The organism is Streptomyces sp. NPDC007945 (assembly GCF_042958885.1).
Taxonomy (GTDB): domain Bacteria; phylum Actinomycetota; class Actinomycetes; order Streptomycetales; family Streptomycetaceae; genus Streptomyces.
Window position 1 is genome coordinate 457,123 of record NZ_JBIBJV010000001.1, and the last position, 54,422, is coordinate 511,544.

General features: G+C 74.4%; 52 protein-coding genes, 1 other RNA gene and 1 pseudogene (2 of these 54 only partly in view). 27 read left to right on the forward strand and 27 right to left on the reverse strand.

Annotation, left to right across the window (positions count from 1 at the left end; translation table 11 throughout):
• Positions 1-11, forward strand: partial view of a PIG-L family deacetylase gene (locus ACFZCF_RS02040; RefSeq protein WP_391283982.1) — the final stretch only. Its footprint begins 1,966 nt before the window's first position; 11 of the gene's 1,977 nt are visible here — the last part of the coding sequence; its start codon lies beyond the left edge, outside the window; its stop codon occupies positions 9-11.
• A gap of 101 nt (positions 12-112) precedes the next feature.
• Here the strand turns inward: ACFZCF_RS02040 and ACFZCF_RS02045 are convergent, their stop codons facing one another.
• Both ACFZCF_RS02045 and ACFZCF_RS02050 read right to left on the reverse strand, forming a co-directional pair.
• Complete coding sequence (locus ACFZCF_RS02045) at positions 113-1,357, reverse strand: cytochrome P450 (protein ID WP_388440063.1); 1,245 nt, start codon at positions 1,355-1,357, stop codon at positions 113-115.
• Complete coding sequence (locus tag ACFZCF_RS02050) at positions 1,354-2,637, reverse strand: cytochrome P450 (protein ID WP_388440066.1); 1,284 nt, start codon at positions 2,635-2,637, stop codon at positions 1,354-1,356. The genes ACFZCF_RS02045 and ACFZCF_RS02050 overlap by 4 nt, the downstream gene beginning before the upstream one ends.
• A 197-nt stretch (positions 2,638-2,834) precedes the next feature.
• On the opposite strand from ACFZCF_RS02050, the gene ACFZCF_RS02055 reads away from it, so the two are divergent.
• Positions 2,835-3,266, forward strand: coding sequence for a VOC family protein (locus ACFZCF_RS02055; RefSeq protein WP_388440069.1), 432 nt, complete (start codon positions 2,835-2,837; stop codon positions 3,264-3,266).
• An 11-nt stretch (positions 3,267-3,277) separates the two neighbouring features.
• On the opposite strand, the gene ACFZCF_RS02060 is transcribed toward ACFZCF_RS02055, so the two are convergent.
• Together ACFZCF_RS02060 and ACFZCF_RS02065 are read right to left on the reverse strand one after the other, a co-directional pair.
• Positions 3,278-3,778 carry a GNAT family N-acetyltransferase gene (locus ACFZCF_RS02060; protein WP_391283984.1) on the reverse strand — a complete coding sequence of 167 codons (501 nt, stop codon included), beginning with the start codon at positions 3,776-3,778 and terminating at the stop codon, positions 3,278-3,280.
• 107 nt (positions 3,779-3,885) lie between these two features.
• On the reverse strand, positions 3,886-5,247 hold the full coding sequence (locus ACFZCF_RS02065; RefSeq protein WP_030755173.1) for a glutamine synthetase family protein: 1,362 nt from the start codon (positions 5,245-5,247) through the stop codon (positions 3,886-3,888).
• Positions 5,248-5,450: 203 nt separating this feature from the next.
• Between ACFZCF_RS02065 and ACFZCF_RS02070 the strand changes: the two genes are divergently transcribed.
• From ACFZCF_RS02070 to ACFZCF_RS02085, 4 genes are all read left to right on the forward strand, one after another.
• Positions 5,451-5,900, forward strand: coding sequence for a hypothetical protein (locus ACFZCF_RS02070; protein ID WP_391283987.1), 450 nt, complete (start codon positions 5,451-5,453; stop codon positions 5,898-5,900).
• A 72-nt stretch (positions 5,901-5,972) separates the two neighbouring features.
• Positions 5,973-6,650 (forward strand): DUF3105 domain-containing protein, encoded by a 678-nt coding sequence (locus tag ACFZCF_RS02075; protein WP_388440079.1) that lies wholly within the window; start codon positions 5,973-5,975, stop codon positions 6,648-6,650.
• Positions 6,647-7,282 (forward strand): DUF305 domain-containing protein, encoded by a 636-nt coding sequence (locus tag ACFZCF_RS02080; protein WP_388440082.1) that lies wholly within the window; start codon positions 6,647-6,649, stop codon positions 7,280-7,282. The genes ACFZCF_RS02075 and ACFZCF_RS02080 overlap by 4 nt, the downstream gene beginning before the upstream one ends.
• A gap of 121 nt (positions 7,283-7,403) precedes the next feature.
• Positions 7,404-7,820, forward strand: coding sequence for a CBS domain-containing protein (locus ACFZCF_RS02085; protein WP_388440085.1), 417 nt, complete (start codon positions 7,404-7,406; stop codon positions 7,818-7,820).
• Here ACFZCF_RS02085 and ACFZCF_RS02090 read toward each other — a convergent pair.
• The 3 genes and pseudogenes from ACFZCF_RS02090 to ACFZCF_RS02100 form a co-directional block, all read right to left on the reverse strand.
• Positions 7,808-8,608: an alpha/beta fold hydrolase gene (locus ACFZCF_RS02090; protein WP_391283990.1), complete on the reverse strand. Its 801-nt coding sequence runs from the start codon at positions 8,606-8,608 to the stop codon at positions 7,808-7,810. The genes ACFZCF_RS02085 and ACFZCF_RS02090 overlap by 13 nt on opposite strands.
• A gap of 176 nt (positions 8,609-8,784) precedes the next feature.
• A pseudogene (locus ACFZCF_RS02095) lies at positions 8,785-9,513 on the reverse strand (DUF998 domain-containing protein); the annotation flags it as partial.
• Positions 9,514-9,526: 13 nt separating this feature from the next.
• Positions 9,527-11,008: an amino acid permease gene (locus ACFZCF_RS02100; RefSeq protein ID WP_391283992.1), complete on the reverse strand. Its 1,482-nt coding sequence runs from the start codon at positions 11,006-11,008 to the stop codon at positions 9,527-9,529.
• Between the two features lie 439 nt (positions 11,009-11,447).
• Between ACFZCF_RS02100 and ACFZCF_RS02105 the strand changes: the two genes are divergently transcribed.
• Positions 11,448-13,223 carry an NAD+ synthase gene (locus ACFZCF_RS02105; RefSeq protein WP_388440095.1) on the forward strand — a complete coding sequence of 592 codons (1,776 nt, stop codon included), beginning with the start codon at positions 11,448-11,450 and terminating at the stop codon, positions 13,221-13,223.
• Here the strand turns inward: ACFZCF_RS02105 and ACFZCF_RS02110 are convergent.
• Both ACFZCF_RS02110 and ACFZCF_RS02115 read right to left on the reverse strand, forming a co-directional pair.
• Positions 13,189-14,439, reverse strand: a complete 1,251-nt coding sequence (locus ACFZCF_RS02110) for an MFS transporter (RefSeq protein ID WP_388440098.1) — start codon at positions 14,437-14,439, stop codon at positions 13,189-13,191. The two genes, ACFZCF_RS02105 and ACFZCF_RS02110, sit on opposite strands and share 35 nt — an antisense overlap.
• Positions 14,440-14,662: 223 nt before the next feature.
• A complete protein-coding gene (locus ACFZCF_RS02115; RefSeq protein ID WP_388440101.1) occupies positions 14,663-15,676 on the reverse strand; it encodes an endonuclease/exonuclease/phosphatase family protein in 1,014 nt (337 codons plus the stop codon).
• Positions 15,677-16,317: 641 nt separating this feature from the next.
• Here ACFZCF_RS02115 and panB point away from each other — a divergent pair.
• The 3 genes from panB (at position 16,318) to ACFZCF_RS02130 (ending at position 19,301) form a co-directional block, all read left to right on the forward strand.
• Positions 16,318-17,181 (forward strand): 3-methyl-2-oxobutanoate hydroxymethyltransferase, encoded by an 864-nt coding sequence (gene panB, locus ACFZCF_RS02120; protein WP_391283996.1) that lies wholly within the window; start codon positions 16,318-16,320, stop codon positions 17,179-17,181.
• Between the two features lie 273 nt (positions 17,182-17,454).
• Entirely contained in the window at positions 17,455-18,447 is a 993-nt protein-coding gene (locus ACFZCF_RS02125) for an ATP-binding cassette domain-containing protein (protein WP_391283998.1), read from the forward strand.
• Positions 18,444-19,301 carry an ABC transporter permease gene (locus ACFZCF_RS02130; RefSeq protein WP_388440111.1) on the forward strand — a complete coding sequence of 286 codons (858 nt, stop codon included), beginning with the start codon at positions 18,444-18,446 and terminating at the stop codon, positions 19,299-19,301. Before ACFZCF_RS02125 ends, ACFZCF_RS02130 begins: the two co-directional genes overlap by 4 nt.
• Before the next feature lie 23 nt (positions 19,302-19,324).
• Here the strand turns inward: ACFZCF_RS02130 and ACFZCF_RS02135 are convergent, their stop codons facing one another.
• Positions 19,325-22,624, reverse strand: coding sequence for a BTAD domain-containing putative transcriptional regulator (locus ACFZCF_RS02135; protein WP_391284000.1), 3,300 nt, complete (start codon positions 22,622-22,624; stop codon positions 19,325-19,327).
• Between the two features lie 278 nt (positions 22,625-22,902).
• Between ACFZCF_RS02135 and ACFZCF_RS02140 the strand changes: the two genes are divergently transcribed.
• Positions 22,903-23,697 (forward strand): site-2 protease family protein, encoded by a 795-nt coding sequence (locus tag ACFZCF_RS02140; protein WP_391284002.1) that lies wholly within the window; start codon positions 22,903-22,905, stop codon positions 23,695-23,697.
• Here ACFZCF_RS02140 and ACFZCF_RS02145 read toward each other — a convergent pair.
• Positions 23,694-23,885 carry a hypothetical protein gene (locus ACFZCF_RS02145; protein ID WP_388440120.1) on the reverse strand — a complete coding sequence of 64 codons (192 nt, stop codon included), beginning with the start codon at positions 23,883-23,885 and terminating at the stop codon, positions 23,694-23,696. The two genes, ACFZCF_RS02140 and ACFZCF_RS02145, sit on opposite strands and share 4 nt — an antisense overlap.
• Before the next feature lie 87 nt (positions 23,886-23,972).
• Positions 23,973-24,692 carry an NADPH-dependent F420 reductase gene (gene npdG, locus ACFZCF_RS02150; RefSeq protein ID WP_388440123.1) on the reverse strand — a complete coding sequence of 240 codons (720 nt, stop codon included), beginning with the start codon at positions 24,690-24,692 and terminating at the stop codon, positions 23,973-23,975.
• Between the two features lie 93 nt (positions 24,693-24,785).
• On the opposite strand from npdG, the gene ACFZCF_RS02155 reads away from it, so the two are divergent.
• A complete protein-coding gene (locus ACFZCF_RS02155) occupies positions 24,786-25,385 on the forward strand; it encodes a hypothetical protein (RefSeq protein ID WP_388440126.1) in 600 nt (199 codons plus the stop codon).
• A gap of 249 nt (positions 25,386-25,634) precedes the next feature.
• Positions 25,635-26,942 (forward strand): MFS transporter, encoded by a 1,308-nt coding sequence (locus ACFZCF_RS02160; RefSeq protein WP_391284005.1) that lies wholly within the window; start codon positions 25,635-25,637, stop codon positions 26,940-26,942.
• A 665-nt stretch (positions 26,943-27,607) separates the two neighbouring features.
• Here the strand turns inward: ACFZCF_RS02160 and ACFZCF_RS02165 are convergent.
• Positions 27,608-27,838, reverse strand: coding sequence for a hypothetical protein (locus ACFZCF_RS02165; RefSeq protein ID WP_388440131.1), 231 nt, complete (start codon positions 27,836-27,838; stop codon positions 27,608-27,610).
• 61 nt (positions 27,839-27,899) lie between these two features.
• Here ACFZCF_RS02165 and map point away from each other — a divergent pair, with 61 nt between their 5' ends.
• Positions 27,900-28,757, forward strand: a complete 858-nt coding sequence (gene map, locus ACFZCF_RS02170; RefSeq protein ID WP_388440134.1) for a type I methionyl aminopeptidase — start codon at positions 27,900-27,902, stop codon at positions 28,755-28,757.
• 119 nt (positions 28,758-28,876) lie between these two features.
• A complete protein-coding gene (locus ACFZCF_RS02175; RefSeq protein ID WP_391284008.1) occupies positions 28,877-29,527 on the forward strand; it encodes a biliverdin-producing heme oxygenase in 651 nt (216 codons plus the stop codon).
• A 63-nt stretch (positions 29,528-29,590) separates the two neighbouring features.
• Here the strand turns inward: ACFZCF_RS02175 and ACFZCF_RS02180 are convergent, their stop codons facing one another.
• Positions 29,591-30,280, reverse strand: a complete 690-nt coding sequence (locus ACFZCF_RS02180) for a PhzF family phenazine biosynthesis protein (RefSeq protein ID WP_391284010.1) — start codon at positions 30,278-30,280, stop codon at positions 29,591-29,593.
• 319 nt (positions 30,281-30,599) lie between these two features.
• On the opposite strand from ACFZCF_RS02180, the gene efeO reads away from it, so the two are divergent.
• Genes efeO through ACFZCF_RS02200 form a run of 4 tightly spaced genes read left to right on the forward strand, consistent with a single transcriptional unit; the run spans position 30,600 to position 34,941 of the window.
• Positions 30,600-31,757: an iron uptake system protein EfeO gene (gene efeO, locus ACFZCF_RS02185; protein WP_391284013.1), complete on the forward strand. Its 1,158-nt coding sequence runs from the start codon at positions 30,600-30,602 to the stop codon at positions 31,755-31,757.
• Entirely contained in the window at positions 31,754-33,013 is a 1,260-nt protein-coding gene (gene efeB, locus ACFZCF_RS02190) for an iron uptake transporter deferrochelatase/peroxidase subunit (protein ID WP_391284015.1), read from the forward strand. The genes efeO and efeB overlap by 4 nt, the downstream gene beginning before the upstream one ends.
• A 52-nt stretch (positions 33,014-33,065) precedes the next feature.
• Positions 33,066-33,944 carry an iron uptake transporter permease EfeU gene (gene efeU, locus ACFZCF_RS02195; RefSeq protein WP_388440151.1) on the forward strand — a complete coding sequence of 293 codons (879 nt, stop codon included), beginning with the start codon at positions 33,066-33,068 and terminating at the stop codon, positions 33,942-33,944.
• On the forward strand, positions 33,904-34,941 hold the full coding sequence (locus ACFZCF_RS02200) for a hypothetical protein (protein WP_391284017.1): 1,038 nt from the start codon (positions 33,904-33,906) through the stop codon (positions 34,939-34,941). Before efeU ends, ACFZCF_RS02200 begins: the two co-directional genes overlap by 41 nt.
• 38 nt (positions 34,942-34,979) lie before the next feature.
• Here the strand turns inward: ACFZCF_RS02200 and ACFZCF_RS02205 are convergent, their stop codons facing one another.
• On the reverse strand, positions 34,980-35,756 hold the full coding sequence (locus ACFZCF_RS02205; protein ID WP_388440157.1) for a bifunctional DNA primase/polymerase: 777 nt from the start codon (positions 35,754-35,756) through the stop codon (positions 34,980-34,982).
• Between the two features lie 112 nt (positions 35,757-35,868).
• Positions 35,869-36,492: a TetR/AcrR family transcriptional regulator gene (locus ACFZCF_RS02210; RefSeq protein ID WP_388440160.1), complete on the reverse strand. Its 624-nt coding sequence runs from the start codon at positions 36,490-36,492 to the stop codon at positions 35,869-35,871.
• 471 nt (positions 36,493-36,963) lie between these two features.
• Here ACFZCF_RS02210 and ddaH point away from each other — a divergent pair, with 471 nt between their 5' ends.
• Entirely contained in the window at positions 36,964-37,794 is an 831-nt protein-coding gene (gene ddaH, locus ACFZCF_RS02215; protein ID WP_391284020.1) for a dimethylargininase, read from the forward strand.
• Here ddaH and ACFZCF_RS02220 read toward each other — a convergent pair.
• Both ACFZCF_RS02220 and ACFZCF_RS02225 read right to left on the reverse strand, forming a co-directional pair.
• Positions 37,791-38,777, reverse strand: a complete 987-nt coding sequence (locus ACFZCF_RS02220; RefSeq protein WP_391284022.1) for a small ribosomal subunit Rsm22 family protein — start codon at positions 38,775-38,777, stop codon at positions 37,791-37,793. The two genes, ddaH and ACFZCF_RS02220, sit on opposite strands and share 4 nt — an antisense overlap.
• Positions 38,778-38,871: 94 nt before the next feature.
• The gene (locus ACFZCF_RS02225; protein ID WP_388440169.1) at positions 38,872-40,137 is read right to left on the reverse strand and encodes a Bcr/CflA family multidrug efflux MFS transporter; all 1,266 of its coding nucleotides are present in this window, start codon (positions 40,135-40,137) and stop codon (positions 38,872-38,874) included.
• A 63-nt stretch (positions 40,138-40,200) separates the two neighbouring features.
• Between ACFZCF_RS02225 and ACFZCF_RS02230 the strand changes: the two genes are divergently transcribed.
• A complete protein-coding gene (locus ACFZCF_RS02230; protein WP_388440172.1) occupies positions 40,201-41,247 on the forward strand; it encodes a Gfo/Idh/MocA family protein in 1,047 nt (348 codons plus the stop codon).
• Here the strand turns inward: ACFZCF_RS02230 and ACFZCF_RS02235 are convergent.
• Positions 41,234-42,877, reverse strand: a complete 1,644-nt coding sequence (locus tag ACFZCF_RS02235) for an alkaline phosphatase D family protein (protein ID WP_391284025.1) — start codon at positions 42,875-42,877, stop codon at positions 41,234-41,236. The genes ACFZCF_RS02230 and ACFZCF_RS02235 overlap by 14 nt on opposite strands.
• A 166-nt stretch (positions 42,878-43,043) precedes the next feature.
• Here ACFZCF_RS02235 and ACFZCF_RS02240 point away from each other — a divergent pair, with 166 nt between their 5' ends.
• Positions 43,044-43,787, forward strand: a complete 744-nt coding sequence (locus ACFZCF_RS02240; RefSeq protein ID WP_388440178.1) for an SDR family oxidoreductase — start codon at positions 43,044-43,046, stop codon at positions 43,785-43,787.
• Positions 43,788-43,791: 4 nt separating this feature from the next.
• Here ACFZCF_RS02240 and ACFZCF_RS02245 read toward each other — a convergent pair whose 3' ends face one another.
• Positions 43,792-44,124 (reverse strand): nuclear transport factor 2 family protein, encoded by a 333-nt coding sequence (locus ACFZCF_RS02245; protein ID WP_388440181.1) that lies wholly within the window; start codon positions 44,122-44,124, stop codon positions 43,792-43,794.
• A gap of 151 nt (positions 44,125-44,275) precedes the next feature.
• Between ACFZCF_RS02245 and ACFZCF_RS02250 the strand changes: the two genes are divergently transcribed.
• Entirely contained in the window at positions 44,276-44,710 is a 435-nt protein-coding gene (locus ACFZCF_RS02250; protein WP_391284028.1) for a hypothetical protein, read from the forward strand.
• Between the two features lie 51 nt (positions 44,711-44,761).
• On the opposite strand, the gene rnpB is transcribed toward ACFZCF_RS02250, so the two are convergent.
• An RNA gene (rnpB, locus tag ACFZCF_RS02255) (RNase P RNA component class A) lies at positions 44,762-45,160 on the reverse strand.
• Positions 45,161-45,239: 79 nt separating this feature from the next.
• Between rnpB and ACFZCF_RS02260 the strand changes: the two genes are divergently transcribed.
• A complete protein-coding gene (locus ACFZCF_RS02260) occupies positions 45,240-46,007 on the forward strand; it encodes a MerR family DNA-binding transcriptional regulator (protein ID WP_391284030.1) in 768 nt (255 codons plus the stop codon).
• A complete protein-coding gene (locus ACFZCF_RS02265) occupies positions 45,994-46,851 on the forward strand; it encodes a hypothetical protein (protein ID WP_391284032.1) in 858 nt (285 codons plus the stop codon). Before ACFZCF_RS02260 ends, ACFZCF_RS02265 begins: the two co-directional genes overlap by 14 nt.
• Here ACFZCF_RS02265 and ACFZCF_RS02270 read toward each other — a convergent pair.
• The gene (locus ACFZCF_RS02270) at positions 46,796-48,244 is read right to left on the reverse strand and encodes an RNB domain-containing ribonuclease (RefSeq protein WP_391284034.1); all 1,449 of its coding nucleotides are present in this window, start codon (positions 48,242-48,244) and stop codon (positions 46,796-46,798) included. The genes ACFZCF_RS02265 and ACFZCF_RS02270 overlap by 56 nt on opposite strands.
• Positions 48,245-48,341: 97 nt before the next feature.
• Between ACFZCF_RS02270 and yaaA the strand changes: the two genes are divergently transcribed.
• Positions 48,342-49,109 carry a peroxide stress protein YaaA gene (gene yaaA, locus ACFZCF_RS02275; RefSeq protein ID WP_391284035.1) on the forward strand — a complete coding sequence of 256 codons (768 nt, stop codon included), beginning with the start codon at positions 48,342-48,344 and terminating at the stop codon, positions 49,107-49,109.
• 153 nt (positions 49,110-49,262) lie between these two features.
• Positions 49,263-49,907, forward strand: coding sequence for a bifunctional 4-hydroxy-2-oxoglutarate aldolase/2-dehydro-3-deoxy-phosphogluconate aldolase (gene eda, locus ACFZCF_RS02280; protein WP_388440200.1), 645 nt, complete (start codon positions 49,263-49,265; stop codon positions 49,905-49,907).
• Here eda and ACFZCF_RS02285 read toward each other — a convergent pair.
• The 5 genes from ACFZCF_RS02285 to ACFZCF_RS02305 all read right to left on the reverse strand — a co-directional run.
• Entirely contained in the window at positions 49,894-50,571 is a 678-nt protein-coding gene (locus ACFZCF_RS02285) for a GNAT family N-acetyltransferase (protein ID WP_391284038.1), read from the reverse strand. The genes eda and ACFZCF_RS02285 overlap by 14 nt on opposite strands.
• Before the next feature lie 361 nt (positions 50,572-50,932).
• A complete protein-coding gene (locus ACFZCF_RS02290) occupies positions 50,933-52,516 on the reverse strand; it encodes a bifunctional RNase H/acid phosphatase (protein ID WP_391284040.1) in 1,584 nt (527 codons plus the stop codon).
• The gene (locus ACFZCF_RS02295; RefSeq protein WP_388441742.1) at positions 52,516-53,259 is read right to left on the reverse strand and encodes a zinc ribbon domain-containing protein; all 744 of its coding nucleotides are present in this window, start codon (positions 53,257-53,259) and stop codon (positions 52,516-52,518) included. Before ACFZCF_RS02295 ends, ACFZCF_RS02290 begins: the two co-directional genes overlap by 1 nt.
• Positions 53,256-54,074 carry a Nif3-like dinuclear metal center hexameric protein gene (locus ACFZCF_RS02300; RefSeq protein WP_391284042.1) on the reverse strand — a complete coding sequence of 273 codons (819 nt, stop codon included), beginning with the start codon at positions 54,072-54,074 and terminating at the stop codon, positions 53,256-53,258. Before ACFZCF_RS02300 ends, ACFZCF_RS02295 begins: the two co-directional genes overlap by 4 nt.
• A 76-nt stretch (positions 54,075-54,150) precedes the next feature.
• Positions 54,151-54,422, reverse strand: partial view of an ABC transporter substrate-binding protein gene (locus ACFZCF_RS02305; RefSeq protein WP_391284044.1) — the end only. Its footprint extends 760 nt past the window's final position; only the last 272 of its 1,032 coding nucleotides appear in the window; the start codon falls outside the window, past its right edge; its stop codon occupies positions 54,151-54,153.

Sequence of the window (54,422 nt, forward strand, 5' to 3'; positions counted from 1 at the left end):
CTGACCGCTGAGCACCGACCGCGGTCCGCAGCCCCGGGACCCGGGGCCCGGGACGGCAGACCGCCCGGGCGCGGCCAGGCAGACCGGCGGCGAACCGCCCGGCGCGGGCGGGTCAGGCGTCGAGGAGGACCGGGAAGGACTCCAGGTCGTTCTGGGTCATCACCGGGAGGTTGCGCAGTTCCCCGTCCGGGACCGCGAGGCGCAGCCTCGGGAAGCGGGCGAAGAGCGCCGGGAGGGCGATGCCCGCCTCGACGCGGGAGAGCGCCGCGCCGGGGCAGATGTGCGGGCCGTGGCCGAAGGTCATGTGGCGGTGGGGCGCGGGCCGCGTGATGTCGAAGGCGTCGGCGTCCGGGCCGTGCTGCTCGGGGTCGCGGCCGATCGCCCGGTAGGAGATGACCACCCCCTCGCCCTTCGGGATCACGGCGTCGCCGACCGCGATGTCCTCGGTGGCGAAGCGCATCAGGAGGTGGGTGGTGGGGGTGTCCCAGCGCAGGGTCTCCTCGATGACCGCCTCCCAGGGGACGTCTCCGGCGAGCACCGCCCGCAGCTGCTCGGGGTGGGCGAGCAGGGCGCGGACGGCGTTGAGGACGAGGCCGATGGTGGTCTCGTGGCCCGCGGCGACCATCGCCTTGAGGTTGCCGACGACCTCCTCCTCGGTCAGCGGCTCGCCGCCGTCCTCGGCGAGGATGAGCGCCGAGGTCAGGTCGTCGGTGGGCCGGGCGGTCTTGGCGCGGACCAACTCCGTGTAGAAGACGTCGAGTTCGGCGAGGAGGGCGAGCCGCTCCTCCTGCGGGGTGAGCATCGAGAAGAACTTCTTGTACTGCCGGGTGAGCATCGCGTTCGCCTGCGGGTCGACGCCCATCAGCATGCCGACGACCCGCATGGGCAGCGGCTGCGCGAAGACGGACTTGAGGTCGACGACGGCGCCGTCCCGGCCGCCTTCCTCCAGGTCGTCGAGGAGTTCGGCGGTGAACTTCTCGATGTCGGGGCGGATGGCCTCCAGGCGGCGCGGGGTCAGCGCCTGCGAGGTCTTGGCGCGGAGCCGCCGGTGCTCCTCGCCGTCGACGGTGAACATGGAGCGGCCGGCGTCGATCATGCCGATGAGCGGCCAGGCGTGGGTGACGGTCCCGCTGGTCCACAGGTCCCAGGCGGCCATGTCCTTCACGAGCCGGGGGTCGACGAGCAGCCGGCGTGCGTCGGCGTGCCGGGTGACGGCCCAGGCGGGCACGCCGAGCAGGTCGATGCGGGCGAGCGGCCCGGCGGCGCGGATGCGTGCGGTCTCGCCGTCGAGGTCCTGGACCATCGGGTCGACGACGACGGGAGCGGCGTCCCGGCCGGCTGCGTACGGGCAGGTCACGAGGGGCCTCCAGTGGTGGGTACGGGGGTGAACCGGACGGGCAGGGCGGTGGTGCCGCGCAGGAAGGCGGAGGGGCGGCGGACCAGCTCCCCCGGGGGGACGGCGAGTTCGAGGTCGGGCAGCCGGTCGAGGAGGACCTCGATGCCGGTCCTGGCGATGATCTCGGCGATCTCCTGGGCGGGGAAGGGGCAGCGGTACTCGCCGTGACTGAAGGCCAGGTGGGCACCGCCGCCGCCGCGTTCGGCGGGCGTGGCGCCGGGGGCGCCCTGCCGGATCACCGGGTCGGTGTTGGCGGCGCCGAGGCCGAGCAGCAGCAGGTCGCCGGCCTTGATCCGCCGGTCGCCGAGGCGGGTGTCGCGGGACGGCCAGCGGCCGGCGAGGATCTGCGTGGGGCCCTCCTCCCACAGCACCTCGGTCATGGCGTCGGCGACGCTGCGGCGGCCGCCCGCCATGGAGTCGGCGAACTCGTCCTCGGTGAGCATCAGCCGGAGGGAGCTGCCGATCCAGTCGGCGGTGGTGAGGTGTCCGGCGGCGGTGATCGCCATCAGGTCGAGCATGTACTCCTCGTCCGTGAACTCCTCGGGGTGGGCGAGCATCCGGGAGGTCACGTCGTCGCCGGGCTCGGCGCGCTTGGCGGCGACGAGGCGGGCCATGTGCTCGCCGAACCGCCGGTGGGCGCTCTGCGCCTCGGGGCCGCCGTCGGCGAGGTCCTTCAACACCCGGGCGATGTCGGCGCCTTCGTCGTCGGGGAAGCCGACGAGCCGGGCGAGGACGAGGACGGGGAGGGGTTCGCAGAAGTCGGCGACGAGGTCCGCGGTGCCGCGGGAGCAGAAGGCGTCGACGAGCCGGTCGGCCAGCTGCTCGCAGTGGCCGCGGATCTCGAAGGGGTCGACGGCCTCCAGGGCGGGGACGACCATCCGGACGTGCCGCCGGTGCTCCTCGCCCGCGGTGAAGTAGATGGAGGGGAGGGGCTGCCCGACCATCGGGAGCAGCGGCCAGTCGGCGGGGACGTGCGGCCACTGGTTCCACAGGCCGACGTCCCGGGGGAAGAGTTCGGGGTCGCTGGTGACCTGGTGGACCTCGCGGTAGCCGATGACCAGCCAGGCGGGGAAGCCGCCGGGGAGTTCCACGGGGACGACGGGCCCGTGCTCGCGGCGCATGGACCGGTAGAGGGCCTGGGGGTCGGTGTGGAAGCCGGGCCCGGAGAGCGGGACGGCCGCGGGGCATCCGGACGGGGGTGCGGCGTCGGAAGCGGGCCCGGCGGTGGGGGAGGGCGTCATCTGTCCTGTCTCCTGCGGTGTGCGGCCAACGCGTCGTCACTATAGGGAGATTGGATGGCACCGAAGCGGTCGTTCCCGATCCTTCTCACCCCTTGAGCGAAAGGATCAGGTCACTCACATCAAGGCAAGGTGCTTTTCCGTCAAGTCGCCCGCGTGGATGGCGTGCGCGAGGGGGCCGGGTGCGGGACGGTGGTCGCATGAACTGGACACTGGAAGTGGTCCCGGTCCCCGTCACCGACATGGACCGGGCCAAGGAGTTCTACGCCGACGCGTGCGGCTTCACCATCGACCTGGACGACGAGGTCGCCCCCGGGACGCGGATCATCCAGGCGACCCCGCCGGGCTCGCGCTGTTCCATCGCCCTGATGTCGGGCATGCCGACGATGCCCGGCGCGAAGACCATGGCCCCGGGCAGCCTGCACGGCCTCCAGCTGTGCGTCACCGACATCGAGGCGGCCCGGGACGCGCTCGTCGAGACGGGCGTCGACGTCTCCCCGGTGATGCACGTCGGGGCGACGGGCTGGGAGGAGGGCAAGGGCGGGACCTGGAACTCCTTCCTCACCTTCGAGGACCCCGACGGCAACGGCTGGGTGGTCCAAGAGGCCCCGTCGGACCTCGCCGACCGCTGAGCCGCGGGCCTCTACGGCTCCAGCTCCACGAGGAACCGCACCAGCCCGCCCTCCTCCGCCACGCGCCGCATCCCGGCCCGCTCCATGACGCGGTGGGAGGCGGCGTTGGCGGGATCGGCGTCGCCCCGCAGCGCCGCGGCCCCGGCCGACCGGGCGACGCCGACCACCGCGGCCAGCGCCTCGGAGGCGTACCCCTTCCCGCGCTCCCCCGGCACGATCCCGTACCCGACGGCCACGGCCCCGTCCGGCCCGGGCGGCCCGTGGAACCCGATCCCGCCCACGACGAGCCCGCTCTCCGCGACCCGTATCTGATACGTGCGGAAGGCCCCCGGCTCCCCGTCCTCGGCGCACCTCCGCAGGAACGCCCCGACCGAGGCGAGGTCCCCCACCCCCGGGTACCCCTCCCCCCACCGCTCCCCCGGCAGCCGCTCCCGCGCGGCGACCCGCTCGCCCTCGGCGACGGTCAGGGGGTGCAGGAGCAGCCGCGCGGTGGCGACGGATTCGATCTTCACCCGCGCAGTCTGGACACCCCCGCCCCCCACGGCAACACCTTTCCGCGGACCACCGGCCGAGGCGGCCCGGGACCGGGGCCGGGGCAGCGTCCGGGCGGGGCGCCTGCCTACAGCACCGGCAGGTTCTTCCGCAGTTCGAAGGCGGTGACCTCGGAGCGGTACTCCTCCCACTCCTGCTTCTTGTTGCGGAGGAAGAAGTCGAAGACGTGCTCGCCGAGGGTCTCGGCGACCAGTTCGGACTTCTCCATGAGGGCGATGGCCTCGCCGAGGTTCTGCGGGAGGGGCTCGATGCCCATGGCGCGGCGCTCGGAGTCGGAGAGGGCCCAGACGTCGTCGTCGGCGCCGGCGGGGAGTTCGTAGCCCTCCTCGATGCCCTTCAGGCCGGCGGCGAGGAGGACCGCGTACGTCAGGTAGGGGTTGGCGCCGGAGTCGATGGAGCGGACCTCGACGCGGGAGGAGCCGGTCTTGCCGGGCTTGTACATGGGGACGCGGATGAGGGCGGAGCGGTTGTTGTGGCCCCAGCAGATGTACGAGGGGGCCTCGCCGCCGGAGCCGGCGGTGCGGGAGGAGCCGCCCCAGATGCGCTTGTACGAGTTGACCCACTGGTTCGTGACGGCGGAGATCTCGCCCGCGTGCTTGAGGAGGCCCGCGATGAAGGACCGGCCCACCTTGGAGAGCTGGTACTCGGCGCCCGACTCGTAGAAGGCGTTCCGGTCGCCCTCGAAGAGCGACAGGTGGGTGTGCATGCCCGAGCCGGGGTAGTCCGAGAACGGCTTCGGCATGAACGTCGCCTGCACGCCCTGCTCCAGCGCCACCTGCTTCATGACCAGGCGGAAGGTCATGATGTTGTCGGCGGTGGAGAGCGCGTCCGCGTAGCGGAGGTCGATCTCCTGCTGGCCGGGCGCGCCCTCGTGGTGGGAGAACTCGACCGAGATGCCCATCGATTCGAGCATGGTGATGGCCTGGCGGCGGAAGTCCATGCCGACGTTCTGCGGGGTGTGGTCGAAGTAGCCGGAGTTGTCGGCGGGGGTGGGCCGCGAGCCGTCGAGCGGCTTGTCCTTCAGCAGGAAGAACTCGATCTCGGGGTGGGTGTAGAAGGTGAAGCCGAGGTCGGACGCCTTGGCGAGGGCCCGCTTGAGGACGAAGCGCGGGTCCGCGAAGGACGGCGAGCCGTCCGGCATGAGGATGTCGCAGAACATCCGGGCCGTGCCGGGGGCCTCGGCGCGCCAGGGCAGGATCTGGAAGGTGCCCGGGTCCGGCTTGGCGATCATGTCGGACTCGTAGACGCGGGCGAAGCCCTCGATCGCGGAGCCGTCGAAGCCGATGCCCTCGTCGAAGGCCTGCTCCAGCTCGGCGGGGGCGACGGCGACCGACTTGAGGAAGCCGAGCACGTCGGTGAACCACAGGCGCACGAAGCGGATGTCGCGCTCTTCGAGCGTACGGAGCACAAATTCCTGCTGCTTGTCCATTTCCACACCCATCCTCGCTGGTCAGGCCGCCTGCTCCCACCGCCTCGGGCACATCGGGGGGCACCTGAGCATCCCACCACATGGTTTCGCGCACGTTGCACACCCATACTGCCTGTTCGGGTGTGACACAGGTAACCGAGGACCTGGGGAAGTCCTACCCCGTTCGGCCCACGGAGCCCCCTCTCCCACTACGATCTGCGCCCATGGGAGCCCTACGGCTCGAACGCCCGTACCGGCACGCGCGTCCCATGGCACTGGTGAGTGCCGTGGCGACGCTCCTCGCCGCGCTCTTCGTCTGTCTGGGGAGCGGTCCTTCGGGGCCGGGCGGCCATCCGGGGCACGAGCGGGCCGCGGCCCCGACGGCCGTCGGGCCCGGCGGTGCCGCGCCCCCGGGGGTGTCCTCCGGGCCCGCCGCCACCCCCGTCCCCGGCACCGGCCTGGCCGCGTACGTGTGCCCGTACGACCGGGGCGACTGCTCCCTCTTCCCGGCCCTCTCCCCCGCGGTGCTCAGCGCCCCGCCCCTCGATCCGCCGCTGCACACCGAGGACCGGCTGCCGCGCGTCGACGCGCTCGCCGGCGAGGGCGCGCGTCGGGACCCCGGGGTCCGGCCGCGCGCGCCGGACCTGCACGTCCTTCAAGTTCTCCGGACCTAGGGCGGCGTCCCCGCCCTCCGCCACGAACGACGACTTCCCCCTTTTTATCTTTCCCAGAAGGACGACATCACCATGGCCGCCAACCGCTCCACCACCGCCGACCGCCGCGCCCGAATAGAGGAGATGCGCCGCGCCGAGCAGGCCCGGGAGCGCCGCAACCGCTTCCTCACCCTCGGCATCTCCGCCGTCGTCGTGCTGAGCCTCGTCGGCTTCGGCACCTTCGTGCTGATGAAGAAGGCCGACGAGGAGGAGGCCAAGGAGGCCGCCGCCAAGGCCCCCATCGCCGGCGAGAAGTCCTGGGACGCGGCGAAGCTGGGCCGCAACCACGTGGAGACCGCCGTCAAGTACGACAGCAAGCCCCCCGTCGGCGGCGACCACCACCCGGTGTGGCTGAACTGCAACGGCGACGTCTACGACAAGGCCGTCCCCGAGGTGCACGCCGTGCACTCCCTGGAGCACGGCGCCGTGTGGGTGACGTACAACAAGAAGGCCGCCGAGGCCGACGTGAAGAAGCTGAAGGACAAGGTCTCGGACACCCCGTACACGCTGATGAGCCCGGTCGACGACCAGGCCGGCGCGATCACGCTGTCCGCCTGGGGCAAGCAGGTCACCGTGGACAGCGCGAGCGACCCGCGCGTCGACGCCTTCTTCACCAAGTACGTGCAGGGCAAGCAGACGCCCGAGCCGGGTGCCGCCTGCACCGGCGGCGTCGGCGCCGACGGCATGGGCGGCGCCGGGATGGGCCAGTGACCCCCCGCCGCACCCGCTACGCGGCGATCACCGCGGTCGCCCTGTCGGTGCTGTTCGCCGCGGGCGCCGTCACGGTCGCGTCGGCCGAGCGCGAGGAGGCGCCCCGGACCCCGGACACCGCCTCGGCGGACGCCGGTTTCGCCCGGGACATGTCGGTCCATCACCAGCAGGCCGTCGAGATGTCGTTCCTCGTCCGGGACCGGACGACCGACGAGTCGGTGCGCCGGCTCGCGTACGACATCGCCAACACGCAGGCCAACCAGCGCGGCATGATGCTCGGCTGGCTCGACGTGTGGGGCCTGCCGAAGGTCGAGTCGGGCACCGCGCCGATGAGCTGGATGGGCATGCCCGTCACCGGTGACGCGGCCTCCAAGGACGGCGCGCTGATGCCCGGCATGGCCACGGACACGCAGCTCGACGCGTTGCGGAAGGCGTCCGGCAAGGACGCCGAGATCCTGTACCTGCGGCTGATGACCGCCCACCACCGGGGCGGGGTGCACATGGCCGAGGGCTGTGTGCGGAGGTGCTCGGTGGACATCCAGCGGGACCTCGCCCAGGGCATGGTGGACGCCCAGGAGTCGGAGATCGCGCTGATGGCGGACATGCTCCGCAAGCGCGGCGCCACCCCCTGACCGAACCCGGTGCTCCCCCGGCCCCCGTGACCCGCTGCGGTCGCGGGGGCCGACGCGTGCCACGAGAATGAGAGGCGCTCGGGGACAGGTGCAACGACGTTCGACGAAAGGTACGCACCCCATGACCACGGCGAAGGACATCATGCACCCGGGAGCACGCTGGATCCCGGAACACGAGACGCTCGACCGCGCCGCGCAGCTGATGCGCGACCTGAACGTGGGGGCGCTGCCCGTCGCCGACGAGAACGAACGGCTGTGCGGCATCGTCACCGACCGCGACATCGTGGTCCGCTGCGTGGCGATGGGCCACGACCCGTCGAAGGTGACCTGTGGCTCGCTCGCGCAGGGCACTCCGCGCTGGATCGACGCGGGCGCCGACGTGGGCGCGGTCCTGGAGGAGATGCAGAGCCACCAGATCCGGCGGCTCCCGGTGATCGAGAACAAGCGGCTCGTCGGCATGATCAGCGAGGCCGACCTGGCGCAGCAGCTCTCGGACGAGCAGCTCAAGGCCTTCTGCGCGAGCGTCTACGCCGGCTGAAGCGCCTGGAGGACGACCCGGGCGAGCGTGTCCGGGGCGTCCCGCATGACCAGATGGCCCGAGGGTTCGGCCGCCTCGTAGCGGGCGCCGAGCCCTCGGGCCAGCGCGCGCTGGCGCCGTTCCCAGCGGGCGGAGCCGTCGGGGGCGGCGAGGACGGTGACGGGGGCGCCGGTCGGCAGGGGGCGGGCGCGGCGCAGGGCGAGGAGTTCGGCGGCGACGGAGCCGTAGGCGGCGTTCTCGCGGAGGGCGCCGCGCCAGACGCGTGAGGCGCGGTAGACGCGGCGGACGTCGGCGGGCGGTGCCGGGTCGGGGCGGACGGCGAGGCGGCGCAGCGCGGGGCCGAGGGCGGCGGGCAGGCCGAGGGCGGTGAGCACGGCTCCCGCGGCGGCAGCCGGCGCCGGGTGGCCGGGGCGGGGGCGGTCCTCGACGGAGGAGTCGACGAGGACGAGGGCCGCGGTGCGTTCCGGGTGGAGGCGGGCGAAGCCCTCGGCGTGCAGTCCGGCGAGGGAGTGGCCGACAACGGTGACGGGGCCGGGCAGGGCGAGGGCGTCGAGGAGGGCCGCGATCCGGTCGGCCTCGCCCGCGAGGGTGGGAGGCTCGGTGCCCTCCTGGGTGAGTCCGTGGCCGGGGCGGTCGAAGCGGACGAGGGTGCGGTGCGGGGCGAGCAGCGGGACGACCGGGTCCCAGTCGAACCAGCCGAGGCCGAGGCCGGCGGAGAGCACGCAGACGGGCCCGTCGCCGTCGACGGCGACGTGGTGGGCGAGGCCCCCGAGACGTACGAAGGTCATGGCCGGGAGCCGTCCGCGGGGCGGGGGGCGTCCGCGTTACCGGAGCCGCCTCCGGTGACGGAGCCGCCCCCGGTGCGGGCGTCGTCCCCGAGGCGGGCGCTGTCCCCGCCACCGGAGCCGCCTTCGGCGCCGGAGCCGCCCCCCGCGCGGCCGCCGTCCCCCGTGCGGGTCGCTTCGTCCGCCGCTCGGGGCGTCGACGCGGCGAGGAGGGTGATCCAGGCGGCGACGAGGAGGACCTGGAGGCGTTGGGCGGCGCCGAGGGCGGCGTGGCCTCCGCCGGACTCGAAGGAGGCGACGGCGGCGAGGGTCCAGGCGGTGGCGGCGAGGGCGAGGGCGACGAGGACCGGACCGGTGCGGGCCAGGAGCGGCCAGAGACCGTATCGGCGGGCGGCGAGGGTGAGCGCGGCCATCGCGAGGAGGGCGCCGGTCATGGCGATTCCGGAGCTGACGGCGTGGGCCGTGTGGGTGACGGGCACGAGTCCGGCGGCCTCGCGGGCGGCGCACGCGGGGTCCGCGGTGGCGGCGCAGCTCAGCGGGAGGCGGGAGTCGACGGCGGTGGCGGCGCCGAAGAGGGCGAGGGCGGCCCAGCCGGCGCGGAGCCAGGGCCGGCGGGCGGCGGGCCCGGGGTCCGTGCGGGCCCAGCCGGGGACTCCGGGCGCGGGTGCCTCGGGGGCGCGGGCGGCGCGGAGGCCGAGGAGGGCGCCGGCGAGGACGAGGAGGCCGGCGGCGAGGTCGGCGGCGCGGAAGAGGCCGCCGAGCGGCTGGTCGGCGGCGGCGAGCTCGGAGACGTACGTGCGGACCGGGTCGAGGCCGGTCCGCACGACGGCTTCGAGGACCCAGGCGGTGTACGCGAGCGCCCCCAGGAACAGCAGGACGGCGGACGCGCGCGTGACCTTTCCGGGCATACGGGGTCAGACGTCAGGGAGTGCCGGAAGGTTCCCGGTGTTCCGGGTGGATCCATTCGGGCTTGCGGAACTTCAGGAGGGCGGCGGGGATGAGGATGCCGAGGACGAGGAGGCCGCCGCCGACGACGAGGAGGTACCGCCAGAGGGGTTCGCCGTCGAACTGGTCGGGCGGGACGAAGCCGATGGCGAGGGCGAGGACGGAGGCCACGAAGCCGACGGCGGCGACCCAGGTGACGGCGGGGACGCGGAAGCCGCGCTCGACGTCGGGCTGGGTGCGGCGGAGCTTGACGACGGCGACGAACATCAGCAGGTAGGCGATCAGGTAGATCTGCACGGTGATGACGGAGAACATCCAGTACGAGCTGGAGACGGAGTCGCTGAAGGCGTACAGGATGCCGATCAGGGTGGTGATCACGCCCTGGGCGACCATGATGCCGGTCGGCGAGCCGGCCTTGTTGAACTTCTGGAAGGCGGGCGGGAGGTAGCCCTCCTGGCGGGAGAGCAGGACGAGGCCCTTGGCGGGCCCGGCGAGCCAGGTGAGCATGCCGCCCAGGGCGGCGCAGACCAGCATGACGCCGACGACCCGGGTCATCCAGCCGATGGAGAAGTGGTCGAAGAAGGCCTGGAAGGCCTGCATCAGGCCGGCGGTGAGGCTGAGCTGGTCGGACGGCATGACCCAGGCGATGGCGAGGGCCGGGAGGATGAAGATCAGCAGGACGAGCCCGGTGGCCAGGAACATCGCCTTGGGGTACTCGCGCTTGGGTGCGCGCAGCGAGGAGACGTGGACGCCGTTCATCTCCATGCCCGCGTAGGACAGGAAGTTGTTGACGATGAGGACGAGGCTGGCGAGGCCCGTCCACGGCGGCAGCCAGTGGTCGGCGCTCATCGGCTGGGCGGAGGGGTTGCCCTGGCCGAGGAAGACCATGCCGAGGAGGACGAGGAGCACGCCGGGGACGAGGGTGCCGACGATCAGGCCGAAGGAGGAGAGCCCGGCGATGGCCTTGGTGCCGCGCGAGGAGATCCAGACGCCGGCCCAGTAGACGGTGACGATGACGATCGCGACGTAGAGGCCGTTCTCGGCGAGCGAGGGGTCGATGACGTACGCGAAGGTCGAGGCCACGTAGGCGAGCAGGCTCGGGTAGTAGGCGATCGTCATGGCGAACTGGCACCAGACGGCGACGAAGCCGAGCGGTTTGCCGAGGGCCTCGCTGACCCAGCGGTAGATGCCGCCGGACCAGCCGGAGGCGAGTTCGGCGCCGACGAGGGCGGTGGGGAGGAGGAAGACGACGGCGGGCAGGAGGTAGAGGAAGATCGCGGCCAGGCCGTAGATGGCCATGGTCGGCGCGGGCCGGAGGGAGGCGACGGACGCCGTGGTCATGAAGGCGAGCGTCAGCCAGGAGATGAACTGGCGCTTGGTGCCGTCGTCCTGGAGGACCGCCGTGTCCTTGGACGCGGTGGGCCGGGCCGGTTCCGCCGGATCGTCAGTGGTCGTCATGGGGCCATGATCACGGCGGGGGACGTACTTCGCATGTCGACGCGAAAGGGTCGGGGAGGCGGGGCGGAGACCGCCTGCGGGGCGGAGTGAAGAGGCCCACGGGCGGAGGCTAAGGCGGCCCCAGGAGACCCGTAGGGGGCGAAGACGGCCCGAGGGGCCGAGCGAGGGGACCGTCAGCGGGGGCGGGGGTAGAGCCCGGAAGGGCGGAGCGAAGAGGGCCGCAGGCAGGGGCGGAGACGGCCCGAGGCGTGGAGCAGGGGGCGCGCAGGCGTGGCAAAGGCGGCCCATGGGGCGAGCGAGCGGGCCCGCAGGCGGGGTGGCGGGGGTCCGTGGGATGCGCGGTGAAGAGGACGGGGCGGTGGGCCGAAGCGGTCTCTCCGCGCATGGCCGGACGCGGTTCCCAGGACATAGCGTCGGTTTGACGATTACACTGGGGGGCGTGCATCGACTACGCCTCGCGCTGAATCAGATCGACTCCACCGTCGGGGACATCGCCGGGAACTCCGAGGCGATCCTCCACTGGACCCGGCACGCCGTCGGGCAGGGCGCGCATCTCGTCGCCTTCCCCGAGATGGCGCTGACCGGCTACCCCGTCGAGGACCTGGCCCTGCGGCCGTCCTTCGTCGAGGCCTCCCGCGCGGCGCTCCTCGCGCTCGCGGAGCGGCTCGCCGACGAGGGCTTCGGCGAGGTGCCGGTGGTCGTCGGCTACCTGGACCGCACCGAGCGGGCGGTACCCCGGCTGGGCCGCCCGGCGGGGTCGCCGGAGAACGCGGCGGCGGTGCTGCACCGCGGCCGGGCCGTGCTGCGCCTCGCCAAGCACCATCTGCCGAACTACGGCGTCTTCGACGAGTTCCGCTACTTCGTGCAGGGCGACACCCTGCCGGTGCTGCGGGTCCGCGGGGTCGACGTGGCGCTCGCGATCTGCGAGGACCTGTGGCAGGAGGGCGGCCGGGTGCCGGCGGCGCGCAGCGCCCGCGCCGGGCTGCTGCTCTCGGTGAACGCCTCGCCGTACGAGCGGAACAAGGACGACACCCGGCTCGAACTGGTCCGCAAGCGGGCCCAGGAGGCCGGCTGCACCACCGCCTACCTGGCCTCGACCGGCGGGCAGGACGAGCTGGTCTTCGACGGCGACTCGATCGTGGTGGACGCGGCGGGCGAGGTGATCGCGCGGGCCCCGCAGTTCACCGAGGGCAGCGTGATCCTCGACCTGGACCTGCCGGCCGCCGACCCGGACGCCCCGGCGCCGGGCACGGTCGTGGACGACGGGCTGCGGATCGACCGGGCGGTCCTGGAGGGCCCGGCCGGGGAGCCGCTCCCGCCGACCGAGGCGGAGCTGACGGGCGGTTACGCGCAGCGGCTCGACGACGACGAGGAGGTCTACTCGGCTCTCGTCATCGGACTGCGCGCGTACGTCGCGAAGAACGGTTTCGGCTCGGTGGTGATCGGTCTCTCCGGCGGCATCGACTCGGCGCTGGTCGCCGCGATCGCCTGCGACGCGCTGGGCGCGGACCGGGTGCACGGGGTGTCGATGCCCTCGAAGTACTCCTCCGAGCACTCCAGGGGCGACGCGGCCGAACTGGCCCGCCGGACCGGTCTGCACTTCCGCACCGTCCCGATCGGGCCGATGTTCGACGCGTACATGGCGTCGCTGCAGCTCACCGGGCTCGCGGAGGAGAACCTCCAGTCCCGGCTGCGCGGCACCACCCTGATGGCGATCTCCAACCAGGAGGGTCACCTCGTCCTCGCGCCGGGCAACAAGTCCGAGCTGGCGGTGGGCTACTCCACCCTCTACGGCGACTCCGTCGGCGCCTACGGGCCCATCAAGGACGTGTACAAGTCGGACGTCTTCCGGCTGGCCCGCTGGCGCAACCGGGCGGCCGAGGAGCGCGGCCAGACCCCTCCGATCCCGGAGAACTCCCTCGTGAAGCCGCCCAGCGCCGAGCTGCGCCCGGGCCAGGTGGACACGGACTCGCTGCCGGACTACGCGGTGCTGGACCGGATCCTCGCCCTGTACGTGGACCAGGATCAGGGTAGGGACGCGATCGTGGCGGCCGGCTTCGACGCGGAGCTGGTGGCGCGGACGCTGCGGATGGTGGACGCGGCGGAGTACAAGCGGCGCCAGTACCCGCCGGGCACCAAGATCTCCGCGAAGGGCTTCGGCAAGGACCGGCGGCTGCCGATCACGAACCGCTGGCGGGAGACACCGGCGTCCTGACCGGCGCCTCGGGCCCGTCGGGGGCGGCGAGGGGGCTTCGCGCGACGACGTGCGAGGCCCCCTCCGCGTTCCTCCCCGTACGGTCGAGGAGGCCGGCGAGCACGGCGACGGCGAGGCCGGCGACGGCGAGGCCCGCGCCGACCAGGGCCGGGGAGGTCCAGCCCCAGCCCGCGGCGACGGCGGCGCCGCCGGCCCAGGCGCCGCCCGCGTTGGCGAGGTTGAAGGCCGAGTGGTTGGAGGCGGAGGCGAGGGTGGGGGCGTCCTTCGCCTTCTCCATGACCAGCATCTGGAGCGGGGTGGTGGTCATGAAGCCGACGGCGCCGAGCACCACGACGGTGACCAGGGCGAGCCAGGGCACGTGGACGGTGAAGCGGAAGGCGACCAGGGTCACGGCGAGGGCCGCCAGGGAGCCGTACAGGGTGGGCCGCGGGGCCCGGTCGGTGAGCGGCCCCGCGGCGAGGGCGCCGGCCGTCATGCCGATCCCGAAGAGGGCGAGGACGATCGTGACGGTGGACTCGCCGAAGCCCATCACCTCGGTAGTCATGGAGGCCAGGTAGGAGTAGACGGCGAAGACTCCGGCGAAGCCGAGGACGGCGGTGAGCAGGCCGAGCAGCACCTGCGGGCGGCCGAGGGCGCGCAGTTCGCGGCCGAGGCCCTGGCGCTCGTCGACCGGCAGGTCGGGAACGAGCCGGGCGAGGGCGGCGAGCGCGGCCAGGCCGATGGCGGTGACCACGACGAAGGTGGCGCGCCAGCCGAGGTGCTGGCCGAGCAGGGTGGCGGCGGGGACGCCGAGGATGTTGGCGACGGTGAGGCCGAGGAACATGGTGGCGACCGCGCGGGCCTGCCGGTCGGGCCGGACCAGCCGGGCGGCGACGACGGCGCCGACGCCGAAGAAGGCGCCGTGCGGGAGACCGGCGAGGACCCGGCCGGCGAGCAGCCAGCCGTAGTCGGGGGCGAGGGCCGAGGCGAGGTTGCCGACGGTGAAGAGGGCCATCAGCAGGAGCAGCATCCGCTTGCGCGGGAGGCGGGAGCCGAGGGCGGTGAGCAGCGGGGCGCCGACGACGACGCCGAGGGCGTAGGCGGAGACGAGGTGGCCCGCGGTGGGGACGGTGGTGCCGAGGTCGCCGGCGACGTTGGGCAGCAGGCCCATCATCACGAACTCGGTGGTGCCGATGCCGAAAGCGGAGATGGCCAGGGCGATCAGGGCCACGGGCATGGGTGGGAGACCCTTTCCGGATCCAGGGGTTTGTTTTCTTACGAAACAAATTGTCGCAGATCCTGGAGGGGCCGGTGCACGCCCGCTTCCGGGCGGCCTGGGAAGAGGCCGCCGGGGGCCCGGGAAGAGGCCGCCGGGGGGGCGGGCCCGGCGGCCCGAAGGACCGCCGGGCCCGGGGGGGGCGCGCTTCCCGCGGTCGCCAGGTCGTCGGGTCGTCGGGTCGTCAGAAGGTGACGCGGGCGGCGAGGGGGAGGTGGTCGCTGTCGGTCTCCGGGAGGGCCCAGGAGGAGACCGGCTCGACACCGCGGACCAGGATCTGGTCGATGCGGGCCATGGGGAAGGAGGCCGGCCAGGAGAAGCCGAAGCCGTCGCCGGCCGCGCCCTGGGTGGAGCGGAGCTGGGAGGTGACGGCGTTGAGGGAGCGGTCGTTCATGGTGCCGTTGAGGTCGCCGAGGAGGACGATCCGGGACGCGCGGTCGTTCGCGATGGCCTCGCCGAGGGCGTCGGCGCTGGTGTCGCGCTGGTTGGCGGTGAAGCCGGCGTTCAGCTTGACCCGCACGGACGGCAGGTGGGCGACGTACACCCGCAGCTCGCCCTGGGGGGCGACGACGGTGGCCTGCATGGCGCGGGTCCAGCCCATGTGGATGTCGACCGGGCGGGGGTCGCGCAGCGGCAGCCGGCTCCACAGGCCGACGGTCCCCTGGACGGAGTGGTACGGGTACTTCTCCGCCAGCTCACGCTCGTAGACCGGCACCGCGTCGGCCTTCAGCTCCTCCAGGGCGAGCACGTCGGCGCCGGAGCCGGCGAGCAGGCGGGCGGTGCCGGCGGGGTCCGGGTTGTCGGCGTTGACGTTGTGGGTGGCGACGGTGAGGTCGCCGCCCGAGGCGGACTTGTCGGCGACGAGACCGCCGAAGAGGTTGAGCCAGACGACCGCGGGGAGCAGCAGCGCGAGCAGCGCGGTGGCGGAGCGGCGGAGCAGGGCGAGGAGGAGCAGGACCGGCACGAAGAGGCCGAGCCAGGGCAGGAAGGTCTCGGTGAGGCTGCCGAGGTTGCCGACGCGGTTGGGGATCTGGGCGTGGAAGGCCATCAGGAGCGTGAGGACGAGGGCGCAGAGCGCCAGCACGATGCCGCGGCGCCAGATGCCCGGGTCGCGGCGGAGACGGCCGAGGGCGGAGCGGAACCGGTCGCGGGACCCGGAAGGGGTACCTCCCGTTCCGCCGTGCTCCGTCCCCGTCATGTCCACCCGCGCCATCGCTGCCCTCGCTCGTCTTGCCGTGCCGTTCGTGCCGTCCGTGCTCCGGGACCCGGCTCGACCCTAGGCGATACGGGACCCCGCGCACTTCCCCAAGGACGGCCGTGGCGTGTGACGGGGTTCCGGGGGTGCGGCGGTTCGGGCGGGCTGTGACAGAACGCGCACATTCGTGCGGGTCGCGGCGGCGTCGGTCCCTCGGCCGGACCCCGTCGAGGAGGCCGTCCGCGACGCGCGCTCGCCCCGGGGTCCCGTCCGAGCGCCCGTCGCCCCCGGCGTCCCGTCCGAGCGAGCCGAACACACCGGGATGCCGTCACCACGGGTCTCCTCGGGTACGGACGCGGGGGGGGCGGGGGCGGGGGGCGGGGAGTGGGGCGGGAACAGGGACGGCTCCGGCATGGCCCCGCTCCACGCCTCGCGGCGGGGCCGCCCCCGCCGCGCCGCCGCTCCCCGGCGCGCCGCCACTCCCCGGCGCGGCTCCGATACGACCCCGTCCCGTATCGGAGAGGGCTCGGGTGTGAAGAGCGCCACTCCGGCCCACTTCCCCGCCCACCCGGCGAAGTGCCACCATGGATGTGGTCCGGGGACGCCGTCAGGGCGCCTCGAGATGACACAAGGAGCCGTTGACCATGACGCTTCAGGTTGCCCAGAAACCGCCCGCCGACAGCACCAAGACGCTGTACGGGGGCAAGGGCTCGCGCCGTCTCACCGTCCACGACATCGCCGCCGCCAAGACCCGCGGCGAGAAGTGGCCCATGCTCACCGCCTACGACGCCATGACCGCCTCCGTCTTCGACGAGGCCGGCATCCCGGTGATCCTCGTCGGCGACTCGATGGGCAACTGCCACCTCGGCTACGACACCACCGTGCCCGTCACGATGGACGAGATGGCCCTCCTCTCCGCCGCAGTCGTCCGGGGCACCAAGCGCGCCCTCGTCGTCGGCGACCTGCCCTTCGGCTCGTACCAGGAAGGGCCCGTCCAGGCCCTGCGCAGCGCCACCCGGCTGGTCAAGGACGCGGGCGTCCAGGCCGTGAAGCTGGAGGGCGGCCAGCGGTCGCTGCCCCAGACCGAGATGCTGGTCCAGGCCGGCATCCCCGTCATGTCGCACCTCGGCCTCACCCCGCAGTCCGTGAACACCATGGGCTACCGGGTGCAGGGCCGCTCCGACGAGGCCGCCCACGGCCTGCTGCGCGACGCCAAGGCCGCCCAGGACGCGGGCGCCTTCGCGCTCGTCCTGGAGCTGGTCCCGGCCGAGCTGGCCGCCGAGGTCACCCGCTCGCTGGAGATCCCCGTCATCGGCATCGGCGCGGGCCCCGACACCGACGCCCAGGTCCTCGTCTGGACCGACATGGCCGGACTCACCGGCGGCAAGGTGCCGCGCTTCAGCAAGCAGTACGCCAACCTCCGCGAGACGCTCGGCGACGCCGCCCGCGCCTTCGCCGAGGACGTGGCCGGCGGGGCCTTCCCCGCCGAGGAGCACACGTTCCACTAGGGGGTGTCTTTCGGGTCAGGCCGGATCAGGGAGCGGCGTCTGGTGCGTGCGCTCGCAAGGCGGAGGAGGGAGTCCATGCGGAGCATCGGCGACCGACGACAACGCCGCGAGCGTGCGTGCCAGGCGTCGCGAGCCCGGCATGACCCGAAAGACACGCCCTAAGCCACCCCTGGCACCACCGACAGCCCGCCGACTTCCCCCGTCGGCGGGCTGTCGTCCGTCTGTAGGCCGTTTGTCGGGAGGCTGTCAGCGGTGCCCTGTTCCATGAGGGGCATGACGCGATCACAGACCAACGCCGTCGAGGTCCGGGGCCTCGTGAAGCACTTCGGCGAGACCAAGGCCCTGGACGGGGTCGACCTGGACGTCCGCGAGGGCACCGTCCTCGGGGTTCTCGGGCCGAACGGCGCCGGGAAGACCACCCTCGTCCGCTGCCTCTCCACCCTCCTCGTCCCGGACGCCGGGACCGCCACCGTCGCCGGCTACGACGTGGTGCGCCAGCCCCGGCAGCTGCGCCGCACCATCGGCCTCACCGGCCAGTACGCCTCCGTCGACGAGAAGCTCTCCGGCTTCGAGAACCTGTACATGATCGGGCGGCTGCTCGACCTCTCCCGCGCGGACGCCCGCCGCCGCGCCGACGAGATGCTGGAGCGCTTCTCCCTCACCGAGGCCGCCAAGCGCCCGGCGATGAACTACTCCGGCGGCATGCGGCGCCGCCTCGACCTCGCCGCCTCCATGATCGGGCAGCCGGCCGTGCTCTACCTGGACGAGCCGACCACCGGCCTCGACCCGCGCACCCGCAACGAGGTCTGGGACGAGGTGAAGCGGATGGTCGCCGAGGGCGTCACCGTCCTCCTCACCACCCAGTACATGGAGGAGGCGGAGCAGCTCGCGAGCGAGCTGACCGTCGTCGACCGGGGCAAGGTCATCGCCCGGGGCGGGGTCGACGAACTGAAGGCGAAGGTCGGCGGCCGCACCCTGAAGGTCCGCCCGGTCGACCCGGCACAGCTGCCCGCGATGGCGGCCGCGCTCCGCGAGACCGGTCTCGACGGCGTCGCCGGCGCGACCGTGGTGCCCGACGAGGGCGCGCTGTACGTGCCGATCCTCACCGACCAGCAGCTGACGGCCGTGGTCGCGCTGCTCGGCGCGCGCGGCTTCGGCATCGCCCACATCGGCACCCATCTGCCCAGCCTGGACGAGGTGTTCCTGGCCATCACCGGTCAGAAGACCACCCTCTCCGACGACATCACCGAGGAGGTCGCCGCGTGAGCACGACCACGGTCACCCAGTCCCCCGCCGGCGCCCCGGACCGGGCGCCGGCACGTCCGGACCGCGTCGACGCGGAGGGCCGCATCGGCCTGCGGGCCAACCTCCGCCACATCGGCGCGCTCGCCCGGCGCAACGCCCTCCAGATCAAGCAGGACCCGGAGTCGATGTTCGACGCCGTGTTCATGCCGATCATCTTCATCCTGCTCTTCGTGTACGTCTTCGGCGGCGCGATCTCCGGCAAGGGCAACAACGACGCCTACGTGAACTACGTGGCACCCGGCCTGATGGCGATGATGGGCATGAACATCGCCATGGCCGTGGGCGTGGGCATCAACGACGACTTCAAGAAGGGGGTGATGGACCGGTTCCGGACGATGCCGATCGCCCGCTCCTCGGTCCTCGTCGCCAAGATCGTCGTCGAGATCGGCAGGATGCTGATCGCCACCGCCATCCTGCTCGGCATGAGCTTCCTGCTGGGCCTGACGATCCACACCTCGGTGCTCCACCTGTTCGCCGCCATCGGCCTGTCGATGGTCTTCGGCGCCTCGCTGATGTGGATCTTCATCCTGATCGGTCTGACCGTGAAGACGGCGCAGGCCGTCCAGGGCGTGGCGATGATGGTCCTGATGCCGCTCCAGTTCGGCTCCTCGATCTTCGCGCCGACGACCACGATGCCCGGCTGGCTGGAGACCTTCACGGACTACAACCCGCTGTCGAACCTCGCGGACGCGGCCCGCGGCCTCATCAACGGCGGCCCGGTCGCCCACTCCGTGTGGATGACGCTCGGCTGGGCGCTGGCCATCACCGTCGTCACGGCCCCGCTCGCGGTCTCCAAGTTCCGCAAGAAGACCTGAGCGGCCGCCCCGGTGACGGGGGTTCAGGACTCGGCGCGCTCACTGATCGCGTCGGCGGCGCTGCCGAGCAGGGCGGCGGCCTCCTCCGCGGAGAGGCCGCCGCCTTCGGCGTGCGCGGCCGCGAAGGCCTCCGCACCGAGCACGGCGCGGGTCAGCTCCGTCGCCCGCGCCAGGTTCTCCCGCTCCAGGCCCGGCTCCCGGTGCCCCTCGGGCACGAGGGCGTCCCGCGCCCCGAGGAGCAGGGCCGCCGTCCGGGCCGCCTCGCCGCCCACCCCGGCGAGCGCCCAGGCCCCCACGACCAGGTGGACGCCGGGCATCTGCGGCACCACCATCATCGACAGCGGGCCGAGGGACCGCCGGTACGCGGCGGCGATCCGCGCGAGCGCGTCGGCGTACCGCTCCTCCAGGACGTCCAGCCAGGCCAGGCTGCCGAGCGTGAACCCCTCGAAGACGGCGAGGGTCTCGCTGCCGAACTCCTCCAGCAGGGACGTCAGGTGCTCCCGGGCCTCGCCGGTCCTGCCGGTCCTGCCGAGGGCGAGGGCGAGGAAGAGGCGGGCGCCGAGCTGCGGTTCGTGCCCCGTCGCCTGGTCGGCCAGGATCGCCCGCAGGATCGCCTCGCCCTCCTCGATGCGGCCCGCCTCGATGAGGGTGTCGGCGTACCGGGCCCGCAGCAGTTCCTGCTGCGAGGGCGCCCCGATCCGCTGCGCGTAGCCGATGGCGGCCGAGAAGTCCCGGGCGGCCGCGTCGTAGGCGAGCAGCCGCTCGTGGGCCTCGCCGCGGGCGGAGAGCGCCTCGGCCGCGCCCCAGGCGTCCCCGAGCCCCTCGAAGAGGGCCAGGCTCTCGTCGGCGTCCGCGATCGCGACCTCGGCCCACGCGCCCCGGTTGGCCCGCATGTTGGCCCGCAGCTGCAGGACGTGGGCGAGCTCCCACGTGTACCCGTACCGTCGGCACGCCTCCACCGTCACGTCGAGGAGCTCGTGCAGCCGCTCGGGCTCGCCCATGATGAGCACCGCGAAGACGGCGAAGGAGCCGGGGAGCCGGCAGGTCTGCGGCAGTCCCGGCCGGTAGACGGCGGTGATCTCGCCCAGCCGGGCCTGCCCCTCGGGGCTCGTCCAGCGGGCGGTCTCGTGGTCCATGTTGATCAGTTCGGCGAGCCGCACCCCGCGCCGGGCCTCCCAGCGCTGCTCCTCGGAGAGCGGCGGCGGCGCGGCCGTGCACGGCTCGTGCAGCGGGACGAGCGGCGCGGCCGGCGGGGCGAACGGGTCGGGCCCCAGCGCGGCGACGGCCCGGAACCCCTGGAGGGCGTCGGAGCGCAGGTCGCGCAGCTGCCAGTACCAGAGCAGGGCGTGGACGAGGACGAGCGCCTCGTCCTCGTCGCGGGCGGCGACGGCGCGGGCGAGCGCGGTGCGGAGGTTGCCGTACTCGGCGTCGAGCCGGACCATGGCCGCGAGCTGCCCCGATCCGCGCAGCCCGGGGTCGGTGGTGCGGGCGAGTTCGCGGTAGTACGTGAGGTGGGCCCGTTCGACGGCCGTCCGCTCCCCCGCCTCGTCCAGCCGCTCCCCCGCGTACTCCGCCACCGTCTCCAGGAGCCGGAACCGCGTCCCGGACTCCTCCGGCGCCGCCACCACCAGCGACTTGTCGACCAGCGCGCCGAGCACGGACAGCACGTCGGCCCCCTCGGGACCGGCGCAGACGGCCTCCGCCGCCTCCAGGTCGCAGCCGCCGGTGAAGACGGCGAGCCGCCGCAGCACCGCCCGCTCCGGCGCCTCGAGCAGCTCCCACGACCAGTCGACCACCGCGCGCAGGGTCTGCTGGCGGGGCAGCACCGTCCGCGCGCCCGAGGTCAGCAGCCGGAAGCGGTCGTCGAGCCGGTCCGCGATCTGCCGGGGCGACAGCATCCGCAGCCGCGCCGCCGCCAGCTCGATCGCCAGCGGCAGCCCGTCGAGCCGCCGCACGATCTCCTCCGCCGCCCCGGGGTCCCCGGCCACGTCGAAACCGGGCCGCGCCGCCGCGCCCCGCTCGCCGAGCAGCCGCAGCGCCGTCTCCTCCGGCAGCGGGCCGAGCGGCCGCAGCCGCTCCCCCGGCACGCCCAGCGGCTCCCGGCTGGTCGCCAGGATCCGTACGCCGGGACAGCGGGCGAGGACCGTCTCCGCGAGCCGGGCCGCCGCGTCCACCAGGTGCTCGCAGTTGTCCAGGAGCAGCAGCATCCGCCGCCCCGCGCAGTGCTCCACGAGGCGGTGCAGCGGGTCGCCGCCGGCGCGGAGCTCCTCGGCGCCGGCGCCGCGCAGCACGGTCTCGCGGGCGCCGAGGGCGGCGAGGACGGCCTCGGGGACGGCCTGCGGGTCGCGGACGGAGGCGAGTTCGGCGACCCAGACGCCGTCGGGCCAGGCGTCGGCGGCCCGCTCGGCCGCCTCCTGGGAGAGCCGGGTCTTGCCGGCGCCGCCGGGCCCGAGCAGGGTCACCAGGCGGGCGGCGTCCAGGTCCTGGCGCAGGGCGGCGATCTCGTCGTCGCGCCCGACGAAGGAGGTGAGCCGGGCCCGCAGGTTGCCGGCGGCGGGGGCCGCCCGGTGCACGGGGGCGGGGGCGGGGGCCGGTACCTCGGCGGTGAGCAGCCGCTCGTGGAGGGCCCGCAGGCCGGGGCCCGGGTCGGCGCCGAGCCGGTCGGCGAGGGTCCGGCGGACCTCCTCGTACGCGGCGAGGGCCTCGGCGGCCCGGCCGGTGTCGCGCAGGGCGCGGATCCGCAGGGCCTGGAGGGGCTCGTCGAGCGGACGGTCGGCGCAGAGGGCGGTGAGCTCGGGGAGGGCGTCGGCGGCCCGGCCGAGGGCCAGCGCCGCGTCGAGCCGGGCGCGCCGGGCGTCCAGGCGGCGGGCCTCCCAGCGGGCGGCCTCGGCGTGCCGGTCGGGCAGGTCGGCGAGCGCGGGGCCGGACCAGAGGCCCAGTGCCTCGTCGAGGAGGGCGGCGGCCCGGCCCGGGTCCCCGGCGGCGAGCGCGGCGGAGCCGTCGGCGGCGAGCCGTTCGAAGCGGTAGAGGTCGACGTCCTCGCGGGCCGCGCCGAGCCGGTAGCCGCCGCCGTCCGCGGACGGGACCCGGTCCTTCCCGAGCGCCTTCCTGAGCCGGCCGGCCAGCGCCTGGAGCGCGGCGACGGCGTCGGCGGGCGGCTCGTCGCCGTGCCAGACCTCGTCGACGAGCACGGCCACCGGCACGGCGCGGCCGGGCCGGAGGGCGAGGGCGGTGAGCAGGGCACGGACGCGCGGCCCGCCGACGGGCAGCTCGCCGCCGTCGGCGCACAGCACACGGGTCGGTCCCAGGAGGCAGTAACGCACTCCCCCATTCTCCGCGAGCGCCCCCGGGGCGCCGGACGGCGGGGGACGGCCGGGGGCAGGCGGGGGCGGACGGGTGGATGGCGACGGGCGGCCGACGGGAGGCCGTGGGAGGGCGGGGAACCGGCGGCGGGCGGCCGACCGGGGGCCGGCGGCGAACGGGCAGGGAGCGGGCGGTGGGCGGGCGACCGGACCCCGGCGGGAGATCGGCGGGGAACCGGCGGCCGGAGCGGTACGTTCTCGCACCACCACTGCCAGTTCCGGATCGGGGGAAGCCCGTGATGAGTTCGGCCGCCGTCCGCCGCGAGGAGCGGCGGATCAGTCCCGTCTTCCTGGCGGTGCTCGCCGTCATGGCGGTCACCGGATGGGCGGTGTGGACGGACTTCGCCGCGCTGCCCGGGGTGGCGGTCTTCCTCTTCGTCACCTCGGCGTGGATCGTCTCGCTCTGTCTGCACGAGTACGCGCACGCCCGGACGGCCCTGCACGGCGGGGACGTCACGGTGGGCGCCAAGGGCTATCTGAGCCTGAACCCGTTCGCGTACACCCACGCCGTCCTCAGCGTGATCCTGCCCGTGCTCTTCGTGATCATGGGCGGGATCGGTCTGCCCGGCGGGGCGGTCTTCGTCGAGCAGGGCCGGATCAGGGGCCGCTGGAAGCACAGCCTGATCTCGGCGGCGGGCCCGCTGGCGAACGTACTGTTCGCGGTGGTGTGCACGGCGCCGTTCTGGCTGGGCGCGCTCGACGGGGTGCCGGCGGCCTTCCGGTACGCGCTGGCGTTCCTGGCGTTCCTCCAGGTGACGGCGGCGCTCCTGAACCTGCTGCCGGTACCGGGGCTCGACGGCTACGGGATCCTGGAGCCCTGGCTGTCGTACGGGCTGAGGCGGCGGATCGAGCCGGTCGCGCCGTACGGCTTCTTCGTGGTGATCGCGCTGCTCTTCGTGCCGGCCGTCAACGGCGCGTTCTTCGACGCGGTCGACGCGCTGATGCGGACCCTGGGCGTCGGCGGCCTCGACCGCGCCTGCGGCTCGGCCCTCTTCCGCTTCTGGGAGGGCACTCCGGCCGCCTGCCCGGTCTAGACGGCCTCCGCGGCCTCCGCCGCCTTCTCGGCCTTCGCGCGGCGGAGGTAGTACCAGGCCATGTTGGAGGAGAGGCCGGCGAGGAGGACCCAGACGATGCCGACGAAGCTGCCGTTGACGAAGGAGATCACGGCCGCGGCGACGGCCAGGGCGCAGACCACGAGGGCGTAGAGGGCGAGACGGGGCATGGGGGTCGGCTCCTGTCGGGTACGGCTGACGGTGCCCGACCAGTGTCCCCCATGCCCCGAAGCGTCCGTTCTCCGGCTCCGCCCCGTTCAGATGTCGGTGATCCGGATGCCCGCGTGGGCCTTGTAGCGGCGGTTGACCGAGATGAGGTTGGCGACGAGGGACTCGACCTGGTGGGCGTTGCGCAGCCGGCCCGCGAAGACTCCGCGCATGCCGGGGACGCGGCCCGCCAGCGCCTGCACGATCTCGACGTCGGCGCGCTCCTCGCCGAGGACCATCACGTCGGTGTCGATCTCGGCGATCGAGGTGTCCTTGAGGAGGACGGCCGAGAGGTGGTGGAAGGCGGCCGTGACCCGGGAGTCCGGGAGCAGCGCGGCGGCCTGCTCGGCGGCGGAGCCCTCCTCGGGCTTGAGGGCGTAGGCGCCCTTCTTGTCGAAGCCGAGCGGGTTGACGCAGTCGACGACGAGCTTGCCGGCGAGGTCCGCGCGCAGCGACTCCAGGGTCTCGGCGTGGCCGTCCCACGGCACGGCGACGATGACGACGTCGCTGCGGCGGGCGCACTCGGCGTTGTCGGCGCCCTCAACGCCGTGGCCGATCTCGGCGGCGACGGCCTCGGCGCGGTCGGCCGCGCGGGAGCCGATGATCACCTGCTGGCCGGCGGCGGCGAAGCGGTAGGCGAGGCCGCGGCCCTGGTCGCCGGTGCCGCCGAGGACACCGACGACGAGCCCGGAGACGTCGGGCAGGTCCCAGGGGTCCTTGGCGGCCTTGGGGGCGGTCGGGGGTGCGGTGGCGGGGGTCGAGTCAGTCATGGGCCGACCCTACCCACCGGTTCGGGACCCGTTCGGGTGGACCTGCGCGGAGCGGCGGCGGGTGGGCGGGCGGCTGGGGCAGGATGCGGCGCCATGGATGCCGTACGGGTCGCGTTGCTGCGGGAAGTGCTCGCCGGGACGGAGTGGCCGGCGGCGGCGCGCCGCTTCGCCGGGGCGCTGCGGGCGTCGGTGGCGCCGCGCCGGGGCGCGCTGCTGCTCGTGGGCACGGAGGCGTACGAGCCGTGGCACCTGGCGGCGCACCTGGTGGACGAGGCGGCCTGGTCGGGCCTGCCGGAGCTGGCCCCCACGCTGGTACGCCACCGGGCCAGGCCCGGCGACCCGCCGCACCTGGCGGTGGGCCTGGGGCGCCTGGAGACGGCGGGCCGGGGCACCGCGCTCCTCGTCGTGGCGCCGGCCCGCCCGGAGGAGGAGCTGCTCCAGCGGGTGCACGACGCGCGCCGCGCGGGGGCGACGGTGCTGTCGCTCGACGGGGGCGACGCGGAGGTGCGGGGCCTGGCGCACGAGGCGCTGTCGGTGACGGAGGGGGCGGGGCTGGACCTGGACACGGTCCAGCACCTCGTCAGCGCGGCGGCGGGGGAGAACCGGCTGCCTTCGGCTCGGGGGCGCCGGTTCCGCGACCGCCTGGCCCGCCTGGCCGACCACCTGACGTCCCCGCCGCCCCCACGCTGGTGACCGGCACCCGACGGCCCCGCGTGGTCGGGGCCCGGTCTTCGCGCCGGGTGCCTGCGGGGCGGCGGCCGCGGCTCCGCGGGCGCCGCGCCGCTGAGGCGGTGCCCCGGGCCGCCCCTGCTCACGGGCACCGCGCCGTCGCGCGTCCGCCCCGCCGGCGCGACCTGGCCTTGGCGCCGGGCGCCTGCGGGGGCAGTGGCCCCGGGGGAAATCGGTTGAGTGGGGGCGGGGGTGGGCGGAGCATGGGGGCCCGTGGCTTCTTCCTTGCGTGCGCGGCTCGCGGCCGTGCTTCCCGACACCACCCCGTGGCGCTCCTCCCGTGACTTCCGGCTGCTGTGGGGCCAGGGGCTGGTCACGTACTTCGCCAGTGCCATGGCGATGGTGGCGCTGCCGCTGCAGATCAAGGAGCTGACGGACTCGCCGCTCGCCGTGGGCGCGATGGGGGCCGTGGAGCTGGTGCCGCTGGTGGTGTTCGGGCTGTACGGCGGGGCGCTGGCGGACGCGGTGGACCGGCGTCGGGTGATCGTCGCCACGGAGGCGGGGCTCGGGCTGCTCGCCCTGCTGTTGCTGCTGAACTCGCTGCTCGCCGAGCCGCCGCTGTGGCCGCTGTACGTGGTCGCGGCGGGCGTGTCCGCGCTCGCGGGCCTCCAGCGGCCCGCCCTGGACTCGCTGCTGGCGCGGATCGTGCCGCACGAGCAGCAGACGGCGGCGGCCGCGCTGAACTCCCTGCGGTGGCAGATGGGGGCCATCGCGGGCCCGTCCGTCGCGGGCGTGGTGGTGGCCTACGCGGGCCACGCCCCGGCGTACGCGGTGACGCTCGCCGGCTTCGCCGTGTCGGTGCTCATGTGCCGGCGCCTCTCCCCCGCCCCGCCCGCGCACGACGCGGAGAAGCCGTCGCTCCGTGCGATCGCGGAGGGGGCCCGGTACGCCTGGTCGCGGCCGGTGCTGCTGGGCACGTACGGGATCGACCTGGCCGCCATGGTCTTCGCCTTCCCGAACGCCGTCTTCCCCTTCCTCGCGGACGAGCTGGACGCCCCCTGGTCCCTGGGGCTCATGTACGCGGCCGGTTCCGTCGGCTCGCTGGTCCTCGGCCTGACCAGCGGCTGGACCTCCCGGGTGCGGCGGCACGGCCTGCTCGTGGCCGGCGGCGCGGCGGCCTGGGGGCTCGCGATCGCGGGCGCGGGCTGGTTCGGCAACGTGTGGGCGGTCCTGCTGTGCCTGGCGTTCGCCGGCGCCGGCGACATGCTGAGCGGGCTCGGGCGGTCGACGATCTGGAACCAGACGATCCCGGAGGAGCTGCGCGGCCGGCTCGCGGGCATCGAGGTGCTGTCGTACAGCGTCGGCCCGCAGCTCGGCCAGGTGCGGGCGGGCGCGATGGCGGGCTGGACCGGCACCCGCAACGCCGTCTGGGCGGGCGGCGTCGCCTGCGTGGCCTCGGTCGGCCTGCTCTGCCTGGCCCTGCCGAAGCTGCTCCGCTACGACTCCGCCACCGACGAGGACGCGCTGCGGCGAAAGGCCCAGCAGGAGGCGACGGCGTCGGCGACGGCCGGAACGGCCTGACGGAGCCCGGACCGGCACCGCCGGACCGGCAGCCCGGACCGCGATGACGGCGGCCGGACCGGCACGCTCGCCCCGGTCGGTCCTGGGCCACTCGGCGCGCCCGGGTCCCGGACCGGCACCGCGCGACCACAGCCCGGGCCGGGCACGCGCGCGACCAGAACCCGGCCCGCGGGCTCACGACCCCGGACCCAGGCCCGGCCCGGCGGCGCGTGACCCCGGACGCAGGCCCGGCGGCACGTGACCCGGGACCCAGGCCCGGCGGCACGTGACCCGGGACCCAGGCCCGGCGGCACGTGACCCGGGACCCAGGCCCGGCGGCACGTGACCCGGGGCCCAGGCCAGATGCAGGCTCAGGCCCGGGCCGGCCCCCGAGCCCGGGCTCAGGGCCCAGACACGGGGACCCGGGCCCGGGGCCGGATACCGGTCTCAGGCCCCGGGGCCCGCGGCCGGGGTCCAAATAAGACCCGGGCTCAGGCCCGGGGGCGCGGGACCCGGGGCCCCGAACCCAGAGCTCAGGCCCGGGAGCCGGCCCCGGAGCCCGGATCCAGGGCCAGACGGGGGGCCGGGCCCGGGGTCGGGCCCGGTCTCAGGCCCGAAGGCCCGGGCCCGGGGTCGAACCCGGGCTCAGGCCTTCGGGCCCGGGCCCTCGCGTCCCCGCCGCCGGGTCAGTCCTTGTCCTCCGCCGGCCCCGGTGTGTCGTGCCAGCGCGGGTCCGTCTCCCACTCCAGGTTCCGCTCGCGGGCGGTCTCCATGGCGTGCGAGGCCTCCTCACGGGTGGCGTAGGGGCCGAATCGGTTCTTCGCCGGGCAGTCGGGCCCCTCCTCGACCTTCTTGTGTTCCAGGCAGTAGTACCACTCGCCCGGCTTTCCGGCCGTGCGCTTCTTGAACAGGGCCATGGTCGTCGGCTCCTTCCCTCGGGACCATGCTGCCCCAGAGACGGTCGTTAGACTCGCTGGCATGTCTGGCCAGTCGCTTCTCGTACCGGGGGAGCTCTCCCCCACCCGCTCCGTCCCGGGCTCGATCCGTCGCCCCGAGTACGTAGGGAAGTCCGCCCCCACCCCGTACACGGGGCCGGAGGTGCAGGACTCCGACACGATCGAACGGATGCGGATCGCCGGCCGCATCGCCGCGCAGGCGATGGAGGAGGCCGCCAAGCACATCGCCCCGGGCGTCACCACCGACGAGCTCGACCGGGTCGCCCACGAGTACATGTGCGACCACGGCGCCTACCCCTCGACGCTCGGCTACCGCGGCTTCCCCAAGTCGCTGTGCGCCTCGGTCAACGAGGTCATCTGCCACGGCATCCCGGACTCCACGGTGCTGCGCGACGGCGACATCGTGAACCTGGACGTCACGGCGTACATCGGCGGCGTCCACGGCGACAACAACGCGACCTACCTCTGCGGCGACGTCGACGAGGAGTCGCGGCTGCTCGTGGAGCGCACCCGGGAGTCACTGAACCGCGCGATCAAGGCGGTGAAGCCGGGCCGGCAGATCAACATCATCGGCCGGGTCATCGAGTCGTACGCCAAGCGCTTCGGCTACGGCGTGGTGCGGGACTTCACCGGGCACGGCATCAACACGTCGTTCCACTCCGGTCTGATCGTGCCGCACTACGACTCGCCCCACCACACCACCGTCATCCAGCCGGGCATGACCTTCACGATCGAGCCGATGCTGACGCTCGGCACCCACGAGTACGACATGTGGGACGACGGGTGGACCGTGGTGACCAAGGACCGCAAGCGGACCGCGCAGTTCGAGCACACGCTCGTGGTCACCGAGACGGGGGCGGAGATCCTTACGTTGCCCTGACCCCCCTGGGGGGTACAACCTTTACCGACAGGTCGTCGGGAAACCCATTGACTTAGGTAATCCTAACCTTGGAGAATCGGGTCGCCTGGTTCCCGCCCCATCGGTCTCGGAGGCACGCCTTGGACACGCCCTTCTCCACCCTCATCCGCACGGCCTCGCACGAGCAGCACACGGAGGCGGAGACCTCGTCCTTCATGGGCGACCTCCTGGGCGGACGGCTGGGCGTGGACGCGTACGCCCGCTACACGGAGCAGCTCTGGTTCGTGTACCGGGCCCTGGAGGAGGGCGCGGAGGCGCTGCGCGAGGACCCGGTCGCCGGGCCCTTCATACAGCCCGAGCTCTTCCGCACGGAGGCCCTGGAGTCGGACCTGGCCCATCTGCGCGGCCCCGGCTGGCGCGCCGGCCTCTCGGCCCTGCCGGCCACCGAGGCGTACGCGGCGCGGGTCGCCGAGTGCGCCCGCAGTTGGCCGGCCGGTTACGTGGCCCACCACTACACCCGCTACCTGGGCGACCTGTCGGGCGGTCAGATCATCCGCGACAAGGCCGAGCGGACCTGGGGCTTCGACCGCAAGGGCGACGGCGTGCGGTTCTACGTCTTCGACGCGATCGGGAACCCGGCCGCCTTCAAGCGCTCCTACCGCGAACTCCTCGACGGGGTGAAAGCGGACGACCTGGAGAAGCAGCGGATCGTGGACGAGTGCAAGCGGGCCTTCGCCTTCAACACGGCCGTCTTCCGCGAGCTGGGCGGCGAGTTCCCGCTCAGCGCGTAGGCGTCCCCGGACAGCCCGCCCAGGAGTATCGACCCGCGGCGTCGCCGCCCCGGGTCGAGGCACCTAGCGCATCAGCGTGCCCTCCAGGCGGACCCGTCCGCCCAACTCCACGATGCCGTCGGGGCCGGGGGCGGTCAGCAGCTGCGACCCCCGGCCCTGGGTGATGTTCAGGGCGCGGCCGAGGCGTTCGGTGAGCAGCAGGGCCGCCGCGCCGGTGGCCTCGTCCTCGTCGATGCCGTCGCCGCGGCCAGGGAAGGCGCGGGCCCGGATCCGCCCCGCGGCCTCCTCCTCCCACGCCCAGGCGTAGATCCACTCGCCGGGTGCGGGCACCTCCAGGGCGTCGACCTCGGCGGCGGAGGCATACTGGCGCAGGGTGCGCGGCGGGGCCCAGGCGGCGCGGGCCTCGATCCAGGTGAACTCGCCGTCGCCGCGCACCCACACCTCTCCGGCAGGCGGGTGGACCACCTCCAGGTCGAGCAGCCAGGCGGTGCCGACGAGCGGGTGCCCGGCGAAGGGGAGGCGCAGTCCGGGGGTGTAGATGTCGACGATGCCGCGCTCGGGGTCGTCGACGAACACGGTCTCGCTGAAGCCGAGTTCCTTGGCGAGCGCCTGCCGGGACGCCTCGTCGGGGTGGGCGCGTCCGTCGCGGACGACCCCGAGGGCGTTGCCGTGGCGGCCGTCGCCCGCGCAGAAGACGCGCAGGACGTCGATCTCGGTGCCGGGTCCGGGGCCGGTCTCGCCAGTCGTGTTCATGGCGGAATTGAACCACCCGGGCGGGCGGCCGGGTCGTGCCTCGGCGTGTCCCGGGGGACGGCGCGGTCGGAGGCGAGGTCCGCGCCCTGGGGACCGGCTCCGCCGCGCTGCCCGTCGAATCCGGTGCGGAACGCGCTGCTTGACCGGTGCTTGACCCCGTGATGGGGCGGTCGTGGGGGACCCGTGACCGCCCTGTGTCCGAGTCGCCGGACGTGAGAGTCACGTCACTGGACGAGGGGGTTCGACCGAGGTGAGCCTCGGCTAAGTTAGGTCCGCCTCAGCGGCACGTCCCCGTCCGATCGCCCGTCCTGGAGCCCTCATGCGAGCCCTCCGCACCACCGCCGTCACCGCCCTGGCGGGCGCCGCCGTCCTGGCCGCCGTCACCGGATGCACCGCGAAGAGCGACGCCGAGGCGGACGGCGACGGGGTCACCGTCACCGCCAAGGACGACTCCTGCGAGGTGTCGAAGAAGGAGTTCCCGGCCGGCCACGTCACGCTGAACGTGGAGAACCGCGGTTCCAAGGTCACCGAGGTCTACGTCCTCTACCCGGACGACCGGATCGTCACCGAGCGCGAGAACATCGGCCCCGGCACCAAGGCCACGCTCACCGCCGAGATCAAGGCCGGCGCGTACGCCATCGTCTGCAAGCCCGGCATGACCGGCGCCGGCATCCGCCAGGCCGTCACCCTCACCGGCGGCGACGCCTCCGCCCCGAAGCGCTCGCCCGAGATGGACGCCGCCGTCGCCGCCTACCGCCAGTACGTCCAGGCCCAGGCCGAGGAGACGCTGCCGAAGGTGAAGGTCTTCACCGACGCCGTCCGCGCCGGTGACCTGGAGGCCGCGAAGAAGGCGTACGCCCCCTCCCGCATCGGCTGGGAGCGCACCGAGCCCGTCGCCGAGTCCTTCGGCGACATCGACCCCAAGGTCGACGTCCGCGAGGACGGTCTGGAGGAGGGCCAGGACCCGGCGAAGGACTGGACCGGCTGGCACCGCCTGGAGAAGGCGCTCTGGCAGGACAAGAAGATCACCCCGCGCGAGAAGCAGCTCGCCGACCTCCTCGACAAGGACCTGGCGGACTGGGTGAAGCGGGTCGGCACCGCCGAGATCACCCCCACCTCGATGGCGAACGGCGCCAAGGAGCTCCTCGACGAGGTCGCCACCGGCAAGGTCACCGGCGAGGAGGAGCGCTACTCCCACACCGACCTGGTCGACTTCAAGGCCAACGTGGAGGGCGCCCAGAAGTCCTTCGACCTGCTCAAGCCGGTCGCCGCGAAGAACGACGCCGCGCTCGTCGCCGAACTGGACCGGCAGTTCGCCGCGCTGAACACGCTGCTCGACGCGTACCGCGCCGACAGCACCGGCTACGACTTCACCCCGTACGACAAGGTCGGCGACGCCGAGCGCAAGAAGCTGTCGGACGGCGTGAACGCGCTGGCCGAACCGCTCTCCAAGCTCGCGGCGGCGGTCGTCAAGTGACGCCCGGGCCGACCGGTACGGAGGGCGGCCCCGCCCGCCGTACCGTCCTCGCCGTCGGCGGCGGGCTCGTCCTCGGTGCCGCCGCGGCCGGCGGCGCCGTGGCGCTGACCCGCGACGGCGGCGCCCCCGCGCCCGTCGCGGACGGCGCCGCCGCCGTGCCCTTCCACGGCCCCCACCAGGCCGGCATCGCCACCGCCGTCCAGGACCGGCTGCACTTCGCCGCGTTCGACGTCACCACCGACGACCGCGAGAAGCTGGTGAAGCTCCTGAAGGAGTGGACCCGCGCCGCCGAGCGGATGACCGCAGGCCGGGAGGTCGGCGAGGGCGCGTACGGCGGCCTCCCGGAGGCTCCCCCGGACGACACCGGTGAGGCGCTCGGCCTCAAGCCGTCCCGCCTCACCCTCACCCTCGGCTTCGGCCCCTCGCTCTTCGACGGGCGGTTCGGGCTGAAGGACCGGCGGCCCGGGGCCCTGGTGGAGCTGCCCAGGTTCCCGGGCGACAACCTCGATCCGGCGCGCAGCGGCGGCGACCTGTGCGTACAGGCCTGCGCCGACGACCCGCAGGTCGCGGTGCACGCCGTCCGCAACCTCGCCCGGATCGGCTTCGGCACGGTCGCGGTCCGCTGGTCCCAGCTGGGCTTCGGCAAGACCTCCTCGACCACCCCGGACGCGCAGACCCCGCGCAACCTCTTCGGGTTCAAGGACGGCACCCGGAACGTCTCCGGCAGCGACACCGCCGCCCTCGACCGGCACGTCTGGGTCGGCCCGAAGGACGCCACCGGCGGCGGCGCCTGGATGGCCGGCGGCTCGTACCTGGTCGCCCGGCGGATCCGGATGAACGTCGAGACCTGGGACCGCACCCCGCTCGCCGAGCAGGAGGACATCTTCGGCCGTGACAAGGAGGAGGGCGCGCCGGTCGGCAGGGCGAAGGAGCACGACGAGCCGTTCCTGAAGGCGATGAAACCGGACTCCCACGTCCGGCTCGCCCACCCGGACGCCCACGGCGGCGCGATGCTGCTGCGCCGCGGCTACTCCTTCGCCGACGGCACCGACGGCCTCGGCCGCCTCGACGCGGGCCTGTTCTTCCTCGCGTACCAGCGGGACGTGCGCGCCGGCTTCGTCCCGGTGCAGACCGCGCTCGCCCGGGCGGACGCCCTCAACGAGTACATCCAGCACGTCGGTTCGGCGGTCTTCGCCGTCCCGCCGGGCGTCCGCGACGCGGACGACTGGTGGGGCCGGGGACTCTTCGCCTCGTAGGGCACGTCTTCCGGATCCCGCCCCAGCCGTCCCCACCCAGAAGGAGTCCGCCGTGTTCGGCAACTACCTGATCGGCCTCCGCGAGGGCCTGGAGGCCAGCCTCGTCGTCTGCATCCTCGTCGCCTACCTCGTGAAGACCGGCCGCAGGGACGCCCTGAAGCCGATCTGGACCGGCATCGGCGTCGCCGTGGCCATCGCGCTCGCCTTCGGCGCCGGCCTGGAGTTCGGCTCCCAGGAGCTGACCTTCGAGGCGCAGGAGCTGCTCGGCGGCTCGCTGTCGATCCTCGCCGTGGTCCTGGTGACGTGGATGGTGTTCTGGATGAAGAGGACCGCCCGGCACCTGAGGGCGGAGCTGCACGGCAGGCTGGACGCAGCGCTGGAGATGGGTACCGGCGCGCTGGTCGCCACCGCCTTCCTGGCGGTGGGCCGGGAGGGCCTGGAGACCGCGCTGTTCGTGTGGGCGTCGGTGCGGGCCTCCTCCGACGGCAGCCACGCGCCGCTGGCCGGCGTGGTCCTCGGCCTGCTGACGGCGGTGCTGCTGGGCTGGCTGTTCTACCGGGGCGCGCTGCGGATCGATCTGGCGAGGTTCTTCACCTGGACCGGTGGGATGCTGGTCGTGGTGGCGGCGGGCGTCCTCGCGTACGGCGTGCACGACCTCCAGGAGGCCCGCTTCCTCGGCGGTCTCGCCGACAAGGCCTTCGACGTCTCGGCGACGGTGCCGCCGGACAGCTGGTACGGCACCCTCCTCAAGGGCGTCTTCAACTTCCAGCCGGACCCGACGGTCCTTCAGGTCACGGTGTGGGCGCTGTATCTGGTCCCGGCGTTCGCGCTCTTCCTCGCCCCGATAGGGTCGGGTCCGTCCGTGCGCGTGGAGAAGCAGAAGGCGACCGATGAGAAGGCTGAGGCTGGAGCGGGAGACCCGGCGGTCTGAGGTGCGGCGGGGACGGCGGCCCTCCCGGGTCCTGGCGGCCGTCGCCGCGGCGACCGTCGTGGCGCTGACCGCGAGCGGCTGTGTGACGGTCCACGGCGAGACCGCGGTCGTGCCGGGGGCGACGCCCGAGGAGGCCTCGGCGGCGCTCACCGGTTTCGTCACCGCGTTCAACCGCGCCGACAAGGCCAACGACCCGGCGCTCGACGCCGGTCAGGTGACCGGGGCGCTCGGCGCGATCAACCAGGCCGGCCTGAAGTCGAAGTCGGTGACCCGCCCGGAGGGCAATCCGGACCACGAGCCGCTGGAGCTGCGCGATCCCCGCTTCCTGGTCCCCAGGAAGGCGGGCTGGCCGCGCTGGTTCGTCGCCGACACCGACTCCAACCGCGACGACGGCACGGAGCAGGCGGACAACCGCTGGCTGGTGGCCTTCGTGAAGAACGGCCCCGAGCAGCCGTGGAAGGCCGCCCACCTGGTGATCCTCGGCCGGGACGAGATGCCCGGGTTCGCCGAGGAGGAGGGCGGCGAGGTGGCGGTCGCCGCCGACTCGGACGCCGTGGCGGTCGCCCCCGGCGTGCTGAGCGCGCGGTACGCGGCGTACCTCCAGGACGGCGGTACGAGTCCGTTCGCGGCGGGCGCGCACACCACCGAGTGGCGTGAGCGGCGGGCCCGTACGGCCTCGCGGCCGGGCGTGGCCACCCAGTGGATCGACCGCGCCGCCGACGCGGGCGACTTCGCGCCGCTGGCGCTCGCGACGCGGGACGGCGGGGCGCTGGTCTTCTTCGCCAGCCGCCACTTCGAGCGGCAGACGACCGCGAAGGGCTACCGCCCGAAGGTGGGCCCGGAGCTGAAGGCCCTGATGAAGGGCGAGGTCGTGAACACGGTGACCAAGGAGTGGGTGTCGAGCCAGGTCGTGCTGGTGAAGCCGGCGGGCACGGCGAAGGACGCGGTCGTCTTCGCGGGCCGGCTCCAGGGCGTGGTCGCGGTCGAGGGCTCCTGACGCGACCCCGGCCGGGGGGGTCGGCGGGTCGGGCGCGGTCAGCGGGTGAGGGGCCAGGCGACGTCGTGGGGGTGGTGCTCCTCGCCCTCGGCCTCCCGCGCGGCGGCGTGCCGGGCGCAGGCGTCGGTGAGGGCCTCCAGGAGGTTCAGCGGGTCGGGCAGCGCGTGCTCGGGGCCGCGGACCCAGCCGACGACGGGGTGGTCGGCCTCGTCGCCGGGGAGCCGGGCGGGCGGGACGAGGACGTAGCTGCCGCGGCAGTGCCAGCGCAGGCCCGGATGCTCGTCCATGGTCTCGGGATGGCAGTCCAGCTCGCACGGCCACCACTCGTCCTCGTCCTCGGGGGTGCCGCGGGTGGCGGTGAAGAACAGCATCCGGCCGCCGTCGCCGGCGCTGTCGGGGGACTCGGCGACCGGTCCCACCTCGACGCCCTCGGTGAGGAGCCGGTCGAGGGCGGCGCGGCCGGCGGCCAGCGGCACGTCGAGGACGTCGTGGACCATGCCGGTGGCGGTGACGAAGTTGGCCGCGGGCTCGTTCCGTACCCAGCGCTCGATCTGCGCGCGGTCGGTGGTCGACTGGGTCTGCCAGGCGAAGGAGACCGGGTGGCGGGCGGGGGTGGGACAGCCGATCCGCTCACAGGAGCAGCTGTACCCGACGGGGTAGGCGGCGGGGGCCAGGGGCAGGCCGGCGGCGGCGATGGCCAGGAGCTGCGTCTCGCGGGTGTTCCCGTCGTCGGCCGCGGCCCGTTTGGGGCGCCTGCGCAGCCACTGTGCGAGTTTGCTCTCCGTGCCGCGGTAGCGGCCGATGCCGTCGCCCATCTATCCCCTCACACCTCATGCTCGCCCGTTCGGCTCTGCCCATGGTCCCACCATCCTGCTCCCCGGGTGACCGGAGTGGGGAACCAGGGGCCGGTGACGACGCTCACGCTCGTCACGGCCGGGGCGTGAGACCGCGCAGCGCGTGGTCGACGAGGGCGTCGGCGTAGGCGTGGGTGAGGGGGCCGGTGCGGTGCAGCCAGCGGTGGTGGAGCGGGCCTACGAGGAGCTCGGTGGCGAGCCGCGCGTCGACGGCCGGGTCCACCTGCCCGGCGGCCCGGGCGGCCTCGATGCGCCGGGCGAAGACCCGCAGCTGGGGTTCGAGGAGCGCCTCGGTGAAGCGGGCGCCGAGCTCGGGGTCGGTGGAGCCCTCGGCGGCGAGGGCCCGGGTGGGGGCGTCGTACCGGGGGTTGTTGAGTTCGTCGACGGTGGCCCGCAGCACGAGCCGGAGGTCGGCGGCGAGGTCCCCGGTGTCGGGCAGCTCGGTCTGCCCGGGGTCCGCGCCGGCCTCCTCGGCGGCGCGGGCGGCGAGGTCGAGGAAGGCGTCGAGGAGCACGGCCGCCTTCGAGGGCCACCACCGGTAGATGGTCTGCTTGCCGACTCCGGCGCGGGCGGCGATGCCCTCGACGGTCGTCTTCGCGTAGCCGGTCTCGGAGACGAGGGCGAGGGCGGCGTCGAAGATGGCACGCCGGGACCGCTCGCTGCGGCGTGAGACGTCGGGGGCCTTGGGCTCGGGCATGCGCCGAATCTACCACCGGGCGAGACGGTCCGTCTCGCGGGGGGGGGAGGGGCGAGGCCGGTGGTGCGGGGCGGTGCCGGCCGGTGGTGCGGGGAGGGGTCGTCCGGTGGTCAGGCGACGGGGCGAGGCCGGTGGTGCGGGCGATGGGCGGGGCTCCGGTGCGGTCGGGGGCGCGACCAGCGGTGCGGCGGCGGGGTGGGGCCGATGGTCCGGCGACGGAGCGCGGCCCGTGGCGCGGGGAGGCGATGCGGTCGGCGGTGCGGCGACGGGGCGGCCGGTGGTCCTGCGGTGGGTGGGGCCGGTGGTGCGGCGACGGGAATGCGGTCGGCTACCGCCGAGCGGATGTCGATCCGGTGTACGGACGGCGAACCACCCGAACGGCCCACTGCGCAGGCGCCCCCGAGGGCGGACCATGGCTCCACCGATCCACGGCCCGCCGCCGGCGGGCCGACCGTCCGTGAGGAGGCCCGATTGCGCTCCACTCCGCGCGAGTCCTCGCCCCGCCGCTACCTGATGTGCCCACCCGCGCACTTCAAGGTGACGTACTCCATCAACCCGTGGATGGACCCGACGAAGCCCGTCGACCTGCCGCTCGCCCTCGCCCAGTGGGAGGACCTCCGGGACCGCTACCTCGCCCTCGGACACACCGTCGAACTCCTCGACCCCGACCCGGAGCTGCCCGACATGGTCTTCGCGGCGAACGGCGCGACCGTCGTCGGCGGACGGGTGCTCGGCGCCCGCTTCGCGCACCCGGAGCGGACCGCCGAGGCCGAGGCGCACCTCGACTGGTTCCGCCGCAACGGCTGGGCCGAGACCGACCTGCGCGAGCCCGACCACATCAACGAGGGCGAGGGCGACTTCGCCGTCACCGCCTCGTGGATCCTCGCCGGCACCGGCTTCCGCTCCAGCCCGCTCTCCCACGGCGAGGCGCAGGAGTTCTTCGGCCGTCCGGTGATCGGCCTGGAACTGGTGGACCCCCGCTACTACCACCTGGACACCGCACTCTGCGTCCTCGACGAGGCCGCCGACGAGGTCATGTACTACCCGGAGGCCTTCTCCCCCGGCAGCCGGGCCGTCCTCGCCCGCCTCTTCCCCGGCGCGCTGAAGGCCGGCGCCGAGGACGCGGCGGCGCTCGGGCTGAACGCGGTCAGCGACGGCCGGCACGTGCTGCTCCCGCAGACGGCGACCGGACTCTTCGACCCGCTCCGGGCCCGGGGCTACCACCCCATCGGCATGGACCTGAGCGAACTCCTCAAGGGCGGCGGCAGCGTGAAGTGCTGCACCCAGGAGCTGCGGCCCTAGTCCTGCTCGGCCGGGGGCCAGGAGTCGCCCCACTCGGCGTCACGGGCCTGCTTGTACAGGGACCCGTGGCGCTTGGTGACGGTCGCCCGCTCCAGCCCTCCGGGGGCGCAGAGGTCCAGGAGGACGAGCCCCTTGCGGGTCTGCGGCCTGCGGACGACGCGGGCGGGCGCGGGGGTCACGGGGAACCGGGTGGCGGCAACGTACGCGTACTTCTCGTCCTCGTACGGCAGCGAACCGCCCTTCACCTGCCGGTGCAGCGAGGAACGGCTGACCCGCGCCGCGAAGTGGCACCAGTCGGTGCCCGGCTCGATCGGGCAGGCGCCGCTGTGCGGGCAGGGCGCGGCGACGGTGAAGCCGGCGTCGATCAGGACGGAGCGGGCGGCGATGATCCGCCCGTAGCCGTCCGGGGTGCCGGGCTCGACGACGACGACCGCGCCGCGGGAGGCGCGGGCCGCCTCGGCGACGAGCGCGGCCCTGTCGCCCTCGGTGAGCTCCTTGAGCACGTACGAGACGGTGACCAGGTCGGTCTCGTCGAGGCGCAGCGCGGTGCCGATCCGCTCGCGCCGCCACTCGGCGTCGAGGACGCCGCCGGCCAGCTCGCGGCCGAGGGCGAGGGCGGGCTCGGCCCAGTCGAGGACGGTGGTGCGCGGCGGCCGCCCGTCCCACGCGTCGGCGACGGCCCAGCTCGCGGCGCCCGTCCCGCCGCCGATGTCGGTGTGCGTGCCCGGCACCCACTCCGGAGCGGCGTCCCGCAGCGCGTCGAGAGCGGCCCGGGCGGCCTCGAACGTGGCGGGCATCCGGTACGCGGCGTACGCGACGACGTCCGCGCGGTCGCGGAGCACGGGGGTGTCGGTCGGGGTCGTCCCCCGGTAGTGGGCGATCAGCCGCTCGACGGACTTCGCGGCCTGCGAGGGCGGGAGGCCGGCCAGGACCCCGGCGAGGGCGGTACGCAGGGACGCGGCGGAAGCGACAGACACATTCACCGACCCAGTCTAGGCGCCATCGGGCGGCGCCCCGGTCGCTCCGTTCGCGGGTGCGCGCCGCCGCGCCGTTGGGGGCGATCGTTCCGCCCTGGCGTCAGCGGGTGGGGCGCCAGGGGCGGCAGAGGAGGAGGTAGCAGGTGAGGGAGGCGGCGGCGCAGGCGAGCTGGACGACGGCCATGGGGACGGCCGTCCGTTCGCCCGCGATGCCGACGAGCGGTGAGGCGACCGCCCCGATGAGGAAGGAGCAGGTGCCGAGGAGCGCCGACGCGGACCCGGCCGCGTGCGGCGTCCGCATCAGCGCCTGCGCGTTGGTGTTCGGCATCGCGAGGCCCATCGCGGACATGAGGACGAACAGCCCGGCGGCGACCGGGACGAGTCCGACCTCGCCGAAGACCCCGGTCGTCATCAGGAGGAGCGCCGTCGCGGCGAGCAGGATGACGGAGAGGCCCCAGCCGAGCACCTTGTCGAGGCTGACCCGGCCGACGAGGAGCTTGCCGTTGATCTGGCCGACGGCGACGAGGCCGATGGAGTTGAGCCCGAAGAGGAGGCTGAAGGTCTGCGGGGAGGCGCCGTAGATCTCCTGGACGACGAACGGGGAGGCCGAGATGTAGGCGAAGAGGGCGGCGAAGGCGAGGCCGCCGGTCAGCATGTAGCCGGTGAAGACGCGGTCGGCGAGCAGCCCCCGCATGGTGCGCAGGGCCTGGCCGACGCCGCCCTGCTGGCGCCGTTCCGGCGGCAGCGTCTCGTGGAGGAAGCGCCGGACGACGAGGGTGAGGAGGACGCCGATGACGGCGAGGACGTGGAAGACGCCCCGCCAGTCGGTGATCCGCAGGATCTGTCCGCCGATGAGCGGCGCGATGATCGGCGCGACGCCGGAGATCAGCATGAGGGTGGAGAAGAAGCGGGCCATCTCGACGCCGTCGTAGAGGTCGCGGACGACGGCCCGGGCGATGACGATGCCGGCGGAGCCGGCGAGGCCCTGGAGGAGCCGGAAGGCGATGAGAAGCTCGGCGCTGGGGGCGAAGGCGCAGACGGCGGTGGCGAGGACGTAGACGACCATGCCGGCGAGCAGCGGCCGGCGGCGTCCCCACTTGTCGCTCATGGGGCCGACGACGAGCTGGCCGAGGGCCATGCCGGCGAGGCAGGCGGTGAGGGTGAGCTGGACGGTGGCGGCGGGGGCGGTCAGCGAGCGGGTGACCTCCGGCAGGGCCGGCAGGTACATGTCCATGGAGAGCGGCGGGAGCGCGGTGAGTCCGCCGAGGACGAGGGTGACGAGCAGGCTCGCCCGCCGGGCTGCGGGAACGGCCACCGGGGTTCCGGTTATGTGCCCTCGTGTTGTCTTCTGGCCGCTCTCCGGCATCGACTGCTCCCTTTCGTTGAATCCTTGCCTATGCTCTCAGCTCGGCGGGGCGGATCGAGACCCATGGGGTGGACGGACGTGGACGACGTGAACGACGCGAGCGACGTGAACGATGCGGTGCGGTGGGGCGTGCTCGCGACCGGCGGCATAGCCGAACGGTTCGTGACGGACCTGGCGGAGCTGGACGGCGCCGAGGTGGTGGCGGTGGCGTCCCGTACGGAGGCGTCGGCGCGGGCCTTCGCCGACCGGTTCGGGATCGGGCGGGCGTACGGCGGCTGGGACGGGCTCTTCGCCGACCCCGAGGTGGACGTGGTGTACGTGGCGACCCCGCACCACGCGCACCGGGAGGCCGCCGGCCGGGCCCTGGAGGCGGGCAAGGCGGTCCTGTGCGAGAAGGCCTTCACGCTGAACGCCCGGGAGGCGGCGGAGCTGGTCGCCCTGGCCCGGGGCCGGGGCCTCTTCCTCATGGAGGCCATGTGGATGTACTGCAACCCGCTGATCCGCCGGCTCGCCGAGCTGGTCCGGGACGGCGCGGTCGGGGAGGTGCGGACCGTGCAGGCGGACTTCGGCCTCGCGGGCCCCTTCGGCCCCGGCCACCGGCTGCGGGACCCCGCCGTCGGCGGCGGCGCCCTGCTCGACCTCGGCGTCTACCCGGTCTCCTTCGCCCAGTTGCTGCTCGGCGAGCCGGACTCGGTGCAGGCGCACGCGCGGCTCTCCCCGGAGGGCGTGGACCTGAACACGGGCATGCTGCTCGGCTGGTCGGACTCGGGCGCCTCGGCACTGCTGTCCTGCTCCCTGGAGGCGGACACCCCGCTGACCGCCGCCGTGACCGGCACGGAGGGCCGGATCGAGGTGCCGCGCGGCTTCTTCTTCCCGGAGCGGTTCACGCTGTACCGGGAGGGCGCCGAACCGGAGGAGTTCACGTACACCGAGGACCCGCACTCGCTGCGGCACGAGGCCGCCGAGGTGATGCGCTGCCTGCGGGCCGGGGAGACGGAGTCGCCGCTCGTCCCGCTGGACGGCACGCTCGCCGTGATGCGGACGCTCGACGCGGTGCGGGACCGCGTCGGCGTCCGCTATCCGCAGGAGGCCGAGCTCACGCGGGTGTGAGGCCCGGCCGGCCGGCCTCCGTGACGAAGGAGGCGGCGGTGGTGACGGGGGCGCCCGGCTTCGTGACGTACGGGACCGTGCGGAAGTCGGCGCGGGCGCTCTCCTCCCCGAGGGTCACGGTGACGTAGCCGCGCCGGCCGTTGAAGAACCTCAGGTGCGGGTTGGCCTGCGTCAGCCGGTCGTAGTTGGCCGGGCGGTCGGCGCCGTCCTTGCCGCTGGAGATCGAGGTGGCGACGATCTCGGTGCCGACGGTCCGGGAGCCGGGGTCGCGGAAGTCGGCCTTGAGGTCGAAGCCGTAGCCGACGTGGACGTCGCCGGTGAGCACCATCAGGTTCCGCACCCCGGCGGCCTCGGCGCCCGCGAGGATCCGCTGCCGGGAGGCCGGGTAGCCGTCCCAGGAGTCCATGGACACCTTGAAGTCGGCGGTGGGGCGGTCGCGGCGCTCGGCGAGGACGACCTGCTGGGGCAGGAGGTTCCAGCGGGCGTCGGAGGCGCGCCAGCCGTCGAGGAGCCACCGCTCCTGGGCGGCGCCGGTCATGGTGCGCGCCGGGTCCTCGGAGAGCGGGCCCGGGACCTGCCAGCCGTCGCCGTACGCCTGGTCGGAGCGGTACTGGCGGGTGTCGAGGATGTCGAACTGCGCGAGCCGCCCGAAGCGCAGCCGCCGGTACAGCCTCATGTCCGGGCCCTCGGGCAGCTGGGGCGCGCGCAGCGGCTGGTGCTCCCAGTAGGCGCGGTAGGCGGCGGCGCGGCGGAGCAGGAACTCCTCCGGCGGGACGGAGTTCTCGGGGGTGCCGCCCGCGTAGTTGTTCTCGGTCTCGTGGTCGTCCCAGGTGACGACGAAGGGGTGCGCGGCGTGCGCGGCCCGGAGGTCGGGGTCGTTCTTGTAGAGGCCGTAGCGGAGCCGGTAGTCCTCCAGGGTGATCGTCTCGCGGTTGAAGACGGCGGGGAGGGTGCGGTCGGTGTAGGCGCGGGCGCCGCCGGTGGCGTCGACGGCGTACTCGTAGAGGTAGTCGCCGAGGTGGAGGACGACGTCGAGGTCCTCATCGGCGAGGTGCCGGTGGGCGGTGAAGTAGCCGTCGTGGTAGGCCTGGCAGGAGACGGCGCCGAGTCGCAGCGCGGCCGGGCGGGCCCAGGGCGCGGGCGCGGTGCGGGTCCGCCCCGCCGGGCTCACCCAGTTCCCGGCGCGGAAACGGTAGTAGAACTCCCGGCCCGGTTCGAGGTGTTCCACCTCGACGTGGACGCTGTGGCCGAACTCCGGGTGCGCGGTGGCACGTCCGCGCCGGACGGTGCGGGTGAAGCGCTCGTCGCGGGCGAGTTCCCAGTGGACGGAGACGCGTTCGGCGGGCAGGCCGCCGCCGGGCTCGAAGGGGCGGGGGGCGAGCCGGGTCCACAGCAGGACGGAGCCGGGGAGCGGGTCGCCGGAGGCGACGCCGAGGGTGAACGGGTCCTCGGTGATCCGGCGGCCGTCCAGTTCGGCGGCGGCGGCCGCGCCGGCGGCGGGCAGCTGGGTGGCGAAGGCGAGCGCGGCGGCGGCGCCGGCCGCGGTGAGGAACCTGCGGCGGCCGAAGTGACGCGCGGCGGCGCGGAGTTCCTCGCTGTGGGCCGGTGTGCTGCTCGGTGCGGGTGTCATGTGCCCCTCCCCTGACGGTTGGTGTCCGTCGGTATTCGAGGGGGACGGGGCGACATCCCCTTGTCGGGGACAGGTCATCCACGTGTCGGACGGATGAGTTCATGGGGCACGTGCCTGGCGTACGCTGCCCGGCCGGGAGCGACACGAGGCGGAAAGGCGGTTCGGCATGGGCGTCGCGGTGGTGACGGGAGCGGGGTCGGGCATCGGCCGGGAAGTGGCGCGGGCCCTCGCGGAAGCGGGCTGGTCGGTGGCGCTGGCGGGCCGCCGGGCCGCGCCCCTGGAGGAGACGGCGGAGGGGCTCGCCGAGGCCCGCGTCCTCCGCGTCCCGACGGACGTGACCTCACCGGAGGCGGTGACGGGCCTCTTCGACGCGGTACGGGAGCGCTTCGGCCGCGTCGACCTGCTCTTCAACAACGCGGGGACGTTCGCGGGCGGCGGCACACCGGTGGAGGAGCTGTCCTACGACACCTGGCGGTCGGTGGTCGACGTCAACCTGACGGGCGCGTTCCTCTGCGCGCAGGCCGCCTTCCGGGCCATGAAGGAGCAGTCGCCGCAGGGCGGCCGCATCATCAACAACGGTTCGATCTCCGCGCACGTGCCGCGGCCGCACTCGATCGCGTACACGGCGACGAAGCACGCCATGACGGGCCTGACGAAGTCGCTGTCGCTCGACGGCCGCCCGTACCGGATCGCCTGCGGCCAGATCGACATCGGCAACGCGGCCACGGAGATGACGGCCCGCATGCGGACCGGCATCCTCCAGGCCGACGGCGAACTGGCGGTGGAACCGGTCATGGACGCGGCGGACGTGGCCGCGACGGTCGTCCACATGGCGGCCCTGCCGCTGGAGGCGAACGTCCAGTTCGCCACGGTCATGGCCACGGCGATGCCCTACATCGGCCGCGGCTGACGGCTCACTCCACGGGCACCTGGCCGGTCTCGAAGCGGGTCACCTTCCCGTCCTCGACCCGGAACCGCCAGGCGGTGCGCATGGCGCCCCAGGTGTCGTTGCTGTAGGTGGCGACGAGGGAGAGGCCGTCGTCGTCCTCGCTCTCCACGACCATGTGCCCCTTCGAGGAGAACACCTCCCGTTCGGTCCACTCCCTCAGGTCCCGTTCGGACCCGTCGTCGGCCATGGTCGCGCCGGGCGCGAGGGCGGCGTCGAAGGCGGCACGGTCGTTGGCGTTCAGCGCGGCGACGAAGGCGCGGACGGCGGGCTCGGTGAGCTGTTCCACAGGAAGGTTCATGCCCCACCCGTACCCGCCGGACGGCGGCGCACCCCGCTCCGCCGCGGGGGATGGGCCAGTCGGGCGAGGCCCGCGGCAGCCTCCGGCGGCCCGGCCCGCACCGCGGGCAGTATCGGGGGGACCCCAAGCCCGCCTTCCCGCTGGAGGAGCGATGTCGGAGCACGACCGGATCGTCAAGCTGTACGCGAAGGGGGCCCCGGTGGGGGTCCTGGACGGGAGGCTGGTCGCCTTCCCGGTCGACGAGCACCGCACCGCCGAGTGGGCGCTGGGCGAGGCCGACGGCGGCTTCCGCCTCACCGTCAAGGGCACCGAGGACCGCGTGACCGCCCCCGGCACCGACCGCACGCCCGCCCTGGTCCGCCCCGACGACTCCCCCGCCTCGGTCTTCCGCCTCCAGCGCGTCACCCCCGAGGGCCCGGCCACCGTCACCGACCCCGCCACCCTGGTCACGGGCACGTACGTCCTCTCCCGGAACGGCCTCGCCCTCGGCCGCGACCTCTTCGAGGACCCCTCCCCCACCCCGAAGCCCATCGTCCTCCGCACCGACGACCGCGCCCCGCACTGGACGGTGGAGATCCTGCTCTGACCCCCGGCCCCGAGCACGGAGAAGGGCCCCCGCGGGGGCCCTGGGAAGGGGCAGACGAGTCGGGCTGTACGCCGGGTTCTGTGCCCCGGGACCTCGCGGTCGTCGGGGTGACGGCCATCCATCTAGGACCGGCGTTGCCGCCGGCCTCGTGCGGTCTACCCGCGAACTCGGGCGAGCAGCCCTCGATCGTTCGCGCAGGGACACCGGGGTGTCCCCTCTTGACCTTGCTCCGGGTGGGGTTTACCTAGCCGCCTGAGTCACCTCAGGCGCTGGTGGTCTCTTACACCACCGTTTCACCCTTACCGAGGGCCGAAGCTCCCGGCGGTCTGTTTTCTGTGGCACTGTCCCGCGGGTCACCCCGGGTGGCCGTTAGCCACCACCCTGCTCTGTGGAGCCCGGACGTTCCTCGGGGAGATCCGGGGATCTCCACGCGGCCGCCCGCCCGGCTCGTCTGCCGTGCCGACCATGCTACCCGCCGGAAGGGACGGTGCTTGACCTTGTCGTAGCGTCAGGGTTTCTACTGGGCGGCATGCGAATCGGCGAGCTCGCCGCGCTCGTCGGGGTCACGCCCCGGGCGGTGCGGCACTACCACCGTCTGGGGCTGCTGCCCGAACCCGCCCGGCTGCCGAACGGCTACCGGGAGTACGGCATCCGGGACGCCGTGCTGCTCGCCCGGGTGCGGCGGCTGGCCGAGCTGGGGCTCGGGCTCGACGAGGTGCGGGACGTGCTCGCCGAGGACGCGGGCCGCGAGGTCGTGGAGGTCCTGGAGGAGCTCGACGCCGACCTCGCCCGGCAGGAGGACGTCGTCCGGGAGCGGCGGGCGCGGCTCGCCGGACTGCTCGCGGAGGCGCGGGCCGGCCGGCTCACCGTCGAGGGGCCCGTCTCGCCGGAGCTGGCCGCGCTGCTCGCCGGGGTCGGCGAGCTGCCGGGATCGCCGATGGCGGTGAAGGACCGGGAGATCCTCGCCCTGCTCGACACGGTCGTGCCGGCGGAGGAGCGGACGCGGCTGATGGGGCTGATGCACGAGGTGTCCGGGAGCGCCGCGGAGGTGTACGGGCTGCTGGACGCGCTCGCCGACGCCCCCGCGGACGATCCTCGGGTCGAGGAGGCCGCGCGGGCGCTCGCCGGTGTGCTGCCGGCGGGGATCGGCCGCTTCGAGCTGCCGGCGGAGGGGTCCGGCGGGCTCGCGGACGTCTTCTTCGCCGATCTGGCGCCCGCGCAGGCGGCCGCCGTGCGCCGGGCGCTGGCCCTGGTGTCGGAACGTTTCGAGGGAGGTGAGGGGCATGGCGAGGAGTGAGCGGGGGCCCGTGCTGCGGGGGCTGCGCGCGGTCGCGTACGCCGCGCTCCCGGCCGAGCTGGTGGTCTTCGCGCTGCTGCTCGGCGGGGTGCGGATACCGGGGGCGGTGCTCGGCGGCGCGGAGCTGGTGATGGTCGGGCTGTTCGCCGCCGAGGCGGTGGTGTGGGTGCGGTTGCGGCGGCGGGGGCTGACGCGGCGGGAGGCGCTGGCGGAGCTCGTGCCGGAGCGGGTGCTGCGGCTGATCGGGCACGAGCTGGCGCTGTTGGCGAGCCTGGGGCGGTGGGTGGCGCGCCGGCCGCACGGCACGGCGGGCGCGGACGGGGTGTTCCCGCACGCGCGGGACCAGGCCGCGCTCATGTACGGCTTCGCCTTCGTCTGCCTCGTGGAGACCGTCGGCATGTCGTGGCTGCTGGCCGGGCTGCCGGTGGCGCACGCGATCGTGCTGGTCCTGGACGTCTACACGGTCCTCTTCGTGCTGGGGCTGCACGCCGCCTCCGTGACCCGGCCGCACGTGCTGGCCGGCGGGCGGCTGCGGGTCCGGCAGGCGGCGCACGTGGACGTGGACGTGCCGCTGGAGGGCGTCGCCGCCGTCCGCCGGGAGAACCGCTTCACCCACGGGAAGGCCGACGGCGAGCTGAACCTCGCGGTCGGCTCGCAGACCTCGGTGACCCTGGAGCTGAGCGCGCCGGTGGACGTGGTCGGGCTGCTCGGCGGGGTCCGGCGGGTCTCCGTCGTACGGCTGCACGCCGACGACCCCAAGGCGCTGTACGAGGCCGTCCGCGACGCCGTCACGCCGGGGCGAACAGCACCTTCGCCCGGCCGGGATCCGCTTCCAACAGCCTGACCCGCAGCCACCGGCCCAGCGGCAGCGGGGCCGTGCCGCCCTCGACGCGGGCCACCACCGCCGGGTCGTCGAGGTGGACGGTGCCGACGGACGGCTCGCGCTCCTTGACGTCGATCACGTACGCGTCGAAGAGCTCTCCGACCCGGTCGCCGAGCAGCGCCGCCTCCACGATGTCGACGGACTCCCGCTCCACCGTGTTGGCGCGGCGCGAGCCGGCGGCCATGGTGTCCGGCAGGCCGGGCAGCGCGGACCCGACCCACTCGGGCGGCTCGGTCCCGGCGACCGCGGCGACGCACAGCTCGGAGGCGTACCGGTCGACGAGCCGGCGCAGCGGGGCGGTGCAGTGGGTGTACTCGTCGGCGACGGCCGCGTGCACGGCCGGCTCGGGCAGCCGGCCGTCGGTGAAGACGGTGTACCCGGCGCCGCGCAGCAGGGTGGTGCACTCCTGGAGGAAGGCGGCCTGGCGCGGGTCGGTGGGGTCGGCGTTCCTCACCACCTCCGCGTACGGCACGTGGTGCGGCCAGTCGACGCCGAGCGCCTCCGCGGAGCGGCGCAGCCGGGCGACGGCCCCGTCGGGGGCGACGGGCAGGGTGCGCAGGATGCCGGTGCCGGCGGCGGTCATCAGGTCGGCGGCGGCCATGCCGGTGAGCAGGGAGATCTGCGCGTTCCAGCTCTCGGCGGGCAGGGGCGCCCGGTAGGCGAGCGTGTAGGCGTGGTCGCCGGGGAGGGCGACGATCTCCTGTTCGGGGACGTCGAGGGAGATCCCGCCGCGCTCGATCTCGCGCTCCTCGCGGAGCCGGCCGATGTCGCGGAGCAGGGCGAGGGGTTCCTCGGCGGTGCCGGAGTCGATCCGCCGCTGCACGGTGGCGTAGTCGAGCTTGGCACGGCTGCGGACGAGGGCCCGGCGGAGGTCGGTGGCGACCCGGCGGCCCTCGGCGTCGAGGTCGATCCGCCACAGGAGCGCGGGCCGGGGTTCGCCGGGCAGCAGGCTGGCGGCGCCCTCGGAGAGGACCGGCGGGTGGAGGGGCACCTTGCCGTCGGGGAAGTAGAGGGTGAGGACCCGCCGGTGCGCCTCGGCGTCGATCGCCCCGCCGGGGGCGACGAAGGCGGCGACGTCGGCGATGGCGTAGTGCACGCGGTAGCCGCCGTCGGACCGGCGCGCCAGGTGCATGGCCTGGTCGAGGTCGGTGGAGGTGGGCGGGTCGATGGTGAGGAGCGGCAGGTCGGTGGCGTCGTGGGCGGGGAGGCGGGGGTTCTTCGCGGCGGCCTCGGCCTCGGCGAGCACGTCGGCCGGAAACCCCTCGGGCACCCCGAGCTCGGTGCGGAGGGCGCGCAGCGCGGCCCGCAGCGGGGCCTCCGCCGCGCCGGTCACGTGGATGTGGCGTCGGGGCATGCCATCGAGCGTAGGGGGCGGGAGGGGGCCCGGCACCTCGTACGCTGGCTTGGCGGGGCCGCATCCCCGTTCGCGTCCGTACGTAAGGAGAACCACCGTGCTCGTGCTGCTGCCGCCCTCCGAAGGCAAGGCGCCCTCCGGGTCCGGGGCGCCGCTCAAGCCGGAGTCGCTGTCGCTGCCGGGGCTCGCGGAGGCGCGGGCCGCGGTCCTGGACGAGCTGGTCGAGCTGTGCGCCGCCGACGAGGAGAAGGCCCGCGAGGTGCTCGGCCTGAGCGAGGGGCTGCGGGGCGAGGTCGCGAAGAACGTGGAGCTGCGCACGGCGGGCGCCCGGCCGGCCGGGGAGATCTACACGGGCGTCCTGTACGACGCGCTGGGCCTGGCGACGCTGGACGCGGCGGCCGGGAAGCGGGCCGGGGACGCGCTGCTCGTCTTCTCCGGGCTGTGGGGCGCGGTGCGGGTGACGGACCGGATCCCGTCGTACCGCTGCTCGATGGGGGTGAAGCTGCCGGGCCTCGGCGCGCTGGCGGCGCACTGGCGGGGCGCTATGGCGTCGGTGCTGCCGGAGGCGGCCGGGGAGGGGCTGGTGCTGGACCTGCGCTCGTCGGCGTACGCGTCGGCGTGGAAGCCGAAGGGCGAGGTGGCGGCGCGGACCGCGACGGTACGGGTGCTGCACGCGCCGACCCGGAAGGTCGTCAGCCACTTCAACAAGGCCACCAAGGGCCGGATCGTCCGGAGCCTGCTGGAGTCGGGTGCGGCGCCCGGCACGCCGGACGAGCTGGTGGGGGTGCTGCGGGAGCTCGGGTACGTGGTGGAGGCGGGGGCCAGGGCGGGGGCGCTGGACGTGCTGGTGGACGAGATCCACTGAGGAGGAGCGCGGCATCGGGGCCCCGGGGCGTGCACGGAAGCGCTGGAGCGCTGAGGAGCGTTGCGGTGCCGTGCGTGCCGGGACCCCGCAGGGAGCGTTGCATCCTCCGCAACGCTCGTTGCGGAGGATGGGGGCCGTGGGCAGGATGAGGCCATGTCCCGCAGCCCCGGTCTCTTCGCGCTCGCCCCGCACGCCCCCGTCGTCCCGGTCGTCGTCGTGGAGGACGCCGCCGACGCGGTGCCGCTGGCGCGGGCCCTGGCGGCCGGCGGGCTGCCGCTGATCGAGATCACCCTCCGCACCCCGGCCGCGCTCGACGCGGTGCGGGCGGTCGCGGCGGAGGTGCCGGAGGCGGTGGTCGGCGCGGGGACGGTGCTCTCGGCGGCCGGAGCGGCCGAGGCGGTACGGGCCGGGGCGCGGTTCCTGGTGAGCCCGGGGTGCTCGGGGCGGCTGCTCGGGGCGCTGCGGGAGTCGGGGGTGCCGTTCCTGCCGGGTGTCTCGACCGCCTCCGAGGTGCTGGGGCTCCTGGAGGAGGGCGTCACGGAGCTGAAGTTCTTCCCGGCGGAGGCGGCGGGCGGCGTCCCGTATCTGAAGTCCCTCGCGGGCCCGCTGCCGCAGGCCCGTTTCTGCCCGACCGGGGGCATCTCGGCGGCCTCGGCGCCCGGCTACCTCGCCCTCCCCAACGTCGCCTGCGTCGGCGGCACCTGGATGCTGCCCCCGGAGGCGCTCGCCGCCCGGGACTGGGACCGGGTGGAGGCCCTGGCGCGGGAGGCGGCGGGACTGGCGGTCAGCCGGTCGTGAAGCGGATGCCCAGGTGGTCGGCGACCGGGCGGTAGCCGAGGCGCCGGTACAGGGCGTTGCTGGTGGGGTTGGCGAGGTCCGTGAAGAGGACGACCTCCGCCGCTCCGGAGTCGGCCGCCGCGCGGCTGACGGCGGCGGTGACGCCGGCGGCGTAGCCGCGGCCGCGCTCGGCGGGCGCGGTGTAGACGAGGTGGACGCGCGACTGGCCCTCGACCGTGCGGGAGCGGGCGGCCATCGCCACGGGGCGGCCCTCCGGGGCCTCCCAGACGTGCAGGCGGTCCTCGGTGATCCGCTCGGTGAGCCAGTCCGTGTAGTCGTCCCGCGGCGGGTAGCCGTGGACGGCGGCGAAGTCGGCGGTCCACTCGCCGAGCAGCGGGAGGTCTGCCGCGCGGGCGGGGCGGGCACGGCCGGCCGGGGCCGGGTCCCGGGGGGTGAGCTCGCCGAGGCGGAAGAGCCGGATGCCCATGACGGGCTCCCAGGGGAGGCCGGTGGCGGCGGCGTACGCCTCGACCGCCGCCGTCTCCCCGCGCAGGGTGGCCGGTTCCGCGCCGTCGGGCAGGACCAGCGCGGCGGCCGCCTCCTCGGGCAGCACGCCGAAGGTGAGTTCGCGGACGGGGACGCGACGAGGACGCCGGTCGCGGCGGCGCCGCCGGGACCGGTCCACCAGCCGAGGAGTCCCGCCGTGTCCATCGTGGTCAGCACGGCGGTGTTGCGGGCCGGTTCGGCGGCGAGGTGCGGGCCCGCGGCGGCCAGGAACGCGCCGAGGTCGGTGGTGAAGTGCCAGCTCATACCCGGATGGTGCCGGGGGGACGGCCGGTGGCGCCAGGGAATTGCGTCCCGGCCCGGCCGGCTAGGGCCTGTCGTCAAACTCGCGCCGTCGCCCGGAGGGCGGCCCCGCGGCGTCAGGTGCGTGCTCTCGGCGTGCGGGGCGCGAGGCCTCGTACGGGACGTACTTGGCCTTGTGCCCGGTGCGGCGAGAGTGCGTGCATGGCGTCGTGGGGCAGGCGGGAGTTTGACGACAGGCCCTAGCGGCGGAGGTGGGAGGTGTCGTTGAGGAGGCGTACGGACGCGTTGCCGTCGGCGTAGTAGGCGACGGCGGAGAGGGAGGCGGCCGACAGCTCGAACTTGAACAGGGACGGGGGCGGGGCGCCGAGCGCCAGCCGGACGAGGGTCTTGATGGGCGTGACGTGACTCACGACGAGGACCGTGCGGCCCGCGTGCGCGGCGGCGAGGCGGTCGCGGGTGGCGGCGACGCGGCGGGTCACGGAGACGAAGCTCTCGCCGCCGCCGGTGGGGGCGGCGGTCGGGGAGGCGAGCCAGGCGTCCATGTCCTCCGGGTACCGCGCGCGGACCTCCGCGAAGGTGAGGCCCTCCCAGACGCCGAAGTCGGTCTCGCGCAGGCCCCGGTCGATGACCACGTCCAGGCCCAGGCGGGCGGCGACGGCTTCGGCGGTCTGGCGGCAGCGGGTGAGCGGGGAGCTGACGATGTGCTGGATCGTGCCGCGGGCGGCGAGCGCGTCGGCGACGGCGGCGGCCTGCCGGCGCCCCGCCTCGGAGAGCTCCGGGTCGGACCCGCCGCTGCCCGAGAACCGCTTCTCGGGCGTGAGCGCGGTCTCGCCGTGCCGGAGCAGCACGAAGGTTGCGGGAGCGGCCATGTCAGGCACGGGGCCTGGCGTGGGGACGGGACCTCGCTCGAGGGCGGCGGGACTCCGCTCGGTGGCCGCGGTCGCGAGGGCCGCGGGCACGGGGCTCTGCGCGGAGACGGCGGGCGAGGAGGCGCTCCCGGGGTCGGCGGCGGACGGGCCCTGCGCTGAGGTCGCGGGCGCCGGGGCCGCGGGCGCGGGTGCAGCGGTCCCGGGGGCGTCGGCGGACGGGCCCTGCGCGGACACGGGGTGCGCGGAGGCCGCGGGCGCCGGGGCCGCGGGCGCGGAGGCCGCGGGCGTCGGGGCCGCGGGCGTCGGGGCCGCGGGCGCGCTGCCGGGGTCGGCGGCGGACGCGGCCTGCGCGGGCGCCGCGGCCTCGGCGGCAGGCGGGTCCTGCGGGGCGGGGGCGTTCGGCGCCGGGGGTGTGGCGGGTCCGGCGGCCGCCAGGGCCGCGCGGGCCCTGGCCGCGCCCGCCGCCGCGTCGCCCGGCGGGCCCGACGGCGGCAGGGTGGCGGCCACCCGGGCCGCGGAGGTGTCGCGCGGGGTCCACTGGGCGCCCCGCTTGCCCGCGTCCATCGCTTCGTTGGCGAGGCGGTCGGCGTGCTTGTTGCGCTCGCGGGGGATCCACTCGTACGTGACGCGGTCGCGGGGGAAGGCGCGGGACGCCTCGGCCGCGAGCGGCTTCATGTCCGGGTGCTTGATCTTCCAGCGGCCGGACATCTGCTCGACGACGAGCTTGGAGTCCATCCTGACCCGGACCGTGGCGTCGGGCGCCAGGTCCAGGGCGGCGCGGAGCCCCGCGATGAGGCCCTTGTACTCGGCGACGTTGTTCGTCGCGACGCCGATGAACTCGGCGGCCTCCGCCAGGATCTCGCCCGTGGCCGGGTCGAGGACGACGGCCCCGTAGCCGGCGGGCCCGGGGTTGCCCCGGGAGCCGCCGTCCGCCTCGACCACGAGCTCGCGCATTACAGGCCGGACTCCGCCGTGCGGACCAGGATCCGGCGGCAGTTCTCGCAGCGCACGACGGTGTCCTTCGCGGCGGCCCGCACCTCGTTGAGCTCGGTGATGTTGAGCTCGATGTGGCAGCCCTCGCACTTGCGCTGGTAGAGGCGGGCCGCGCCGACGCCGCCCTGCTGCTCGCGGAGCTTGTCGTACAGCTTGAGCAGGTCGGCGGGGACGGTGCCCGCGACGACCTCGCGCTCCTTGGCGACGCCCGCGGCCTCCTCGTCGAGACCGGCCTCGGCGGCGTCCCGGCGGGTCGTCGCGTCGTCGGTCTTGGCCTGGACGGCCTCGACCCGCCGGGTCAGCTCGGCGACGCGCTCCTGCGCGGACTCGCGGCGCTCCATGACCTCCAGGACGATCTCCTCCAGGTCGCCCTGGCGCTTGGCGAGCGAGGTGATCTCGCGCTGGAGGCTCTCCAGGTCCTTCGGGGAGGAGACGGCGCCGGAGTCGAGCCGCTGCTGGTCGCGGGCGGCGCGCTGGCGGACCTGGTCGACGTCCTGCTCGGCCTTGGTCTGCTCGCGGGCGCAGTCGCTCTCCTCGGTCTGCGCGGCGACGAGCAGGTCGCGCAGCTGGGTGAGGTCCTTGGTCAGCGCCTCGATCTCCGCGTGCTCGGGCAGCGCCCTGCGCTTGTGGGCGAGCTGCTGGAGGCGGACGTCCAGGGCCTGGACGTCGAGGAGGCGGATCTGGTCGGCGGGCGCGGCGTTCAGTTGGGGGCTCCAGAGGAAGTGTGGTGGGAGGACCAGGGGTCGGTGACCGTCTTCGAGACGTGGACGCGGAGGTCCCAGCCGTGGCGGTCGGAGATCTCGTCGAGCTGGGCGGCGGCCAGCTCGCACCAGGGCCATTCGGTGGCCCAGTGGGCGGCGTCGACGAGGCCCAGCGCGGAGTGCTGGGTGGCCTCGGAGACGGGGTGGTGGCGGAGGTCCGCGGTGAGGAAGGCGTCCACTCCGGCGGCGCGCACCGCGTCGAAGAGGCTGTCGCCGGAGCCGCCGCTGACGGCGACGCGGCGGACGGTCATGTCGGGGTCGCCGGCGACCCGGATGCCCTGCGCGGTGGCGGGCAGCCGCTCGGCGGCGCGGGCCGCGAACGCGGCGAGGGTCTCCGGCTGGTCGAGCTCGCAGATCCGGCCGAGGTTGTTCTCGGGGACGAGCGGGCCGGTGACGCGCAGGTCGAGGGCGCCGGCGAGGGCGTCGGAGACGCCGGGGTCCGCGGTGTCGGCGTTGGTGTGGGCGACGTGCAGCGCGATGTCGTGCTTGATCAGGGTGTGCACGACGCGGCCCTTGAAGTGGCCGGCCGCGACCGTTGTCGTGCCGCGCAGGTAGAGCGGGTGGTGGGTGACGATCAGGTCGGCGCCGAGGGCGACGGCCTCGTCGGCGATCTCCTGGACGGGGTCGACGGCGAAGAGGACGCGGGTCACCTCGGCGTCGGGGTCGCCGCAGACGGTGCCGACGGCGTCCCACTGCTCCGCCCGCTGGGGAGGCCAGAGGGCGTCGAGCTCGGCGATGACTTCAGACAGACGGGGCACGGAGGAAAGGCTACCTGTCCTCCGTGCCCCGCCGTCCTGGCCGGTGGACGTCTCCGCCGGCCGGGCTCGCGATCGCCTACTTGACGAGGTCGGCGCGCAGGTCGTCGAGGACGCTGTTCGCCGCGGTCACGCCGAGGCCCAGGTACCAGGTCTCGTCCGGGACGTCCTTGGCGCGGCCGGCCTTGACGGCCTCCAGGTTCTTCCAGAGCGGGTTGCCCTGGGCGGCGTCCTTCTTGGTCGCCTTGGCCTCGCCGTAGACGCCGGTGAAGATCCAGTCGGCGTCGGCCTGGTCGATCTTCTCCGGGCTGACCTCGACGGCGAGGTCGTTCACCTGCTGGTTCTTCGGCC

Excerpts from the sequence above, each read along its gene's own strand:
- ACFZCF_RS02225 (WP_388440169.1), bottom strand. The coding sequence starts at position 40,137 with ATGCCGGAGAGCGGCCAGAAGACAACACGAGGGCACATAACCGGAACC.
- ACFZCF_RS02260 (WP_391284030.1), top strand. The coding sequence starts at position 45,240 with ATGCGAATCGGCGAGCTCGCCGCGCTCGTCGGGGTCACGCCCCGGGCG.
- ACFZCF_RS02100 (WP_391283992.1), bottom strand. The coding sequence starts at position 11,008 with ATGACGACCACTGACGATCCGGCGGAACCGGCCCGGCCCACCGCGTCC.
- npdG (WP_388440123.1), bottom strand. The coding sequence starts at position 24,692 with ATGACTGACTCGACCCCCGCCACCGCACCCCCGACCGCCCCCAAGGCC.
- ACFZCF_RS02205 (WP_388440157.1), bottom strand. The coding sequence starts at position 35,756 with ATGGGCGACGGCATCGGCCGCTACCGCGGCACGGAGAGCAAACTCGCA.
- ACFZCF_RS02210 (WP_388440160.1), bottom strand. The coding sequence starts at position 36,492 with ATGCCCGAGCCCAAGGCCCCCGACGTCTCACGCCGCAGCGAGCGGTCC.
- ACFZCF_RS02065 (WP_030755173.1), bottom strand. The coding sequence starts at position 5,247 with ATGGACAAGCAGCAGGAATTTGTGCTCCGTACGCTCGAAGAGCGCGAC.
- ACFZCF_RS02145 (WP_388440120.1), bottom strand. The coding sequence starts at position 23,885 with ATGCCCCGTCTCGCCCTCTACGCCCTCGTGGTCTGCGCCCTGGCCGTC.
- map (WP_388440134.1), top strand. The coding sequence starts at position 27,900 with ATGTCTGGCCAGTCGCTTCTCGTACCGGGGGAGCTCTCCCCCACCCGC.
- ACFZCF_RS02245 (WP_388440181.1), bottom strand. The coding sequence starts at position 44,124 with ATGAACCTTCCTGTGGAACAGCTCACCGAGCCCGCCGTCCGCGCCTTC.
- ACFZCF_RS02070 (WP_391283987.1), top strand. The coding sequence starts at position 5,451 with ATGGGAGCCCTACGGCTCGAACGCCCGTACCGGCACGCGCGTCCCATG.
- ACFZCF_RS02110 (WP_388440098.1), bottom strand. The coding sequence starts at position 14,439 with ATGCCCGTGGCCCTGATCGCCCTGGCCATCTCCGCTTTCGGCATCGGC.
- ACFZCF_RS02270 (WP_391284034.1), bottom strand. The coding sequence starts at position 48,244 with ATGCCCCGACGCCACATCCACGTGACCGGCGCGGCGGAGGCCCCGCTG.
- ACFZCF_RS02125 (WP_391283998.1), top strand. The coding sequence starts at position 17,455 with ATGACGCGATCACAGACCAACGCCGTCGAGGTCCGGGGCCTCGTGAAG.
- efeO (WP_391284013.1), top strand. The coding sequence starts at position 30,600 with ATGCGAGCCCTCCGCACCACCGCCGTCACCGCCCTGGCGGGCGCCGCC.
- eda (WP_388440200.1), top strand. The coding sequence starts at position 49,263 with ATGTCCCGCAGCCCCGGTCTCTTCGCGCTCGCCCCGCACGCCCCCGTC.
- ACFZCF_RS02155 (WP_388440126.1), top strand. The coding sequence starts at position 24,786 with ATGGATGCCGTACGGGTCGCGTTGCTGCGGGAAGTGCTCGCCGGGACG.
- ACFZCF_RS02140 (WP_391284002.1), top strand. The coding sequence starts at position 22,903 with ATGAGTTCGGCCGCCGTCCGCCGCGAGGAGCGGCGGATCAGTCCCGTC.
- ACFZCF_RS02090 (WP_391283990.1), bottom strand. The coding sequence starts at position 8,608 with ATGACCTTCGTACGTCTCGGGGGCCTCGCCCACCACGTCGCCGTCGAC.
- ACFZCF_RS02055 (WP_388440069.1), top strand. The coding sequence starts at position 2,835 with ATGAACTGGACACTGGAAGTGGTCCCGGTCCCCGTCACCGACATGGAC.
- ACFZCF_RS02085 (WP_388440085.1), top strand. The coding sequence starts at position 7,404 with ATGACCACGGCGAAGGACATCATGCACCCGGGAGCACGCTGGATCCCG.
- ACFZCF_RS02165 (WP_388440131.1), bottom strand. The coding sequence starts at position 27,838 with ATGGCCCTGTTCAAGAAGCGCACGGCCGGAAAGCCGGGCGAGTGGTAC.
- ACFZCF_RS02265 (WP_391284032.1), top strand. The coding sequence starts at position 45,994 with ATGGCGAGGAGTGAGCGGGGGCCCGTGCTGCGGGGGCTGCGCGCGGTC.
- ACFZCF_RS02235 (WP_391284025.1), bottom strand. The coding sequence starts at position 42,877 with ATGACACCCGCACCGAGCAGCACACCGGCCCACAGCGAGGAACTCCGC.
- ACFZCF_RS02075 (WP_388440079.1), top strand. The coding sequence starts at position 5,973 with ATGGCCGCCAACCGCTCCACCACCGCCGACCGCCGCGCCCGAATAGAG.
- ACFZCF_RS02290 (WP_391284040.1), bottom strand. The coding sequence starts at position 52,516 with ATGCGCGAGCTCGTGGTCGAGGCGGACGGCGGCTCCCGGGGCAACCCC.
- ACFZCF_RS02115 (WP_388440101.1), bottom strand. The coding sequence starts at position 15,676 with ATGACGGGGACGGAGCACGGCGGAACGGGAGGTACCCCTTCCGGGTCC.
- ACFZCF_RS02200 (WP_391284017.1), top strand. The coding sequence starts at position 33,904 with ATGAGAAGGCTGAGGCTGGAGCGGGAGACCCGGCGGTCTGAGGTGCGG.
- ACFZCF_RS02180 (WP_391284010.1), bottom strand. The coding sequence starts at position 30,280 with ATGAACACGACTGGCGAGACCGGCCCCGGACCCGGCACCGAGATCGAC.
- ACFZCF_RS02250 (WP_391284028.1), top strand. The coding sequence starts at position 44,276 with ATGTCGGAGCACGACCGGATCGTCAAGCTGTACGCGAAGGGGGCCCCG.
- ACFZCF_RS02230 (WP_388440172.1), top strand. The coding sequence starts at position 40,201 with ATGGGGTGGACGGACGTGGACGACGTGAACGACGCGAGCGACGTGAAC.
- panB (WP_391283996.1), top strand. The coding sequence starts at position 16,318 with ATGACGCTTCAGGTTGCCCAGAAACCGCCCGCCGACAGCACCAAGACG.
- ACFZCF_RS02050 (WP_388440066.1), bottom strand. The coding sequence starts at position 2,637 with ATGACGCCCTCCCCCACCGCCGGGCCCGCTTCCGACGCCGCACCCCCG.
- ACFZCF_RS02240 (WP_388440178.1), top strand. The coding sequence starts at position 43,044 with ATGGGCGTCGCGGTGGTGACGGGAGCGGGGTCGGGCATCGGCCGGGAA.